Genomic DNA, 56,357 nt, shown 5'->3' on the forward strand with positions numbered 1-56,357 from the left:
AATAGATTATTCGTTTCTTCTCATTCTTCTTACACATTATCTAGTTTTGAGGGAATAAAAGCTTTTCATTAAGTGAAAAAACTTTTTAAAATTTCTCTTGCAAAATGCATAAAAGACGGTATAATAGATATTGTCTTTGAAAAAAATGTCTGGTGGCGATGGCGAGAAGGTCACACCCGTTCCCATACCGAACACGGAAGTTAAGCTTCTCAGCGCCGATGGTAGTTGGGGGGTTCCCCCTGTGAGAGTAGGACGCCGCCGGGCAGGATGCATTTTCATCCTTTTCAAAGATACGGATCGTGTATCCAAGTCGGAGAAATCATTATTATTCCGCAGTAGCTCAGTGGTAGAGCACTCGGCTGTTAACCGAGCGGTCGTAGGTTCGAATCCTACCTGCGGAGCCAATTTGGAGAGCTGTCCGAGAGGTCGAAGGAGCACGATTGGAAATCGTGTAGACGGTCAACGCTGTCTCAAGGGTTCGAATCCCTTGCTCTCCGCCATAGAAACTTTATATCTGGCCCCTTGGTCAAGCGGTTAAGACACCGCCCTTTCACGGCGGTAACACGGGTTCGAATCCCGTAGGGGTCACCAAACGGAGGATTAGCTCAGCTGGGAGAGCATCTGCCTTACAAGCAGAGGGTCGGCGGTTCGATCCCGTCATCCTCCACCATATATATTTTAAAACATTATTACCGTCGCGGGGTGGAGCAGTCCGGTAGCTCGTCGGGCTCATAACCCGAAGGTCGCAGGTTCAAATCCTGCCCCCGCAATCTGGTCCCGTGGTGTAGCGGTTAACATGCCTGCCTGTCACGCAGGAGATCGCCGGTTCGATCCCGGTCGGGACCGCCATTTTAATTAAGTGGCTCAGTAGCTCAGTCGGTAGAGCAAAGGACTGAAAATCCTTGTGTCGGCGGTTCGATTCCGTCCTGAGCCACCATTTAAATAATACCTGGTTATTCAGGGAATTTGATAAAATGGGTTTTTTAACACCAGAAAAAATGTTATAGTGGAGGGGTAGCGAAGTGGCTAAACGCGGCGGACTGTAAATCCGCTCCCTCAGGGTTCGGCGGTTCGAATCCGTCCCCCTCCACCACTTAATATAGGGGTATAGTTTAAAGGTAGAACGAAGGTCTCCAAAACCTTTGGTGTGGGTTCGATTCCTACTACCCCTGCCAATTTTATAATGGCGATTGTGGCGAAGTGGTTAACGCACCTGATTGTGGTTCAGGCATTCGTGGGTTCGATTCCCATCAGTCGCCCCATTATAAGTCACAAATGTAATAGTAAGAGCATACAATATATTGGGCTATAGCCAAGCGGTAAGGCATCGCACTTTGACTGCGACATGCGTTGGTTCGAATCCAGCTAGCCCAGCCATTTTTTGCGGAAGTAGTTCAGTGGTAGAATACAACCTTGCCAAGGTTGGGGTCGCGGGTTCGAATCCCGTCTTCCGCTCCAAAAATATATGGCGGCATAGCCAAGTGGTAAGGCAAAGGTCTGCAAAACCTTTATTCACCGGTTCAAATCCGGTTGCCGCCTCCACTAGATCAATAGTGGCAGCAAAAAAGCAAGACATATTAATATGCCGGTGTGGCGGAATTGGCAGACGCGCACGACTCAAAATCGTGTTCCTTCTGGAGTGTCGGTTCGACCCCGACCACCGGTACCACTCTTATTATAAACAGGATATCCTGTTTTCTTTATTTCATAGATTTATGTATGCGGGTGTAGTTTAGTGGTAAAACCTCAGCCTTCCAAGCTGATGATGAGGGTTCGATTCCCTTCACCCGCTCCATACATACGTGACTAACGCAGCATGTCGTTTCCAGTAAACGATAAGCTGCGTTTTTTAATTTATTTTTATTGTAGACGATATGAAGCCAGTGTTTTAATTAAGCAAAAGAATAAGGATGCATCAGCATCCTATAATTCTATATGTGCCCGTTCCTCCATGGATTTGGATAAACATATTCATGAGTGATTGTGTCATTTTTTGCATGCTCTCTGGTGAAGTTGATGGTCTTAAATATACAATATGCAGGGCATTTGTCGTCGATGCTGTTACGGCAGATCTTTCTGAATCGACAAATGGGCTTCCGAATGGTTCTTGTTCATCTGCAGAGATGATTAGGTTGGCAAGGTTATTGGTTCTTCCATTTAAACCTGTGTATTCTTCGCTCTCTTCTCCTAATTTAATTGTTACATTCCCTGTAAGTTTATCGCTGTCGTAAATTCCTATTGGAATTTGGTATTCAAGCGAGAAGAAATTATTCAAATCTATCGCACTATGTATCGATTGAAGGTAATTCTGCTTTGCGATCCTGCGGTAGAGGGCCTCGGCCGAGTGTCTATAACGGTTAGGGTCCTTCCCCGCTGATTTGAATATTGCCCGCCACTCTTTGATGCCTTCAAGCTCGGTTACGTTTTTTTCCAGAAGTTCGAAGTAAATTGATTCCTGGAAAAGCTGCAATCTGCCTTTTAACATTTGCGGAGACTCGCCTACCTGTATGTCTTTATACTCGATAACCCCGACAGAGAATCCAGGGATGAGATCGCATATCGACCTTGAAACTTGAATTTCCATTGATTCCACCTCCAAATCTGCTTTAAAATAGTTTATCATAAAAGTAATTTGCATTTAAATTTATGGGATTCCAATATAAATATCAAATTGGAGAGGAGGAATCTGCAAATGGATACAGCAAGTTTGAAGCAGGATATTATTGAATACAGCAAAACAATCGGGATTGATAAAATCGGCTTTGCGTCACCTTCAGCTTTTGAAGAGATGAAACTCAGGTTATACAGGCAGCAGGAACTTCAATATCAATCAGGGTTTGAGGAAAAGGATATTGAGAAGAGAACGGAGCCTAGCCTGATTTTTGACCATCCTAAATCAATCATCTCAATTGCACTAGCTTATCCTTCAAAGATGAAGACGAAAGTTGTCAGCAAGAAGGGAGAACGGCGTGGAATCTTCTGTCGTGCATCTTGGGGTACTGATTACCACATGGTCCTAAGGGACAGGCTGAAAAAACTGGAAGATTACATTGCTTCGAAGGTACCTGGCTCAATGTTCAAATCAATGGTCGATACGGGAGAGCTGGTTGACAGGGCAGTTGCAGAACGTGCGGGAATCGGCTGGAGTGGTAAAAATTGTGCGATTATAACACCTGAGTTTGGGTCATACGTCTACCTGGGGGAAATGATCACGAATATACCTTTTGAACCCGATATGCCTATGGAAGATCGCTGTGGGAGCTGCAATAAATGTGTGGAAGTTTGTCCTACTGGGGCACTTGTGCAGGGCGGGCAGCTTGACGCGCAGAAGTGCATTGCCTTCGTGACGCAGACGAAGGGTTTTTTGGCTGATGAATTCCGGGAAAAACTGGGCAATCGCTTATATGGCTGTGATACTTGCCAGACAGTATGTCCCGAAAACAAAGGGAAGGATTTTCACTTTCATGATGAAATGGAACCTGACCCTGAGATTGCGAAGCCTCTCCTGAAACCTTTACTGACCATGAGCAACCGTGATTTTAAAGAAAAGTTCGGGCACGTCTCCGGTTCGTGGAGGGGAAAGAAGCCTATTCAGCGCAATGCGATTATTGCCCTTGCGCATTATAAGGATGATACAGCAATACCAGAGCTGAAAATAGTGTTGAAGGATGACCCAAGACCTGTGATCAGGGGAACGGCAGCATGGGCGCTTGGCAAAATTGGCGGCAGTGAAGCGCTGGACGCACTGGAACATGCTTCTGCTGTTGAGCAGGAAGAGGAAGTACTAAATGAAATCAGTAAGGGACTGCAGTTTTTTAAGGACAACCCAGAGTCTAATATAACAGTGTAACAAGGATGGATTTAGTCAAATCCATTCTTTTTTTTAGGTTCATTTCTCAAACTTTGTGGCTATAGTCGTAAATTTGATTCTTAATATGAGAAATGAGCATGCAAACTTAATACCGAACAACTAATGGCTTTGATTTACGTTAAAATCGGCTTTTGGATTTTAACGACAATCTTGACGGAAATAGCCTTTTTTTATGCGTGAAATCCTGGAACGCTTCATAAATATGAAAGGTGAAGGGAGAGATGAACATGCGTGAACAACTGCAGGAACTTCTGGAACAGCGTGTCCTTCAATGTGTATCTATGCCGCGAAATCAACTGCACGAGTGTCCCAGTATAGAGATGAAAAAGCAGAGTTTTGCCAATAGGTCTGCCGAAATTGTAAAAGCAAAGGCAAACGGCAGAGTAATAGAGAAGTTTGAAGATAAGGAAGATGCTTCGGTTTTATATGAGGTTAATTTTCAGTATTTGATTAAGCAACGGGGACTATTTTACATGGAGGAGGAAGTGGAGAAGAGGCGGGCTGAATTTTACAAGGGCATCCTTGTCATGGATGAAAAGCTGAACGAAATCAGAGAATCCCCACAGGATAGTAAAGAAGCGATGCCTGTTGCTGCACTGCAGGAGGGAGGCCAGGCGAGGAAGGACTTTAAATATGACAGGCTGAAGGCAGTCCAGTATGCGGAAAGATGGTGGAATGACTACAATCCTGCATACAAGAAGTTCGAGGTCGACTGTACCAACTATATCTCGCAATGCCTTCATCAGGGGGGAGGACCGATGCGTGGGTATCCAAATCGAAGCAATGGCTGGTGGATGCAGAATGATAATTGGAGCTTCAGCTGGTCGGTCGCCAATGCGATGCGCTGGCACATCCCGGGTTCTAAGCTGGGCTTGAGGGGAAGAGCAGTTAACAGTGCCGATAAACTGAAACTTGGAGATGTCATCTGCTATGATTTTGAGGGTGATGGGCGTTTTGACCATACCACGATTGTTACGGGACATGATGCGGATGGGATGCCGCTGGTCAATGCCCATACGTATAACAGCAGGATGAGATATTGGGCATATGAAGATTCGACCGCCTATACTCCGAATATAAAATATAAGTTCTTAACAATTACGGATGATCATGACGATATTTAATGACATTCAGTAATAGTGCAGCTCCATTTCTTTTGCTGAGAAGGAGTGTAGTGGTATAATGGCTTTAGTTTTTATCAGAGGTGAAAGTCATGGCATTGCATGTTGTATTATACCAGCCGCTCATTCCAGCAAACACTGGCAATATTGCGCGCACATGCGCCGGTACCGATACCGAGCTTCACTTAATCAGGCCGTTGGGATTTTCGACGGATGACAAGATGTTGAAGCGTGCGGGCTTGGATTACTGGGAGCATGTGAAAATTCATTATTATGATTCCCTTGAGGACTTTTATGAACAGAACGAGGGCGGAGAATTCTTTTACGTGACCAAATTTGGCAAAAAGGCGCATTCTGATTTTGATTATAGTGCAACCGAGAAGGATTTCTTCTTTATTTTTGGCAGAGAGACAACAGGACTTCCTAAAGAAGTGATCGAAAAAAATATTGAGACATGTCTGAGGCTGCCTATGAATGAGAATATCCGTTCATTAAACCTGTCTAACACGGCTGCTATTTTAATTTATGAAGCACTTAGACAGCAGGACTATCGGGATTTGCGTAAATATTAGGAGGCCAATTTGCGGCCTCCTTTTTAGTATGGAAATGAGTAAAGGAGCTGTTACAAATGAACCAGGTAGTTGAAACAATTCTTAACCATCGGTCAGTAAGAAAGTTTAAAAATCAGGCACTGGATCGAGAGCAGATTGAAGGTATTGTGAAGAGTGCACAGGCAGCATCCACTTCAAGCTTCATCCAGGCCTATTCGATTATTGGGGTTACGGATCAAAATAAGAAGGACAAGCTGGCTGAAATTGCCGGGAATCAGGCTTATGTTGCAGCAAATGGACATTTCTTTGTGTTCTGTGCAGATTTACATCGCCATAAGGTCATAGCGGAGATGGAAGGTACAGATCTGGATGACTCGATAGAGAGTACAGAGAAATTCATGGTTGCCCTGATCGATGCAGCACTGGCGGCCCAGAATGCTGCTGTGGCTGCGGAATCTATGGGGATGGGTATTTGCTATATCGGCGGGATACGCAATGATCTGGGAGCTGTGAAGGAAGTTTTGAAGACACCAGAGCATGTTATTCCTCTGTTTGGCATGGCTGTGGGATATCCTGACCAGGAAACCGACGTGAAGCCGCGTCTGCCGCTCGAGCATGTGTATATGGAAAATGAGTATCAGCAAGACAGGGCATTGTTTGAAAAGCAGCTCGACGATTATAATGCGGTTACTTCGCAATACTATCGTGAAAGAACAGGCGGAAAACGTGAGGACACTTGGACGGGCCAGATGGCAAAAATGCTTGGGCGAAAATCAAGGTTGTATATGAAGGAGTTTGTGGAAAATCAAAAATTGAATAAAAAATAATTATGGAAAAGTAAAAAAGCTGCCAATTGGCAGCTTTTTATTTTTTTGTGATTCCCGGCTTATCATCGTAACCTGCAGTGAAGATTGCAGATAAGAATGTAATAGTTACACCTATAATTAGAATTAGTTTCATGTATGTAAGCCTCCCTTTAATTCGTTTTGTCCATATAAAATTTATTATATCCTATAATTTCGTAACTGTGAAGGATGGGCTTATTTTTTCACGTTCAAAGTAAAAAAGGACAATCATCCAGACGGAACGTTTACGCATGTTCAAATTGTTTGCTGCATAGAATTTATTAATCGTCTCTTGATAACGCTAGATGGGGAGGTCCATATGGATATTTTAAAAAAGATTGAGATGTATCGCCAGGGTGAAGAAAAGCTGAAGTGGGAAGGGACGTTCAGGGAGTATCTTGAAATTGTGAAGGAACAGCCATGGGTTGCTCAATCGGCACATTCTCGTGTATATAATATGATCAAAGACGCAGGGATAGAAAAGGATAAAGGCAAGAAGCGCTATTCCTTCTTTAATGCACAGTTGTTTGGGCTTGAGGAAGCACTTGAAAGGCTTGTCGAGGAGTATTTTCACCCGGCCGCGAAAAGGCTGGATGTCAGAAAGCGGATCCTTTTGTTGATGGGACCAGTAAGCGGTGGTAAATCGACTCTCGTCACGATGCTGAAAAGAGGACTGGAGGCGTATTCCCATACAGACAGGGGTGCAATTTATGCGATTAAGGGCTGCCCTATGCATGAAGACCCGCTGCATATGATTCCGCACCATTTGCGAAAGGATTTTTATGATGAATATGGCATTCGGATTGAGGGCAATCTGTCGCCGCTTAATATGATGAGGCTTGAACAGGAGTACGGCGGCAGGATTGAAGATGTCATCGTCGAGCGGATCTTCTTCTCTGAGGATAAGCGGACAGGTATCGGCACGTTCAGTCCATCCGATCCAAAGTCTCAGGATATTGCCGATTTGACCGGAAGCATTGACTTCTCTACCATCGCGGAATATGGATCTGAATCCGACCCGCGGGCATACCGGTTTGATGGTGAGCTGAACAAAGCGAACCGGGGAATGATGGAGTTCCAGGAAATGCTGAAGTGTGATGAGAAATTCCTCTGGCATTTACTGAGCCTGACGCAGGAGGGCAATTTTAAAGCGGGTAGGTTTGCATTAATCAGCGCGGATGAACTGATTGTCGCGCATACAAATGAAACGGAATACCGCTCGTTTATCTCAAATAAGAAGAACGAAGCCCTGCATTCACGTATTATCGTGATGCCGATTCCATATAACTTAAAAGTGTCCGAGGAAGAGAAAATCTATGACAAGATGATCAGGGAGAGTGACGTGAATGATGTCCACATCGCCCCGCATACTCTAAGGGTGGCTGCGATGTTCACGATTCTTACACGCTTGAAGGATCCGAAAAAAGGTGACATCGACCTGATTAAGAAGATGAGATTATATGATGGAGAGAGTGTCGAAGGTTACAACAGGGCTGATGTAGAGGAACTGAAAAAAGAGCATCAGGATGAAGGCATGAGCGGAATCGACCCTCGATATGTCATTAACAGGATTTCTTCTACGATCATCAGGAAGGAAGTCAAGACGATCAATGCTTTAGACGTTCTAAGATCACTAAAGGAAGGACTTGACCAGCACCCTTCCATTACAGCTGAGACAAGAGAACGTTACCTTAACTATATTTCTATCGCACGTAAGGAATACGATGATATCGCGAAAAAAGAAGTGCAAAAGGCATTTGTCTATTCATACGAAGAGTCTGCTAAAACTCTTATGGATAATTATCTTGATAACGTCGAAGCGTACTGCAACAAGGCGAAGATGCGTGATCAGCTGACTGGTGAAGAAATCAATCCGGACGAGAAACTGATGCGCTCCATCGAGGAGCAGATTGGCATTTCCGAAAATGCCAAGAAAGCGTTCCGCGAAGAGATTTTGATCAGGATTTCTGCCTATGCGCGTAAAGGCAAGAGGTTTGATTACAATTCACATGACCGCCTTCGTGAAGCAATCCAGAAGAAGCTGTTTGCTGATCTGAAGGATGTAGTCAAGATTACAACTTCAACGAAAACCCCTGATGAGACGCAGCTGAAGAAGATCAATAATGTCGTCGCAAGGCTGATCGATGAGCATGGTTACAACTCTACATCAGCGAATGAATTGCTGCGGTATGTTGGAAGCCTGTTAAACAGATAGATTGTGAGGACCTGCAGATTGCAGGTCCTTTTAGTTTATAAGTACCTGAAAGCGGGAATAGTACAGGCAAGAGGTGATGAACATGACTAAAAAAGATTTGCCGAAAGACTATGTCCCTAAAAATAGTTCAATGGCGCGTAATGAAGAAGAAATGGAAGATCTGGGCAAGCAAATGGAGCACCGACGCTCAGGTGAAGTCTTGAAAGAGGATTACGATAAAGTACCAGATCCGATTCAATTTGATAAAGCGAATGAAAAGAAATAACCTTTGCTGATCCAGCAGAGGTTATTTTTTTATAGAAATGTAATCATACGCTGCAACATGATTAGAGCATTCTCAATGGCTTTCGAAGTTAACTCAGTGGGCATTCAGGCAGTTTAAGAGAAAAATAAATAAAAGCTCTCCGAAGCTGTAGGAACTTCGGACAGGTTCAGAGAGTACAGAGGAAAAGCTGTCCGAACTAGGACAACTTCAAAGGGGAAGGAGGGAGAGTCGTCCAGGTCTGCCGCTGGGAAGAGCAATATAGAGGCTGTCCACGGAAAAGAACTTCTCCTTATGCTAGATAAAAGGACAATAATGCTCAAAAGGATTAAAGGGATAAAATGGGCTTGTCCATCCATAGGAGAAAAGGTTAATTGTCAAAATTATTTGTAAATTATTTTGTCTTCCTGCATAAGATAGAGTAATTACAATTCCCACAAGGGTAAAGTCCATCGGGATATTGTATGAAGGTATACTGAATTATGTTACTGTCAAAATGAAGATTTCAAAGGAGGGGTTGAAAATGACCGATGAAAGCAGTCACCAGTTTGTGATTTCCCAGGAAGATTGGTCCCTCCACCGCAAAGGACATGATGACCAACAGCGCCATCAGGAAAAGGTGCAGGAAGCAATAAGGAGCAATCTGCCTGATTTGATCACCGAAGAGAATATTATCATGTCCAACGGCAGGGATGTCGTAAAGATTCCGATAAGGTCACTGGATGAGTACAAAATCCGTTATAACTATGATAAGAACAAACATGTCGGCCAGGGGGATGGAGACAGTAAAGTAGGCGATGTCGTCGCACGTGATGGCTCCGGGCAGCAGCAAGGTCCTGGGAAAGGTCAAGGAGCAGGGGACCAGGCCGGGGAAGACTATTATGAAGCAGAAGTATCAATGATGGAGATTGAGGAAGCGTTATTCAAAGAGTTAGAGCTTCCGAACCTCAAGAAGAAGGAAGAACAGGAGCATCTCGTTGAAAATATTGAATTCAACGATATCAGGAAGACTGGATTGATGGGGAATATTGATAAAAAGCGGACAATGATGTCTGCTTATAAAAGGAACGCAATGACCGGGAAACCTTCATTCCATCCTATTTACAAGGAAGACCTAAAATTCAAGACGTGGAATGAAGTTGTGAAGCCGGATTCCAAAGCTGTTGTGCTTGCGATGATGGATACAAGCGGAAGTATGGGACTGTGGGAAAAATATATGGCGAGAAGCTTTTTCTTCTGGATGACGCGTTTCCTTCGATCCAAGTATGAAACAGTCGAAATCGAATTTATCGCCCACCATACAGAAGCAAAGGTAGTTTCCGAGGAAGACTTTTTCTCTAAAGGGGAAAGCGGAGGTACCATTTGTTCATCCGCCTATCGAAAAGCATTGGAACTTATTGATGACAAGTACAATCCAAGCAAGTTCAATATTTACCCATTCCATTTTTCAGATGGTGATAACCTGACCTCCGACAATGCCCGCTGTGTGAAGTTAGTAGAAGAGCTGATGAAGGTCTCCAATATGTTTGGCTATGGAGAAGTCAATCAGTACAACCGCCACTCGACCCTAATGTCCGCGTATAAAAACATTAAAGACGATAACTTCCGTTACTATATCCTCAAGCAGAAGGCCGACGTATTCCACGCGATGAAAAGCTTTTTCAAAAATGAAGAAAACAAAATGTATGCTTAAACAAAAATCGGCAGGATAAGGATCCTGCCGATTTTTTCTATATAAAAAACTCTTATATTAACAATCTATTATATTTCAATTCCAATCGCCTGGCTGCCCATCTGTACCCAGGCTTTTTCGAAAGGAGTCCGCGGAAGGGGTTTATAACCGTCACTGGCAAGGGGGTCGTTTACGTAAATGAATTCCTCGTCATAGCCTACGATCAGCACACTGTGTTCTCTGTAAGTGATCTTTACGTTTCCCGTATTAGTCTTCCAAGTAGTAAACTCCGATTCGGGAAGCGGCGCAAAAGTGGAGTTGGTGATAACCCAAACTGGCGAGCCGTTATCGATCAGTTGATATACATCATTTATTGATTTTCCGGTTATGTCTTTAATCTTCCCGGGCAGATAATTCTCTGCAAGATTTGCTACGGGGCCGTGGTATACGCCATATCCAGACTTGCTGAATGTATAGATATCGCCAACGAAGCCATCATATGGATTGCTGCGAACATAATTTGCGTCGCGGAAGGGAATTTTATGTATCTGCTTAGCCAAAGTCATCTTGTCAGCTTGTATTCCTTCATACTGCAGCAGCATAGTTAAGCTAGTTACTTCACACCCGCGTTGTAATTCTGGAAGCTGACTGATGTGCGGGACACCTTCAATTATTTTTTTCTCTTCAATACTGATGAAATCCTCGAGAACTTCTTTATCTTCAATATTTTTAGTTACCGAATGAGCTTCTGTACGAGTTATTTTTGGTGCAACTGAAGCTTGCGTTTCAGCAGTTGGATTTTTTATTGATCGCAAATTCTCCGCCCCAAGGTAAGTGCCCAGGAAAATGGTTCCGATTGATAGTGTTCTAATTAACAACTTTGTATCCAAAATATCTTCTCCTAACATTTCTCCTTCAAGTCGGGTATCTCTTACAATTTTAATCAAAATTCGACAATGATTCAATAGATTAATAGAATGATATTGGGAATTGGTTGGAAAACCGCCGTTTTTCTTGGAAATTTTCATATGCTTGCATCACCAAAAGTTTATTAGTTCCTGGTACAGCGAATATTCCACGATAGAAGTCTTCTCGATATAATAATTAAATGTAATGGGGAAGCTCATGTCAGAAAGTCGAAATTTTTTTATCGGAAAAAGTACATAAAAACAAATTAGGCGTAAGGTTCATAACTTTAGGTTTTTGGGAATATGGGGGAATATCAGTAGTTGAAACTGAAAGTGAAGCTTTGAAAAAATGAATTGGACAATCATTTTTATGACTGTATTCGGTAATACTATCTCTGTTATGAGTACAATTTTTTTAAAAAAACACAAATTTATGTTAGTGTATTTAAGTGCAAAAGTTGACGAAGGGAGTTTTTTGATGAAAAAGGATTCATCTGTTTTTTACATATCGACCGGGATTTTGCTCCTGATGGTCCTGTTCGGTGTGTTGGTACCAAAAAAACTTGAATCAGTTACTGCCAATATCCAGGCATTCATTACTGATACTTTTGGCTGGTATTATTTAATTCTTGTTTCTGCTATTGTAATTGTTTGTCTGTATTTTCTGATCAGTCCACTCGGAAAGATTAGACTTGGCAGGCAGGATGACCGCCCTGAATTTTCTACCCTGACATGGTATGCGATGCTCTTCAGTGCAGGTATGGGGATCGGTCTGGTTTTCTGGGGAACTGCTGAACCAATCAGCCATTATATGGTCTCGACACCAACTGGAGCGGAGGCGGGGTCTGACCAGGCTATCCGCGATTCAATGAGGTTCACGTTTTTCCATTGGGGTATCCATGCCTGGGCCATTTATGGGATTGTTGCGTTAGTTCTAGCTTATTTCAATTTCCGTCACGGAAAGCCAGGGTTGATTAGTGCTACACTAAGCCCGATTTTAGGCGAAAGGACGAATGGGGCAGCTGGAAAAGTAATTGACGTGATTTCGGTTGTAGCGACTGTAGTCGGCGTGGCAACAACTTTAGGATTTGGAGCTGTACAAATTAACGGTGGACTTTCTTACCTATTCGGAATACCTACTGGTTTCGTTACTCAATTGTTTATCGTCCTGATCGTAACTGTGTTGTTTATGATCTCTGCCTGGACAGGACTTGGAAAAGGTATCAAGATTTTAAGCAATGTTAACATGATACTTGCTGGGTTATTGCTAGTGGCGATGCTGTTTTTTGGACCCACCCAATTTATCCTGAATCTTTTTACCAACACAATTGGTACATACCTTCAAAATTTGCCGGCAATGAGTTTCCGGATTTCTCCTTTAAATGAAGATATCCGTTCGTGGATCAACGGCTGGACCATTTTCTACTGGGCATGGTGGATTGCCTGGGCACCTTTTGTAGGGATTTTTATAGCTCGAGTTTCTAAAGGCCGTACGATCAGAGAGTTTGTATTTGGTGTACTGCTAGTACCTTCTTTGATCGGCTTCCTATGGTTTTCTGCTTTTGGCGGTTCTGCCATCATGCTTGAGCATGATGGAATTGCAAGCATTTCTGAACTGGCTACGGAAGAAGCACTGTTTGGTGTTTTCGCCAATTATCCAATGAGTTCATTATTGTCGATACTGGCAATGATTCTGATCGGAACCTTCTTTATTACTTCAGCAGATTCAGGCACATTTGTTTTAGGAATGATGACAACGAATGGATCACTGACACCAGGAAATAGAATCAAATTCACTTGGGGAATCATGCTGGCGGCAATTTCTCTAGTCCTGCTATACTCTGGCGGGCTGCAGGCTTTGCAAAATACAATGATCGTAGCCGCATTGCCGTTCTCCGTCATTATGGCGTTAATGGCATTGAGTCTAATTAAGGCGTTGAACCAAGAGGCGAAAGAACTGGGAATTGGAAAAATCCCTAAACGTAAGTCTCAATAATAAGCTAAAGGAGTCATTCCGGTTTTAAGGGATGACTCCTTTTTTTAAAGGCTCTGTTAAAGCTAAATGTTGTTTTTACATCCTGTTGATTGTAGTGGAAGGCGCGAAGACTCCTGCGGGATGAGCAAGTCATCGGGAGACCCCGCAGGCGCTTGAAGCCGAGGAGGCTCCCGGACTGCAAGGAAGAATTTGATTTTTGAAAAAGGCGGCAGTTGGGCTTTTTCTTAATTCTTCCCCGCGGAAAGCGAAGCGCCTGGAACGAAGATCAACAGCCAAGGTTAACAGAGCCTTTTTAAAAAATAGCAATGTATAAAATTCATTTCAAGAATAGTCGAGCTCCAGTTCAGTCGGGACTAACCAAGGACTGGAGCTTTTCAGACACGAGGATTGGTTCATTACCAATCCTTATTTTTTTTTCAGAGACAGTAGAACAAAATGTTCGTAAGAGAATGGACATTTGTAAAAGTATGGTTAATTATGAACATTTTGTTCTTTTTCAAAATGTAAATGTTTTCATCCGTATTTTTTGCTAAAATGAATGTATTGAATTAAAGTCAGTTCCAAGGGTGATCACGAATGGAAAAAGAAAAATTATTAAAGATAATCGAGGCAGCCAAGCTTTATTATTTACTTGATTATAACCAGAATGATATTGCCAGAGAGCTGGGAGTATCGAGGCCGACCGTTTCAAGGTTCCTGCAGATCGCGAAGCAGGAGGGGATCGTCGATATCAAAATCATGGACCCGACAGAGGATGTAGAGAATTTGTCAGCGCAACTTGAACAGAAGTTTGGGTTAAAAAAGGCAATCGTCACCCATATTCCGCAATATGAGGACAGTGTCATCAAAACATATCTCGGGGAGAAGGCCGCGACTTTCTTGAACGAAGTGGTTGAACATGATGATGTTATCGGTGTCACTTGGGGAACGACCCTTTATCATGTCGCACTCGAGCTTAAGCAGAAGCCGTCCAAGAATGTCAAGGTTGTTCAGCTGAAGGGCGGAGTCAGCCATTCTGAGACGAATACGTACGCGAATGAAATACTGTATTTATTCGGAAAGGCCTTCAATAGTGCACCTCATCATCTCCCGTTGCCGGCAATCGTTGATCATGTCGTGGTAAAACAGGCGATGGAAGCGGACAGGCATATCAAAAAGATTCTGGAGATGGGAAAGCAATCCAATATTGCCGTCTATACAATCGGCCCGATAAAGTCTGAATCTTTATTGTTCCAGTTAGGATACTTTACAGAAGAAGATCTGCAAGTCATATATTCAAAAGCTGTAGGCGATATATGTTCGCGTTTTTTTGATAAAGATGGAAAGGTTTGTAGCGAAAATCTGGATGCGAGAACTTTGGGAATAGAACTTGAAGAGTTAAAAACGAAAAAATATTCAGTATTGGTTGCAGGCGGAGCTCACAAAATAGATGGTATTTATGGAGCTTTAAAAGGGAAGTATACAAATGTACTTGTAACGGACCAATTTACGGCAAAATTTTTGTTAGATAAGTAAGGATTCAGTGACTTGAATAAAAGCCATAAGATAAAAACAAATACCCGATAGGTTTAAAGCCTTTGCGGGTATTTTTGTCGAAATGATGAAAAGGTATAAATTTCATTTTACATTTGTTCAAAAACTTATTTACAAAAGTTCTTTAGTTCTGATATATTTGCTATAGAAAGTTTGAGTTAAACAAATGTAAACGTTTTATTGAAATTTTTTTCATAGCATTTGTAAACGTTAACAACAGTTCAGCAAATATCACAACAAGAGGTGGGGGCAACAATGAATATCTTATGGGGTTTGATTGGGATTGCAGTCGTATTGGGAATTGCATTTATTTTCTCGAACAACAAAAAATCCATTAATTTAAGGACAATCCTTGGCGGGTTGGCCATCCAATTCATTTTCGCATTCTTAGTATTGAAATGGGAAACAGGTAAACTTTTACTGAAAAAGCTTTCACTTGGTGTCAATGAAATCGTCAACTATACAGATGCTGGTGTGCAATTCTTGTTCGGCGGATTGTTCCAGGCTGAAAATATTGGCTTTGTATTTGCCTTCCAAGTATTAACGGTTGTTATTTTCTTCTCTTCTTTAATTTCTGTACTTTACTACCTGGGAATCATGCAAGTGGTCATTAAGATCCTGGGCGGAGCGCTTTCTAAATTACTTGGTACGAGCAAGGCTGAATCACTATCAGCTGCTGCTAACATTTTCGTAGGCCAGACAGAAGCGCCGCTTGTTGTTAAGCCTTACATCGCGAAAATGACTCAGTCAGAGCTTTTTGCAATCATGGTTGGTGGCCTGGCTTCTGTTGCAGGTTCCGTATTGATTGGTTATTCATTATTAGGTGTTCCACTGGAATACTTGCTTGCAGCAAGCTTCATGGCTGCGCCGGCAGGTTTGATCATGGCTAAAATCATGATTCCAGAAACAGAAAAATCTGAGTCATCTGATGAACTAAGAATGGAAAAAGATACTGATTCAGTTAACGTGATTGATGCTGCCGCTAAGGGAGCAAGCACGGGTCTTCAGTTAGCTTTGAATATCGGTGCAATGTTGCTTGCCTTCATCGCATTGATTGCCTTGATTAACGGAATTCTTGGGTTCTTTGGAGGATTTTTCGGAGCCGATAACTTAACGCTTGAAACTATCCTGGGCTTTGTATTCGCACCACTTGCTTTTGCAATCGGCGTACCTTGGGATGAGGCTGTGAAAGCCGGCGGATTCATTGGTCAAAAGTTAATCTTGAATGAATTTGTAGCATACTCTTCATTTGCACCACAAATCGAACAATTATCTGCTAAAACAGTAGCAATCATTAGTTTTGCTCTTTGTGGATTCGCAAACGTATCTTCAATGGGAATCCTGCTTGGCGGTCTTGGAAGCCTTGCTCCAAATCGTCGCGGAGACATCGCTCGCATGGGTGTACGAGCTGTCATCGCAGGTATGCTTGCATCATTATTGAGTGCGGCAATGGCAGGTATGCTTTTATAAAAATGAGGTAAGAGAAGGACTTTTGTCCTTCTCTTTTTTTGCATTGAGTTATAATAGGTAAAAATGAACGGAAAGCTGTGATAATTAATGTGTTTGATTTTATTTGCCTACAAGGCGCATCCAAAGTATAAGCTTATCATGACTGCTAACAGGGATGAAGCCTATGCCCGGGATACTGCGCCTGCTTATTTTTGGGAAGATGCTCCAGGGCTGCTCGCCGGCCGGGATCTTGAAAAAATGGGAACATGGATGGGCGTGACGACTTCAGGCAAGTTTGCTGCCCTGACGAATTATCGCGATCCAAGTGAAACCACGGATGGGAAAAGAACAAGAGGGGAGCTTGTTGCAGATTTTCTGAAAGGGACTGATAACCCGCAGGACTATTTAGAGGGATTGGTCAATCGCCGTCATGAATATCCGGGTTATAATCTTCTAGCCGGGAATTTGGAGGAGCTTTATTATTATTCCAACCGTGGAGGACCCTTGCAAAAAATTGAACCAGGCATTCATGGTGTCAGCAACCACTTACTTAATACGGACTGGCCAAAGGTAGAACGAGGGAAGGCGGGACTTGCCAGCATTATTTCTGAAGAGCATGCAGATCTGGTTGACCAGTTATTTGCCCATTTGGAAGATGCTGACCCTGCACCAGACCATCTGCTGCCTTCAACAGGAGTCTCGCTGGAGTGGGAGCGTCTGCTGTCACCGATGTTTATCAAAAGCGATGGATACGGGACGAGAAGCTCTACCGTCATATTGATCAATGAAAAAGAAATTTATTTTAATGAACGGGTTCATACAAAGAATCAGCGATCAAATCAGGAATTTTTAATAACTTTGTGAAGCAACACAGACAACCACGAATACGGTTGTCTGTGTTTTATTTTCTTTTTAATGAAGAGCTTTAAAGGCGATTCGTTGTTCTGCGACAAATCTAATATAATCTTTATTTAGGCAAAGCTTTGGACGGCAGCTTTATATTCCGCTTTTAAATTTTCTATGATTGTCCGGACCGGCAAGATTTCTTTAATTTCACTTACCCTAGAGCCAGCGAATACAAGGCCATTCTCTACATCGCCGGCAACGGAGGTGAGCAGAGAGTCCAGTGTGCAAAATTGATAGGAGCAATTTTTCAGGCAATCACGACATTTTTTGATCCTAAGTTTATCTGAGGTGGTGATTAGCTTGGTGAATTGGTTGGCAATGGCCCGACCGTGCAGCCCTACTGTGGTTTTTACCAGTATTGTATCTTTTTCAGTGGCTGACACGTATTTCTCCTTGAAGCTTTGCGGAGCGTCGCATTCATCACTGGCAACAAACCTTGTACCCATTTGGACGCCAGAAGCTCCAAGGGACAAAGCCTTAGCGATATCAGCCCCAGTCATGATTCCTCCAGCAGCAATCACCGGGATGGACACCGACTCAACAATCTCAGAAAGTATGTCAAAAAGGGGCTTGTCAGTCCCAAGATGCCCGCCTGCCTCAAATCCTTCAACTACCACTGCAGCAGCACCAAGGCGTTCCGAGATTTTAGCCAGCTTGGCAGAGGAGACAATCGAAATGACCGGAATACCCGCTTGCTTTCCCCATGAATACATATCTCGTGAAATTCCGGCTCCTGATATGATGAAATCAACCTTTTCATCTAGTGCGGCTTTCATTTTTTCGGCAAAATCATTCATTGCAAACAACACATTTACCCCGATGTATCCATTACCCTGTGTTAGCTTCCTGGCTTTCCTGATATGCAGACGCATCTCTTCAACCGTGATTCCTGTTCCCGAGATGATACCAATTCCGCCTGCGTTTGCAACCGCTGATGCCAATCCGCTGAGCGAGATGCCTACCCCCATACCGCCTTGCATAATAGGGACACTTGGTGCCATATGGCCAATTTTAAGCTTTGGGAAATCCATGCTAAAAACCCCTTTCTTAATTTATTCCTTTGAAGTTTAACATGCAGAGTTTTAAAAAGATGTGATTTTTAGCACCAGATACTATATTTAGGTATAACTATTTGGTATTGATTTTTAAGAAATGAAAAAGACGCAGAAACTAATCTGCGTCCAATTGTATTGATTTTAGAAATCGAAATTATCCGGATCGGGACCTACACGCTCATTCTTGTTTAAAATGTTCAGACGGTCCATATCCTCAACAGTAAGCTCGAAATCAAAGATATCTGCATTTTCGATAATACGATGTTCCTTGATTGATTTAGGAATCGTCACCACTTCATTTTGTAAATCCCAGCGCAGGATCACTTGTGCAGGTGATTTCTGATGCTTTTCTGCAATTTCGACGATTGTTGGTTCTGATAAAAGCTCTCCCTGCTTCAAAGGAGACCAGGCTTCCAATTGGATGCCTTCAGCTTTGCAGAACTCAAGCAGCTCGGTCTGGGCCAGATGCGGATGATACTCGACCTGGTTAACCATTGGCTTGATTTCAGCTTCAGCCATCAAATCTTTAAGATGATGGACGTGGAAGTTGCTCACGCCAATGGCGCGGACTCTTCCATCTTTATAAAGCTTTTCAAGCGCCTTCCAGGTCTCCTTATATTTGCCTGCTACCGGCCAGTGAATCAGGTAAAGATCCAGGTATTCAAGTCCAAGCTTTTTCATGCTAGTCTCAAATGCCTCGAGTGTGGATTCATAACCCTGGTCAGAATTCCATACCTTGGTTGTGATAAACAATTCTTCACGCGGAACACCAGCTTCTTTGATTCCCTGCCCCACGCCTTCCTCGTTCTTGTATACTGCTGCAGTATCGATGCTCTTGTAGCCATTTTTAAGCGCTGCTTTAACAGATTCTACAACTTCAGAACCTTCCTGGACCTTGAACACACCAAGACCAAACCATGGCATCTTGACACCATTATGTAACGTCGTAGTATCCTGGAGATTTTGTGGCATATCATGCGCCTCCTTATCAATTCAATTGCTATTTTATTTTCTCATATTTGTTGATTGGTAAAAAGTAATTGGACTTCCCTGAATGACTGTAAACTAAAAAGATGGCTCTTCTGTCAGGTTCGTGACAGCTTTTGTCCATTCACCGGAAAAGCTGTCAAGAAAACGCGGGAATTGTGACAGCTTTTGCCCATTCAGCGGAAAAGCTGTCAAGAAAACGCCGGAATCGTGACAGCTTTGGCCCATGCACCGGAAAAGCTGTCAAGAAAACCCCGGAATCGTGACAGGTTTGGCCCAATCACCGGAAAAGCTGTCAAGAAAACCCCGGAATCGTGACAGCTTTGGCCCATGCACCTGAAAAGCTGTCAAGAAAACGCCGGAATCGTGACAACTTTGGTCCAATCACCGGAAAGCTGTCAAGAAAACGCGGAAATCGTGACAACTTTGGTCCAATCACCGGAAAAGCTGTCAAGAAAACGCGGGAATCGTGACAGCTTTGGCCCATTCCCCGGAAAAGCTGTCAAGAAAACGCCGGAATCGTGACAGCTTTGGCTCATTCACCGGAAAAGCTGTCAAGAAAACGCGGGAATCGTGACAGCTCTGGCTCAATCACCGGAAAAGCTGTCAAGAAAACGCGGGAATCGTGACAGCTTTGGCCCATTCCCCGGAAAAGCTGTCAAGAAAACTCCGGAATCGTGACAGGTTTGGCCCAATCACCGGAAAAGCTGTCAAGAAAGGACTTTTATTCTTAAAATCAGGGTAAATTCAAGATATAGATAATGGAAAAGACCCAAAAGTGAAAGGAGAACGACGCTTATGATCATCAAAATACTGGGGCCTGGCTGCGATAAGTGCAAAAGTCTTGAAGAGAGTATAAATGCTGCTGTCAAGGAAGCGGGTGTCGCGGCGGTCGTCGAAATGGTGGAAGATAATAAGGAGATCGAAAAGTATAAAGTGAAGAGTACGCCAGCTTTGGTCATTGATGAAAAAGTTGTTTCAGCGGGGCAACAGCTGTCATCACAAGAAGTGAAGACTTTATTTTAATTCAGATCAGGCCTTATATCGTGGCCTGATCTGAATTTTTGTCAAGAAAAGCTTTTGTTCCCCATAAGGAAGTTAGTAAAATCAGTTCGAAGCCGTTGGTCACTGCATCACTCTCCATTGGAATTGGCACAGCGCTTCCTATACCCATCAAAATGACGCCGACGGCCATCCATTTCCACTTCAGTTTTTTCCAGAGAATAATCCCTGCAAGCAGCAGCGCAACAGTAACACCAATGATCATGACAGGGGGGCCGTGTGACCCGGCAGATTCATAGCTTAGTACCCCATATTTCTGAGCTGACTCAAGCTTAAGTCCGATTGTATTTTGTATGAGTTCGGCAATAATCATAGCAAGTGTGAAGACTCCCGCGAAGACAAATCCTGCTCGTCCTTTCAGCCAGCGGGTTCCTGTCTTCCTGATAGCTGCCCAGGAAAATAAAATCAACAATGGCGTAAAGAATGCGTGGAACCAGTACCGCATCACATTCAAGGCTTCTAAAAAGCTGCCTTTACCAATCACGCTTCCCATCGCTAAAACAAGGTTGTCATACACTAAACCGAATGTAACGAGCAAAAGAACATTGAGCCAGGAAAAAAATCCATGCTTAATGGATAATTTTAGTCCCCATAAGAATAAAAACAAGTAGATGAGGGAATATAAACCGTAGATATATGGGTCCATGAGTCACTTACCTCCAGTCAGGTTTGTTACAATTGTTCCCTTTAACCGGAATGAGAAACATGTGTCTACGTTATTAACTTTTTCATTGTTTTTAACAAATAAATCACATTCTTATAAATTACTAATAGTCTTATAAGGCTTCTTCATATATCATGAGAAATGTAAGCATATTCAACGATATTTTTGACGAAGAACAGGAGAAATCATGACGACATTAAATAACATTGCATGGGTAACCGACAGTACATCTGGACTTACTGAAGAATTCATAAAAAATAACAATATATATGTTGTGCCTTTAAGCATTATTTTTGGAGAAGAATCGTATTTGGAAGGCGTAGATATCACTGCCGAGGATTTTTATCCAAAATTGGCAGCTTCAAAGGTCCTTCCGAAAACATCGCAGCCTGCTATTGGAGAGTTTGTGGAACTATACCAGAAGCTTAAGGATCAATATAAGCATGCAATCGCGATCCACGCATCGAGCGCTCTGACAGGAACTTACCAAGCCTCCGTGGCAGCTTCCAGCATGGTAGATTTCAAAGTCGATGTCATCGATTCGAAGATTGGTTCTTTCCCATTGGGCCGCATGGTTGAAAAAGGAGTTGAAATGCAGAAGGAAGGAAAGTCCTATGAAGAAATCGTTTCTTACTTGAGGACTCTTCCTGATAAGGCTAATCTTTATATGGCACCTGGAAGCCTAGAGCAGCTGCATAAGGGTGGGCGTTTATCCTCAGCTCAGGTGATTATCGGCAGCTTGATTAAATTAAAGCTGATTGTCAGGTTCGATGATGGCAAGGTAGTCCTTTTTGATAAAATCAGGACGGAAAGAAAGGTCAAGGAGCGCCTGTTTCAAATTTTTGAAGAGGCTTCAACGAATATTAAAGAAGCAAGTGTCATTCACGGAAATGTAAAGGAATTGGCTGAGGAATGGCGTGCGGAACTTCAGCAGCGTTTTCCTAACATTTCTTTTACTACAACAACATTCAGCCCAGTGGCTGGAACTCATACAGGGCAGGGAACAATTGGGCTTGCATGGATTAATGAATAGTCCTCAATAGTAAAACAAAGTAAGAAATCAGCCTGGTCAGGGCTGATTTCTTTTTATTGTCCAGGTTCCTGTGTACACTTGAAATATCAATAAAGGTAGGGGGAAATCGACATGTTGAAGATTGGAATCATTGGTTTAGGGGATATTGCGCAAAAAGCCTATCTGCCTGTATTCGCGGAAAAGGGAGATATCGAATTCCACCTTTACACGCGGGATTTTGCCAAGCTGAAAACTCTGGCTTCCAAGTATAGGTTTGCCCATATACATTTAAGTCTGGATGAGCTTATTGAAAGTGGAGTTAAGGGTGCTTTTCTCCATAGTGCAACTGAATCACATCATGAAATTGTAAAAAAACTGCTGCTGGCTGGTATCCATGTGTATGTCGATAAGCCGATTGCCTATGAGTATGAACAAGCCAGGGAATTGACAGAGCTGGCAGAGGATAAAGGCTTGATATTAATGACAGGTTTTAACCGCAGATATGCCCCGGCGTATAAACAGTTGGCTGAGTTGAAAGAACCTAATATGGTAATCATGCAGAAAAACAGGAAGGCCTTGCCTGGGGAGATACGGCATTTCATCCTCGATGACTTCATCCATGTGGTCGATACGTTAAGAATGTTGTTTCCCTACGATATAAAGCAGATCAATGTTACCGGAAAGAAAAATGGAGCTTTTTTGCATCACGTAGTCATTCAGCTGCAGGCAGAAGAGGGGATCGCAATTGGAATTATGAACCATGACAGCGGCGTTGTTGAGGAAAAGGTAGAAGTTTTTCAATCTGATCAAAAAAGAACGGCAATGAATGTTTCAGATATCCTTGTTCAGGATAATCGGAACGAAACCAGACATGGAGGAAGTGACTGGGAACCGACCCTCCATAAGCGCGGCTTCGAACAAATTATTTTTGATTTCATCCAGGCGGTCGGTAATAATTCAATACCATCAATTACCGCAAAGGATTCCTTGAAAACGCACGAGCTCTGTGAAAAAATCGTGGTCGAATTAGAAGGAATTTAAGAAAAAGACAAGCCCCGTCCTCTTACATAGAGAGACGGGGCTTATTTTATACATATATAAAATAACCAACAAACAACACACCAAGAACATACATAATAGGATGGACTTCTTTAAGCTTGCCCATGCCAACCATCATCAATGGATAAAGTATGAAACCAAGGGCGATGCCTGTTGCTACACTGAAGGTTAGCGGCATCATGATGATGGTGACGAATGAAGGGATAATGACAGCAAGATTGCTCCAGTTGATTTTACTGATTTCAGTTGCCATCAACGCACCAACAATAATGAGTGCCGGAGCGGTAACTTCTGGCGTGATGACTGATAGGATCGGAGAGAAGAGCATCGCCACGCCGAAGCACGCTGCAATGATTACTGATGTAAAGCCTGTCCGTCCGCCGACCGCGATGCCTGCTGATGATTCAACGAACGATGCTGTTGTGGAGGTGCCAAGTACAGCTCCAGCAACAGCCGATCCTGCGTCTGCAAGAAGGGCACGCCCCGCATTGGGAATTTTATTGTCCTTCATCAGACCAGCCTGACTGGCTACCGCAATTAGTGCCCCAGCAGTATCAAAGAAAGCAACAAACAGGAATGTAAAAATGACGGCAAGGACATCTGGAGAGAAGATATCTCCCAGGTGATTGAAGACGACGCCAAACGTTGGTGAGATATCAGGAACCGAACCGACGATTGCTGTAGGTTTTTCAATCAAGCCAGTGAAAATACCACCGATTGTGGCGATCACCATTCCATAAAAGATGCCGCCGCTGATGCCGCGGGCCATCATGATGACACTGACGATGAAGCCGAAGAGAGCAAGCAGGACAGGACCTGATGTCAGATTGCCGATAGAGACAAAAGTCGCTTCGCTGCCAACGATGATACCTGCATTTTTCAAGCCGATAAAGGCGACGAAGAAACCGATTCCCGCAGCGATTGCATGCTTAAGATCCTGAGGGATGACATTGATGATTTTTTCACGTATTTTCAAAAGGCTGAGAATGACGAACAGAACACCCGCGATGAACACACCTGTAAGGGCGACCTCCCATTTTACTCCCATGCCAATGCTGACGGTAAAAGTGAAAAAGGAATTTAAGCCCATGCTTGGAGCGATCCCAATCGGGAAGTTAGCAAGCAGGCCAATCAGCAGCGAGCCGATAATCGCTGAAAGTGCTGTAGCTGTAAAAACAGCTCCTTTATCCATGCCTGCCTGGCTAAGGATTAATGGATTGACGACAAGAATGTAGGCCATCGACAAGAACGTCGTGATTCCGGCAAGTGTTTCCTGTTTATAATTTGTATTTCGTTCTGCGAACTGGAAAAAGTTTTTCATATGTGCTGTCCTCCTGGTTGTGTTGTTGTGAAAATAAAAAAACTCCGGCAATATTATGCTGCCGGAGTACCACAAAGGACAAATAGATGCCAAAAAGAATAGCAAATATCAAGGTCCCTTGTAGTCACGCCTTTTACGGTAGCATGGTAGAAACATCCGAGCCCTATTCTCGAACATATACAAGGAAAAGATTATAGAATTAAAATAATACTAGTGATAGTATCAGCAATTTACATCGAGGTCAATTGCAATTCTTAAAGTTTATCTATTTGTTTTTTTCTGATTATTGGGTTGGTGGAAGTTATTTTGCACCAACTTAAGACAGGTTTGACGCGAAAACAAGAAAAGCTGTCAAAAGAAGAGCCAACTTAAGACAGGTTTGCGGGGAAACGAGAAAAGCTGTCAAAAGAAGAGTATAGCTGTGTTCGATATCAAGGTCGCTGAATTCAGATGAAAATTATTGAAATTACCGTGTGTATTCTCTGGATCAAGCTGGCTTTCACTGAATTACATATGGTTCAGGGAATCAACTTATAGGTATCCCTCTATGGGTATCGGGAATCCCTTTGTTTAGGAGTTTTTGACAACTTTTTGACGGGAATATGTGAATAATAAATGAACTAAACGGCAAAACACCCCTGTTTGGATTTTTACTTACTATAATGATAGTGTATTCCAAATGGAGGTGCCAATAATGAATGTAACGACGATTATTGAATTGGAAAATCGTGAAGTTGAGAAGATGGCTGGTGCAAAATTAGTTTTTATACAGGAACAGGTTGATGCAAATATCGTGGAAACATGCGTTGATTGTTTTAAATATGAAGGTTCTGAAGATTGCCTGGATACAGATGATGCAATGCAAAAAGTTTTTAATGCATTGAAAGCAGATGGAATGATTCCTGAAGCAGTGGAAGATTTTTCGTATGAGATGCCTTCTTGTGAGAGATTGAGAAAAGATGTTTATGAAGAACAGGACATGCCGCAAAAAGTGATTTTAAGCTTTGCAATATAATACTTAAAAAAGGAGTTCTTTCTTGGAACTCCTTTTTTTAACTGGTTACACGATATTTTTGGTCAGTTTTACCAAAAACGTGACTTTTATCAAAGAGAAGCCTGAAAGAAATTTATATAATGAAGTTGACATGAAATGAAAACGCTTTCAATAAGGGAGGTGGGAACCGGTGAAAAAAGGTGCGGACATCACCATTATTACCGGCCATTTTGGCAGCGGAAAAACTGAGATCACTATTAATCTGGCACTCGAGGCCAGAAAAATAAATGCCAGGACTGCCGTTGCCGACCTCGATATCGTTAATCCTTATTACCGTGCGAGGGACGCAAGAAGAATTTTTGAACAAAATGGAATTGAACTTATTGCACCTGCAAAAAGGCTTGCAGCTGCTGATTTGCCGATTGTTCCGGGCGATATGAGCAGGGTGATCTATGATCCGGCCTATAAGCTGATCGTCGATGCTGGAGGAGATAAAGACGGAGCTACGGCACTGGGGCAATTTTATAATGATTGGAAAGACATGAAGCCTGAGGTGCTATTTATTTTAAATGCAAACCGTCCATATGTCAGTACTCTGGAGGGAGCGGTTGAGACATTGGAAAAAATCGAAAAAGCCTCAAGGCTTAAGATAACAGGAATTATCAATAACTCCAATGTAGGATCCGAGACGACACTTCAGGATGTGGAAAGAGGATTGACATTAAGTAAGAAGCTATCTGATACGCTTGGGATTCCTTTGTTGAACACGATCGTACCGCAGCATTTATCAGCAGAAAGTGCAGGAATTGAGTCGGAGTCCCAGGTAAAAGTGATTTCGAGGTATTTAAAATTGCCATGGGAGATGTAAAGGAGGCAAAAACGGTGGAGCAGAGAGTTGTTTTTAATGAAGATACTTGTAAATCATGCAAGCTGTGTGTGAACGCTTGTCCGACAAATGTGATTTATCTTGCGGATTACTTGAATGAAAAAGGCTACCGGCCGGCGGTTGTGACAGACCAGGAAAATTGCATCAGCTGCGGCAAGTGTGCACAGATGTGTCCGGATTCAGTCATCACTGTTTATAGGCCAGAAAAGGCAAGGAAATCTGTATAGCAAAGGAGTTTTGACAATGGGGAAAGTACTTATGAAGGGGAACGAGGTCATCGCTGAAGCTGCTGTCCATGCGGGCTGCAAGTATTTTTTCGGCTATCCGATCACACCACAGAGTGAGCTCGTTGCCTATATGGCCAGAAGGCTTCCTGAGGTTGGCGGGTTATTTTTACAGGCGGAAAGTGAAGTAGCAGCGATCAATATGGTATATGGAGCGGCCGGAACCGGTGTGCGCGTAATGACATCATCATCGAGCCCGGGTTTCAGCTTGAAGCAGGAAGGCATTTCCTACCTGGTTGGTGCAGAACTGCCGGCCCTGATTGTGAATGTCGTTCGGGGTGGTCCAGGACTTGGAAATATCCAGCCTGCGCAATCGGACTATTTTCAGGTGACGAAGGGAGGCGGCCATGGAGATTACCATACTCCGGTCCTTGCTCCATCGACGCTTCAGGAGATCATTGACCTGACAGAAGCGGCATTTGATATTGCTGACCGTTACCGGACGCCAGTTATCCTGCTAGGGGACGGCATGCTCGGACAGATGATGGAACCGGTTGAGTTCAAGGAATTGAGCGAGAGGAAGCCGGAACAAAAGGAATGGGCTACCACGGGCACACGCGGTGATGGGAAACCAAGAATTATCTCTTCACTAGAATTGAATGCAGATGCACTCGAAAAACGGAATGAACTTTTACAGAAAAAGTTTGCCATGATCAAGCAGAATGAAGTCAGATACGAAACCTATGAAATTGAGGATGCCGATTATATCGTAACTGCTTACGGAACAGCGGCAAGGATTGCCATGAATGCGATCAATAAAGCCCGGAAAGACGGTTTGAAAATTGGGATGATCAGGCCTATCACACTTTGGCCATTCCCTGAGCAGCCGTTCATAGAAACCCGTGATAGGGTGAAGGGCTATCTCTCAGTCGAGATGAGCGCAGGCCAGATGGTTGAGGATGTCAGACTTGCTGTCGAGGGCAAGGCACCGGTTTCCTTCTTTGGGCGCACTGGCGGGGTTGTTCCTACGCAGGAAGAAATTTATGATCAAATCATTCAGCTGGCAGGGGGTGTCGAGGTATGACAATGAAGACTGTGTTTGAGAAAACAACCGGATTAACTGATAACCAGACCCACTATTGTCCCGGCTGTACGCACGGAATCATCCACAGGATGGTAGGCGAGGTTCTTGAAGAAATGGGCATTTTGGAAGATACAGTTGGAGTCGCTTCTGTCGGATGCTCTGTGTTGTCCTATGAATATTTCAATTGTGATATGACACAGGCTGCGCATGGCAGGGCTCCTGCTGTCGCGACAGGAATTAAGCGTGTCCTGCCTGACCGTTTTGTTTTTACCTACCAGGGAGATGGCGACCTTGCTTCGATTGGGATTGCTGAGGCTGTCCATGCTGCAGCAAGAGGTGAAAACATCACCGTTATTTTTGTGAATAATGCGATTTATGGAATGACTGGAGGACAAATGGCGCCTACAACACTGGTTGGCCAGAAAACGGCTACGACTCCATTTGGCAGGGATGGAAGCATCCAGGGACTGCCGATTCGGGTAAGTGAGATGCTGTCAACTCTGGATGGAACAGCCTATATCGAACGAGTTTCCACGCATGATGTGCCGAATATCCTTAAAGCGAAGAAAGCGATTCGCAAAGCATTTGAAACACAGAAGCAGGGGCTGGGTTTCTCGATGGTCGAGATTCTGTCCAGCTGTCCGACGAACTGGGGCCTTGATCCCAATGAATCTCTCGATTGGATTAAGGACAATATGGTGCCTGCCTATCCTCTTGGCGTGTATAAGGATTCACGGAAAGGGGATGGCCGGTGATGGAGGAAATTTTGATTGCCGGTTTTGGCGGCCAGGGAGTCATGTCGATGGGCCAGCTGATTGCCTATGCTGGGATGACTGAAGGTAAGTTTGTATCATGGCTGCCTTCCTACGGTCCCGAGCAGCGCGGCGGAACTGCCAACTGTGCAGTCGTCGTCAGTGAGGAACAGGTAGGTTCACCACTTGTGTCACGGCCGACGACAGCAATTGTCCTGAATAATCCGTCATATGAAAAGTTTGAACCGATGGTCAGAGCAGGCGGGTTATTAGTTGTGAACTCATCATTGATTACAAAAGTGTCAGCCAGGACTGACATAAGAGTTTTAAATATTGATGCAACCGACAAGGCAAATGAGCTGGGCAATCCAAAAGTCGCAAATATGATTCTGCTTGGGGCATTCCTGGAGGAAACGGGTATCCTGTCTGATGAATCAATTTTGGAAGCCTTGAAGAAAGTGCTTTCCCCGGAAAAGCACTCTTTATTGGAAATCAATCGCCAGGCGCTTGAACTTGGGCGTTCATTGATTAAAACACCTATGCTTTAGTATAGGCTGAGCCTGAAAAAGAGACTGCCACATTTGAATCATTGCAAAAACGCTGCCAACGAATGGCAGCGTTTTTATTGCTGTATTAGAAAGTATAAATTTTTCACTTAGATTAGTGTCTAGCTCCAGCGCCTAGCCCCTCGAGACGTTTCGGCCCTGCCAATGAAGTCAAAGAGCGACTTCACTGTCAGGCCCTCCAACGCTTGTCGGGGCTGAACAAGGCGCTTGCGCTTTTCTAATGTGTCATACCTTATCCCAAAAGCTCTAAAATTAAAGGAACGGCTGCCTGTAGTGTAGGTGCCTTCTTGTCGGCACTTGTTTCATCGGTTCCGATAAAAACAGTTTTGCAGCCTGCTTTTTTACCGGCTTCGATATCGCGCTCGTGATCCCCGACCATGACGCTCCCTGTCAATTCGATATCATGCCTGCTGGCAAGGGCAAGGAGCATTCCGGCATTTGGTTTGCGGCATTCACAGCCTGCCTTAGGTTTATGCGGGCAGTAGGCAACCTCCTTGATATGGCCGCCATGCTCCCTGATCAATTCAACCATGTGATCATGGATTTCGTGCAGGCGCTTTTCCTTCAGGAATCCAAGTCCGACTCCTCCCTGATTGGTGACTACAAATATTTCATAGCCAGCCTTGCTCAAGTCTGCGACTGCTTCTGCAGCACCCTCAAGGAGATAAAGATCTTCAGGAGTGTTAACGAATTTTACCCGGTCAGATAATACCTCATTGAGGACCCCGTCCCTGTCCAAAAATATTGCTTTCTTCATTTTGTTCCTCCGTTTTTCCTAACATCTTTTACTTCTATTATCTTTTCGGCATTCTGATGTCTTGATACATAGCGATTTCCGGTAATCCAAAAACGCCATGGATAGTCTCTTGCCTCTCCTGAATTGTCTATGCCGATTCTTTTCCCAGAGGAAATGCTCTCAGGTAAAAACCCTTCGGAGATGAACAGTGGCTTCTCTGTTAAGCGATGCCCGTAATCGGATGTATTTATGCCCATTGCTTTCGTCAGCTTTCCAGGTCCATTGGTGAGATTGGCTGACTCCGGCATACCTCTGCGATTAACCATTAAGTCGATTCCTTCTACAGGTTCGATGGCCCTGATCAAAACTGCTTCTGGCTTGCCGTTTTCCCCGCTGACAACATTGAATAGTGTGTGGGTGTGCATTACATAAGTATAGGCTAGACCAGCTTCATGAAACATGATCTCAGTCCTTTTCGTCCTGCGGTTATTATAGCTGTGTGCCGCTTTGTCCATTGGACCGACATAGGCTTCTGTCTCCACAATAATTCCAGCGGCTGTTCCTTCTTCCGTTTCTTTCACTAAAATGCATCCCAGGAGCGATATCGCCAATTCGAGGGTAGGCTGCTGATAGAACTTATTGTCAAGTGCCTGGAAAGTATCACATTGTTTTGACATAAAACCTCCTAATAGCTCTTTTTAATCTTTATACCCTGCAGGTGAATGACTCATCCATTATCTTTCACCTTAAATACTTAGTATTTTTTTGAAAAAAGGCTCTTTTTAAACTTGGCTGTTGATTTTCGTTCCAGGCGCTTCGCTTTCCGCGGGGAAGAATTATGAAAAATCCCAAAATCCGGATTTTTCAAAGATCAAATTCTTCCTTGCAGTCGGGGAGCCTCCTCAGCGCTTAAGCGCCTCCGGGGTCTCCCCATGACTTGCTCATCCCGCAGGACATTGAATGGGCTTCCCCGAAACTGCCCACGCACGATGAAAATGCGTTAGCATTTTCGGAGGAGTCTTCGCGCCTTCCACTACAATCAACAGGATGTAAAAACAACATTTAGCTTTAACAGAGCCTAAAAAAATAGCGGATAGACCAAAGATAGTTTATAGTATTTTTAAAGGTCAGACAGTTTTAATTTCCGTTAGGGGAGTATCAAATTATATGTGGAAAAAATGGGTATGGATTGCAGTGATTGCTGCAGTTGTTTTTTTCCTTGTTCCATATAGCCTTCCGCTCATTTTTGCTGTGTTAACAGCAGTCATGCTCGAAGGAATGGTTCAATGGATTATGAAAAGATTTTCATTCAAGCGTCTTCAGGCTGTCATCGGAGTATTTATCAGCTATGTGCTCCTGTTAGGTGTTATTGGATATAACCTGGTTTCGATTATCGCCCATCAAGCGGTATCCTTATCCGAGCGAACTCCTACATTCGTAAGGGACATTTACAGAACAGCGATTCTTCCTTTGATGGGCAAGTGGGAATTTTACTCAAAAAACTTCCCGATAGAAGTCATTGACCAGATTGAAGCGACGATTGAAAAGAATATAAACACTCTTGATTCGTTCCTGCAGCAATTCATTGCTGGCATCATCAATCTGCTCACGGCAATACCTGGGTTCATGATTGAGTTTCTTGTTTATCTTATTGCGTTATTTTTGTTCAGTCTGGAGCTGCCTAATCTTAAAATGAAGCTTGAATCCCATTTGAAGGAGCAAACCCGGCAGAAGGTCTTCCTGGTTGGAAGCCAGTTGAATAAGGCAGGGATAGGTTTTTTAAAAGCGCAGGTCATCCTGAGTTTGGTCACCTTCATTATGGCGATGGCAGGATTGAGCATATTAGATGTTAAATATACGGGACTGCTGTCATTGTTGATTGTCATTGTCGATATCCTGCCGATTCTTGGAACCGGATCGGTCCTTGTTCCCTGGGCCGTTATTGCGATTCTGCAGGATAATCATTTTCTGGGAATAGGATTAATCATTTTGTTTCTGGTCATCACCGTTGTCCGCAGGGTGATTGAGCCAAAGATATATTCATCAAATCTCGGCATTTCGCCGCTTGCCTCCTTGATCAGCATGTATATTGGACTCAAACTGCTCGGGCTTTCCGGGATTTTTATCGGTCCGATTATCGTAATCATCTACGAGACTTTAAGGAAAGCAAATGTAATTCGGCTTAATTTTAAGATTTGAATTTCAGCTCATTTTTTTGGATAGCAGCACATGATTAAGCATAAATTATGTTTGTTACCAAGAAGGAGGAACGCAGGAATGAATATAGGCCGCGCAAAAGAAATTGTAGAGTCAGCAGATATGATTAATGTAACTTATGATGGGGCGCCAATCATCATCCAGCATGTTGACGAAACGACCAAAATGGCAAGGATTTATTCAAAGTCAGAACCGGATGTTGAAAGAGACGTACCAGTCTTGAATTTAATAGAGGAATAGAAAAACGGGAGAATCTACGTCTCCCGTTTTTCTACGTTATAAAGCGGTAATGTAATCTTGAATTGGGTGCCTTCGTTAAGTTTGCTTTTAACGTTTACCGTACCGCCCATTTCATGGATAATCTTATTCACGACCATCATGCCCAGCCCGGTGCCTTTTTCTGCCTTGGTTGAAAAGTAAGGTTCCCCGATTTTGGCCAATTGCTGTGGAGACATGCCGCATCCTGTATCTACGATCGTTATTGATACATGGTTTTTAGCCATTTCACGGCAGCTGATCACCAGGTCACCGCCGTTTGGCATAGCCTCAATGCCGTTTTTGATGATATTGAGTATACATTGATGGAATTTGGCGGCTTCACCTGCGACATTCATTCCCGCCATCAAATCCTTTTTAATATTCACCGAAAAATGATTTGCATAAGGATGGATGAGCTCAAGTGCTTTCTCAATTTCTTCTTTTACATAGATGGATGAATCCATTTTCAGTTGTGGTTTGGCGAAATTAAGGTAATCTTTAATGATCGTTTCTGCACGATCGAGTTCATCAATGGCAGTATTCAAATAATAGAGTCTCTTGTTTTCCTCAATGGCAGGATCCTTAAGCATTTGCAGGAATCCTCGTGTGACCGTAAGCGGGTTACGCACCTCATGACTCACGCTCGCCGCCAACTGTGAGACAACCTCAATCTTATCGGACTTGATGACAGCATTATGTAAAAACTGGTTCTGCATCATGATTTCAATATAATAAGTCACAATGAAAATTCCGGCAGAAAGGGTCAGGCCGTATAAGAGCATGAATTGAAAATTAGACAAGTCGTCAAATACCGCCGCCTTCATCAGGAAAATGAGGATTGTATAGAATAGTGCGACTGTCACAACAGTAAGCAATTTCCTTATCAGCGGGAAAGAATTGAACTTATTTGATAGGTAAGCGGTTAATACGCTGATTGTAAGCATATTGAAAAAATTGATCCAAACCCCATTGCCGCCGAAGGGGATTCTTGCTGCTACAACGATGATGAAAAGCATGATGCTAACAACTGGACCGCCGTACAGCCCTCCGAGGACCACAGGAATCAAACGCAGATCAAAGATGAAATGAGAACTGCCAATCACCGTAAAAGACATGCAAAACAGGATTTGGATTCCGCCCAGGACAATAACGAAGAATTTGGCGTGCTTCCTATATAAATTTGTGAATTTGTTAACGATAAAATATTGGAACACAAATGTAGAAAACAGGATGAAGATCAGATTCAATACAAGAACTGTTAATTGGTCCATAGTCTTAATCTCCAGTCGACAAGGAGCGGCCTGCTCCATCAAAAAGTAAGTTTGTTTAAAAAGACAAATTATTCAAATATATTACTTTTACTTTAACACAAAATTGATTCAAGTTGTTTTTTATAATGACTATTTTTTCGCACTAGTTGCTTTTTGGAAATGTTCTTAAATATAAAGGTAAGGGCTTTTTTTCGACGTGACTTCTCTAACGGAAAGGAATGAATATCCAAGGTTTGGATTAATGATGTCCAAGCGGATTATTGGATGGCCCTAATAACTTGGCGATATACTATTTGTACAAAAATACAGCGGGGAGGAAGCCCATGTGGCAAATAACACATTAACCCTATTCACAAGGCCAATGTGAACAGACTGCCAGGACGCGAAGGAGTTTCTTTCGCAGAAGCAAGTAGAGTATGAAGAAATCAATGTCCAGGGAGAACCTGAAAAGGAGAAAAAGCTTAAAGAAGTGACGGGTACTGCGATTGTTCCAGCGTTTATCTTTATAAGTAAGAAGTTTTTAGTCATGAAAGATAAAAAAGTTTTAATCGGTTTTGAAAATAACAGAAGTGAAATAGAAAAGTTGGTTAAAAATTTGAAGTAGATGATAAACAGATGAGGGTGTCCATGTCAATATTCGGGCACCCTTTTTATATGGGTGTGAAAATTTACACTGACATGGAACCAATCAGAGCAGCATAAATTATAATATATAACTCTAAGAGAAGGAGGATAACCATTTTAATCCCGAGTTGACTTATCAGAATACATGTATTATATTATTCAAGAATGATAAATTAGGAGGGAAAGTCAGTGACTACTGGACTTGTTATTTTAAATATTGCAGTTATGCTAGGCATTATTGCTGTTCTTTTTTACATGCAAAAGAAGCATGTTTCATTTTCTAAACGAGTATTCATTGCACTGGGAATCGGGATTATTTTCGGTTTTGCATTGCAATTCATTTACGGAGCTGGATCTGAGGTCATTACGGAGAGTACTGACTGGTTCTCGATCGTGGGAAGCGGCTATGTAAAGTTCCTGCAAATGATCGTAATGCCGCTAGTATTTATATCAATTTTAGCTGCTTTCACGAAGCTTAAGCTGACGAATAACATCGGTAAAATCAGTACACTGATCCTCGGCTTGCTGGTTGGCACAACAGCTGTTGCCGCTGCGGTTGGTATCGCAACTGCAGTTGGTTTCGACCTTGAAGCCGTGCAGATTACACAGGGTGAGGCGGAGCAAGCGCGTGCCGAGAAGCTTGAGGAAACGTATGGCGGAATTGAAGGGCGCACGATGCCACAGCAAATTCTTGATCTCCTGCCAGCCAATCCATTCCTTGACTTCACTGGAGCACGGCCGACATCTACAATATCCGTTGTTATTTTCGCGGCATTCCTGGGAATTGCATACCTTGGAGTGAGAAGAAAATCTCCTGATCAGGCAGAGCTTTTTGCCAAGATTGTTGATGCTTTCTATGCGGTCATCATGAGGGTGGTCACGCTGATCCTGCGCCTGACTCCATATGGAGTTCTAGCCATCATGACAAAGACCGTTGCCTTAAGCGATTTCGACGCTATCTTAAAACTGGGTAAATTCGTAGCAGCTTCATATGTTGCTCTTGCTGTCATGTTCATTATCCACTTGTTATTACTGACAATTGCTGGTTTAAATCCAGTCACTTATATTAAAAAAGCATTTCCTGTTCTCGCGTTTGCTTTCACCTCTAGAACGAGTGCCGGGGCATTGCCACTAAACATCAAAACACAGCGCTCTCTGGGAGTGCCGGAGGGGATTGCAAACTTTGCCGGTTCCTTCGGTTTATCTATCGGGCAAAACGGCTGTGCAGGTATTTATCCTGCGATGCTCGCAGTCATGATTGCACCATCAGTTGGTATTGACCCATTGACACCATCATTTATCGCAACCGTGATCGCAATTGTTGCCATCAGCTCCTTCGGGGTTGCCGGAGTTGGAGGCGGCGCGACATTTGCGGCGCTGCTAGTTCTTTCAGCATTGAACCTGCCAGTCGCTCTTGCCGGCTTGCTGATTTCAATTGAACCATTGATTGATATGGGACGCACCGCAGTAAATGTAAGCGGCTCGATGACATCAGGCATCCTGACAAGCAGAATCACAAAAGAAATCGATTCATCGGTCTATACAGATATGAATCAAAAAATCGAAGCAGAAGCTTAATGCAATATAAGTAAGCCAGCCAAAGAGAAATTTTGGCTGGCTTTTTCTTTTATTAAAACGCTGTTTACATAAAGATTGCTGTTAAAATAGGTCATCACCCGAAACGTCAGTGAATATTTTCTCTCTTGATCACACACAAAGAAGTCATCAATCCAACACAAGAGATCGTAAGCAAAGAAAAAATGAATTTTTCCATGCCAATCACCTTTAATCCCGAAACAACCACTAGTCCATCTAAAATGAAAATCAAAATTCCAACATTCACTGGAAAGAATTTATGAATCAGCTGGGCTAGTAAATCCATACCGCCTGTGCTGGTTTCATAGCGAAGCATCAAACCGATTCCGCAGCCGACCAATATACCACCCATGATTGCACTTGGCAAAATGCCTAAGTGGATCCCTTTTTCAACAGGTGCGAATAAATCAATGGAGAAACTCGACATCATCAAACCCGTCAAGCTATGAAAAAAGTATTTCCGTTCCAGGATATATGCCAACACGTAAAGTGGTGTGCTCAGGATGATCATGGTGAGGCCTGTGGGGAATCCATAATAATAATGAATGATCAGGCCAATCCCAATCATACCCCCGTCAAGAAGATGGTGCGGTACCAGAAATCCATTCACTCCTACTCCAAGTAATAAGCTTCCTACAATTACAGCAAGAACCTTCCCTGTCATCCATTATCACCAGCCTTGTCCTTCTCCCATTATTTCTATGTAAAAAGACAAGTGTTAGAACATGACGTAAAAAAAGAACCCGCCAATGGCAGGTTCCGGTATTACTATAAGTATCACTTTTCGAACTTAGATTAATGTCTAGCTCCAGCGCCTAGCCCCTCGAGTCGCTTCGAGCCACCCAATGAAGTCAAAGAACGACTTCACCGGCCGGCCCTCCGCGGCATACGATGTGCTAGACCCGCCAGCCACAGGACGTGGCGTTATTAGGCGGGCAGCGCTTGTCGGGGCTGACCAAGGCGCTTACGCTTTTCCTTAGTGAGGCAGGAAAGCGAGCTGGTAAAAGAACAGCACTGCAAAAACGTAAAGCAGCGGGTGAACATCACGCCATTGCCCTTTCACTACTTTCAGTAAAGGGTAGGAAATGAATCCAAGCGCGATGCCTGTTGCGATGCTTGAAGTAAGCGGCATGCTCAAGATGATCAGGAAAGCAGGGAATGCTTCGTCAAGCTCGTCCCAGCTGATTTGGGAGATGCTTCCCATCATCAAGCTTCCGACAATGATTAGAGCCGGAGCGGTAATTGCTGACAATCCGGAGACTGCACTGACAAGCGGTCCGAAGAAAGCAGCGAGGATGAATAGGCCAGCCACTGTTAGGGATGTGAGGCCGGTACGTCCTCCTGCTGCAACACCTGATGATGATTCAATATATGCCGTCGTCGGACTTGTTCCGAACATAGCACCGGCGGCAGTTGCGATCGAGTCAGACAGCAATGCTTCTCTTGCGCGCGGCATTGAATTTCCCTTCATCAAGCCTGCCTGGTGGGCTACACCGATCATTGTTCCGGTAGTATCAAAGATTGTCACCAGGATAAAAGAAAAGACAACTGCGTATAAGCTGTTTTGTACGACATCCATCAATGCTGTCCATGGGTTCAGGACAATCATGCCTTCTGGAAGTGATGGCATAGACATGAAACCTTCTTTGAAGTCCAATTGGCCTGTGAAGAAGGCAATCAGCGCAGTGACGACCATTCCCATGAACAATGCGCCATTCACTTTAAGCACCATTAGGACAAGCGTAACCGCAAGACCAATCAAAGCCAGCACTGCAGATGGGGAATGCAGATCCCCAAGACCTACCAAGTTCGATGGGTGGTCGGTGATGATGCCTGTAAGTCGCAATCCAATGAAAGCAATAAAAAGTCCAATACCTGCGGTGATTCCGTGCTTTAAGTTGGCTGGAATCGCTTCAATCAATTTTTCCCGAAATGATGTCAGCGAAAGGATGACAAAGATTAAACCTGCGATAAATACAGCGGCAAATGCTGTTTCATAAGTAATATTCTGATGGTTGCCGACAACGGAATAGGCAAAGTAAGCGTTCAGCCCCATACCAGGAGCGATAGCGATTGGATAATTAGCAAATAAGGCCATCCACAGCGTACCGATCACAGCAGCAATGATTGTCGCTGTAAAAACTTGCTCAAAGGGAACGCCGGCATCAGCCAGGATGATAGGGTTGACGACAACGATATAAACCATTGTGAAAAAGGTCGTTATACCGGCCATCATTTCTGTTTTTACATTCGTGTTGTTCTCTTTTAATTTAAACATGAGTTCCTCCAAAAATACGAACGATTTTAAACACAATAAATATAATATTCGTTTTTAGGGACTTTTACAAGGGGGAATTAAAATAAAATCAAATAATTTAGGTCAGTGTGTAATATGATTCCCTTTGCCAATAAGATTTATTAATAATGGGTTCCCGTTCAATGGGAAAGAGACCTTTATGCAATGGAACTGTCCTCGATAAGGGTCCCGTTCAGTGTGAAAGAGACCCTTTTGCAATGGAATTGTTTTCGATAAGGGTCCCGTAAAAATTAGTTGGAGGGAGAAAAAAACTGCAGACAAGGAACCATTTCCAGGTTTGTCTGCAGTCTTAATATCATGTTTTTTTGAAGTAATCTTTAGTCAACAATAGGCCTCCAATATACAGCATGAGTGCAAAATACGCTGGAAGCAGATGAATGAAATCAATGTAACCGATATAGAGATGTGTGAGCAGCCCGGCTGCAAATGCTGGAATTCCTCCGAACAGGAAGGTTCTCCACACCCAGTCGGAACCTTCCTGGAACCCCCACAGGGAGAGTGTCAGTACTAGCAAACCAACACTGAAGAGTGCGCTGCCGAAGCCGGCACGATCATGTGCAATGACGGGAATCAGTTTCTCATTCAATTCCCTCATTTGATCTGGTGTCATGCAAATATACGTCAAGTCGGTATCGACAAAGACAGATGTCGCTCCAATTATAGATATCACAATTCCGCCAATTACGAACGAGAAGCCTAGGATGACAAAGAGAAGCTGGCCATATAGGGCTTTCTTCCAGGCTAAATGGTTTGTTCGGTTTATTGATGAAGGTGAATGATTTGCTGAGCGTGTTTTTCTGTAGCCCATGATGTAAAAAGGAAGCAAAATGAGCCAGAATAAACCGTGAAGCCAGTCAAAATAACCGAATCCAAGAAAAAGCAGGATTCCCAGGAATCCAGTAATCGCTCCGATATTGAAAGCTCTTTTTGCCCAGTGGATTCCATAACGGATGCCATGACGTGCAAGCTGCATATAGATGAAGCCCCCGGAAATCATCGTACCGGCAAGTGTCATCCTATCATGTGACATGAATTTAAAAAGATTTGGGTTGTAGGCCATCAACTCAAGTCGGCTCATTTGCATGAATGCTTCATCATAAAACAGGATGACCTTTGTGAAACTGAAAAATAAGACCACAGATCCTCCAAGCAGGATGAATAATCCAAACAGCCAATACCAGATCCAGCCAGGAAGCACTTTGCGATCTTCTCCCAGTTCATCCATAAGGGCTTCATTGATTCTTTTAGGCAAACCCGGACCTGATGCGACATAGCCCCCGGATAAAAAGACTAGCTCTGCACCTGCATCAAACAAGGCGAGAGCATCGGCGGGTTCTGCAACGCCTCCAGAGGTAACGACCGGTAAATCAATTGCATTTTTTATGATCTTCAGAGCATGCACCATTCCATCTGTTTGCTTAAGCGGCAAGACCTGTTTGCCGTCTGTTAAAATACGTTCTTCTTCCATCATAATTCCATCAGCAATATGACTGGCTGATTTAAGCTTCAGAAGGTTGTCAGCAACGGTAGAATGCCTAATAGCTAAAAGGACAGGCTTGTTTTGAAGAACCATTTTTATATGTGTGAGATCATCGTTGCTTACAATCGAATCAATTTCAATAATGAAGACATCGCCTGCATCTTTTAAATGTTCCGCAGTGGTTATCGGTTCTTCCAGCCGGAGCAGGATCGGCACTGTCCGTGTTTTTGTTAGTTTGTTTTTAGTGGCGGTAAGTCCAATCGTCTCAGCACTTTCAGGCAGAATCAGGGCATCATTTGTTTCAGAAAGAGAGGCTGCTGTTTCGGGCCTTCTCGGATATTTGGTGATGGGACCAACTTCAATTGCACCAAAGCCAAGACTAGGGAAGGCTTCTATCCCGGATAATTGCGGGTCAATCTTCCCGCTTAACCCAACCGGGCTAGCGAAATGAAGACCAAACAGATTGCGGTGCAATTTTTCCGAGGGAGACATATGTCCAAGAAATTCGATGAAAGATCTGCCGCCTGGAACCTTAGCCATGGTGGACATTCCGCGGTGGATGAATTCCCGTCCGGCATTTCCGGGCAAAATGGACAGCCATGGTTTGAATAATGGGTGATATGACCAATCAGGCATAATGACCTCCTGAATTTTTACGTTACTTTTATTCTATCGCAATTTACCAAATCTGTGGCAATCAGGCATATATAATTCTCCAAAGCGAATAAAAAGAAATGCTTCTAGCTAAAATAGTGGAGAATATTTGATTGCGGAGGTAGGAATATGGATTTGAATCGTATAAGACAAATACTGTCATCGTCAGCAGAAATAGATGTGATTTATAATGGTGCATCTGTGTGGATTGACCATCTGAATGAGGACGGACGCACTGCCACTGTCCATCTGCGTGGGCCATTGGAAGAAAGGACAACTGTGGAGATTTCTGAGCTGCAGGAAAGATCTTAAGCAACGACTTCAGACTAGAACGAAGTACTTCCTTATATGGACGTGCTGACCGCCGGAATGCAAAATAGTGTACGGCGGTTTTTTCCTATGGCACAATATTTACAATACCTATAGTGGTTTACTTGCTATTAAAATGAGGTACTTTTAAAAAATCGAAAGGAGAGATGAAACATGTTCCATCATACAATTGAAGTGGACAAGTCATTGAATGAAGCAGTATCCGCACTTGAAGCAAGCTTGAAAGAGGAGAAATTCGGTGTACTTTGGTCTCTGAATATGAAGGAAACATTGGCTGGTAAAGGTGTGGAACTTGACGGTGATTATATCATCCTTGAAGTGTGCAATCCGCATGAAGCAAAGAGGGTACTGGAAAAGAACCCTATCGTGAGCTATTTTCTTCCTTGTAAAGTTGTCGTGTACAAAGAGAATGACAAAACCAAGGTCGGCCTGCCTAAGCCAACTGAACTGATCAAATTTGTTGAAAATGATGAACTGCAGACGATCGCGGCTGACATCGAAAAAAGGCTGATCGGTGCAATTGACAATATTAAATAAATTTCATGAAGTCCGGGATCTATCCCGGGCTTTTTTTGCGTTCCAAATTAAAGATAAGCCCATTTTAAAAATTGTGTTGTCCGGCTGTTTAGGACAATTTTTTGCCGGGAACTTAAAGATTAATCTAAACGAAAAATTTCGGCCGGTGAGCCGTTTATATAGATTTGGCGGCTGTCAGATTGGCAGCCGTTTTGATTTGTAATCGAGTTTATAGAAGAATAAAATGGATAAAAAGGAGGGGAATTTACGTTGAGGATTTTTGATACGATTGAATTACATAACGGAGTGGAAATGCCGGCTTTTGGCCTCGGTGTTTATAAAGTCGAGGAAGGTGAACAACTCGAACAAACGATTCATACTGCGCTTGACCTTGGTTACCGGCTCATAGATACTGCTTCTTTTTACCAGAATGAAGAGGGGGTTGGTCAGGGCATCCGGACCAGCGGGATCCCGAGGGAAGAGTTGTTTATCACAACGAAGGTCTGGAACTCGGAGCAGGGATATGAAAATACCTTGAAAGCCTTCGATGACAGCATGAAGAGGTTGGGGCTGGATTATCTGGATCTATACCTTGTCCATTGGCCAGTAAAAGGGAAATATTTAGAAACGTGGCGTGCTCTTGAAGAGTTGTATCGCGAAGGCAGAGTGAAGGCAATAGGTGTCAGCAATTTTAAAATACATCATTTGAAAGACCTTCTGAGCCATGCTACAGAAAAACCGGTTATCAACCAGGTAGAGCTTCATCCGTTATTGTCTCAGGTTGAACTGCGGGAATTCTGTCAGCAAAATGACATCAAAGTAGAAGCATGGTCGCCACTATCGAGAGGGAGATTCCTTGAGGACCCTGTGCTCGGGAAGATTGCTGCACAGCACGGCAAGACCCCTGCACAGGTCATATTAAGATGGCACCTGGAAAATCAAATTATCCCAATTCCTAAATCAGTCACACCATCAAGGTTAAAAGAAAACGCAGAAATATTTGATTTTCAGCTGAATCAAAAAGAGCTGGAAGAGATTAATGGACTTAACAAGGACCATCGTTTTGGTGCCGATCCTGATTATATTGATTTTTAAAGCAGAGCTCTGCTAACGCTGGGCAGATGATCAATTAACTACAAAAAGCGAAAAAGACACTGCTCCGCTTCGCTTTCTTTGTTTGGAAGAATTAGGGTATGGTCGAAATAATACGAAAAGTAGTCGAAATAATTCAAAATGTGGTCGATAAAATCAAAAATCCGCCAATATAATGCAAAAAGTGGTCGATAAATTTCGTTTTCCGCCAATAAATGAGAATCGGCCATCTCATTTAGATTGTTCTCCCTTGATTTTAGCGAATAGATCACAGATGTAGCAGATTCATCTGTAAAACCGGATGCCGGCAGCACTTTTTCGAGTGCTGCCGGCATCATTTACTCTCCACCACGAACTTCCCGTGCTCTGGCACTGTAATCTACTCAAACTCCGTACCAGTAAATCACGGCTCTTCTTTAGCTCCTCGCCTTCTATTGGGTACAGCAGCAGCCGATTATGGAAGCTTGTAAAATGAATTTATTCACTATGACGGACTGAATTACAATCAGTCCGTTTTTTATTTTGCGAAATGGATATATTAAAAGAAAGAGAACACTGCGTGATACAGTTAAAGGCTAAATTATCATCCGGAGGTTTTAAAATAATCTGTGGGTGGTAATGTAGGTGTACAAGCAGAAAACAACAAGATTCAACATCTTAGAATACTGCTTGTTAGACTGCAGAACACCTTGGTTTAACACCATGGAAATTGAGGTAATATAAGGTTAGAGCAAGCTGTTTAGCTCCCGGGAAGCAATGAAAAATCAGCATAGCTAATTTTACATCACTGCAGTTTGAACTCTTTAAAAGGGTGTAAAACCCCTTAGCACTATTACTACTTGTAAAATACATCTAATTTTTAAGGAGGAATTACATTATGATGAGTTTTCTTTGGGCATTAATTATTGGTGGTATTATTGGGTGGTTAGCAGGATTGATCTTGGGTAGAGATATTCCTGGCGGTGTCATCGGTAACATCATCGCAGGTTTTGTAGGTGCTTGGATTGGACAGGCAATCTTAGGAGACTGGGGACCTGTAGTTGCTGACTTTGCGATTGTCCCGGCATTGATCGGTGCGATTGCATTAGTATTCATCGTCAGCCTTGTAATGAAGAGCATGCGTAAAGCTGACTAATAGAAAAAATCCTTCCGCTTCGGAAGGATTTTTTTTTGTATGTTTAGGAAATTAAAAAATTATTTAGGTGTGGATAACTGCATGTAGTTTTCTTAATCCAGCTCCAGCGCCTAGCCCCTCGAGTCGCTTCGATCCGCTCATTGAAGTCAAAGAACGACTTCATTGGGCGGCTCTCCAGCGCTTGTCGGGGCTGAACAAGGCGCTTGCGCTTTTTGTTCTGGATTTACATGCTTAACCTTAAGCATAGGGATGAAAAAATTTTAAATCTCATATGGATTGATGTTAATAAATATTGGTTTTTGGTCGATAAAAGATGCGTGGCATATTATTTTTTCCTGTGTAAACGGGTGGGTGAATTCCATTTTTACCGCATGCAGCGCTTGCCTGTGAAATGTATCGCTTCCTCCGTAGAGGCTGTCTCCAGCCAGCGGGTGCCCAATCGCGCTGAAATGCAACCGGATTTGATGGGTCCTGCCAGTATCTAGTGTACATTGGACAAGGGTCAGGTCTTTCTGTTTCATTTGATCTAATACTTTAAAGTGAGTGACGGCCTGCTGGCCTGTTTCCGAAACTCTTCTTCTTGTTGGATGATGACGGTCACGGCCTATTGGTTTATTGATGGTTCCTTTTTTCTGTCTGATGATTCCGTCAGCCAACGCCAGATATGTTCTTTTAATGGTACGTTCCTCAAGCATTTTATCGAGAATCGCTGTGATAAGCGGGTGTTTGGCAAACAGCACTGCACCCGTTGTCTCCCGGTCGAGCCTGTGTATATGACGGGGCCGGGTAATTTCTCCATTTGACTGCATATGGTAAGCAGCGGCATTCGCCAGAGTGCCACCCTGGCCGCTCTCGTTTGGATGAGTGTCCATTCCGGCAGCCTTATTGAATACAATCAGGTGGTCATCCTCATAGATGATATCAACATTCAAGTATTCAGGGATGACGGTAACCTCTTCTTCGGTAAAAAGCTTCATGCTTAAGCGGTCGTTCTTTTTGAGTGGAAGTGTCCAATCTGGAATATTTCCGTTAATCAGGACGTTCTTTTCCATCCTTAAAAGATGGACTAATTTTTTCGGTGCTTTCCAAAAATCCTTGAAAAGTGTTTCAAGAGTGTGCCTTTCCCATTCAGCGGGAATGACCAGTTCAAACCATTCGCCTTTTTTGTTTGTGTGGATCATATTTGTCTCCTGACTTGGTATTTTAGATTTGATTTTTCTCTATGAAAAAGCATTAAGTAAACTCTTACATTCAATAGGAATCTGTCAACTTTTACCGCATGCATGGTCATAATTACCACCCAGAAAATTGGAATGGATATGTTATTCTAGGTATATATATTACGAATAGATTACAAAGTGTAAAAAAGGTGGGTCGATCATTGAAAATTGTTTTTGCGTCTACTCCCGGACAAGAAGAGAAAGTAGTTGAATTGGCAAGGTATTTTTATACTGATATTTTCCCATTGTACTTTTCAGATGAAGACATTCATGAATTTGAAAGGCTTGATGTATTACATACAAGACCCGAGCAGTTCGAGAGATTCAGTACACTTGGAGACGCTTTCCAGGTAATCACAAGCATGCAGACATTGATCTCTATTTTGGAGTCTGGCCATATTCCTGAAAAATATCAGTCGATGTTCCGTAAAAATGTCCAGACATTGACAGACTATGGAATCTGTTTCCCATTTAATTACAGTCAGTTTTCTGACTCCAACCATGTCCATCTAGATTATATCAGTACTTATACGAAAGCCGCCAATAGACTGTTGCTTTAAGAGTGAGAAACATTTAAAGAAAATCTAAATAAAAACGCCTGCGAATCGCAGGCGTTTTTACGTTATTTCAAGGTATTCTCATTGAACCAATTTTCGAAAGTCGGTTCTTCCTGGTAGCCGACGATTCTGTTTACCTCTTTTCCATCCTTGTACTGGACAATGGTTGGAGTCGATTCGATGCCATAATCATTCCAGCCTTGTTCAAATTCTAAAAGGTTATATTGCACAAGATCGACACCCATATCCTTTGCTAGAGGTGAGACAATAGGAGTAGTGCGAACGCAGTGAGGGCAGGTTGGACTGTGGAAATACACGGTAACATCCTCACCGTTTTCAATTTTTTTGTTCAGCTCCTCAGGCAGGATGATATTTTGATAGTTCGGATCATCCAGTTGTTTGACTGTTTCAGGGTGAAGTGTATCTTTCCCGTATGGATTTCCCTCAGCTTTTTCCTCATTTTGCGCTTTATTTAGAAAAAATAATGCTGCGAATAATGCAATGATAATGAATAGAAAAACAATGACCTTTTTCAATTTACACTTCCTCCTTAGATTTCTTCCAGATCATCAGGCTTAATGAAAAAATGATGATGAATGCAGTTAAAGCCAAGAATGGGATTGAGATAAACCCAAGCCAATTGATATATTGGCCGGTACAAGGCACTCTCCCGCAAGTATCAGCATTGTCAGCCATGAATGGCACCTTTTGCAATGAATAATGATACAGTGATATTAAGCCACCGACAGCTGCCATAATCATCGTATAAAAGGAAATCTTATAATCTTTTTTGACAACAGCAATCCCCAGTATCAGAGCAAAAGGATACATCAGGATTCGCTGATACCAGCACAGCAGGCAAGGCTCATACTGCCGTATTTCCGAAAAATACAAACTGCCGAACATGGCAATGATCGATGTAGCCCAAGCCGCAAATAAATACGACTCCCTCGAATCTTTTTTCGTCTCTTTCAAGCTAATCTCCCCTAAGCTATGTAATCTCTATTTAAACATTCTCTATAAAAGAAACAACTATCTCTCATTACATCTTAAGGAATGTAATAAAATAATTCAATTAACATTATGTGAAATAATTTTTCCCAATATAAAGGGAGAAGCTAAATAAAGAGTTATAACCGATGAATTTAGGGTATAGGAATATGATGATGATTTTTAGGATTGTTTGTTTTTTTACATAAATAGTAAGTAAAATGCTATTAAAGCGTTTTTTTTGACAGAAAGGGTGCAGGATTATATGAGTGAATTGGATTTGTCCAAATTTGAAAAAAGGATGATTATTCGCAATACAAAGCAAGAGGATATTGATGAGATTATCAAAATGCAGAACAGCTGCTTTCCAGGGATGGATCCTTGGAAGCGGGACCAGCTTGAGAGCCATCTGGGAATTTTCCCTGAAGGCCAATTTGTCGCAGAGTACGATGGGAAAGTGGTCGGTTCTTGTTCTAGCCTGATTATAAACTTTGATGAATACGATGACCGCCACAGCTGGGATGATGTCACAGATGAAGGCTATATCACGAACCATAACCCGGATGGCTACAATTTATATGGAATTGAAGTCATGACCCATCCGGAATTCCGGAGGATGAAGGTTGGCTACCGGTTGTACGAAGCGAGGAAGGATCTTGCGAGGCAGATGAACCTGAAAAGTATCATCATTGGCGGCAGGATTCCGAATTATCATCTGCATGCGGAAGAAATGTCACCTCGTGAATATGTACGGCAGGTGGCATCACATAAAATCTATGACCCGGTGCTTTCATTCCAGCTGAGGAATGACTTCACACTGATGAGGATCAACCCTAATTACTTGCCTGATGACCTCCAGTCCAATAAGTACGCGACCTTAATGGAATGGAACAATGTTGACTACCAGCCCAAATCGAAGAGATTCTATAAAACCAGCAACCCAGTCCGGATTTGCGTTGTCCAGTATATGATGAGAAAAATCGAGTCATTTGAAGATTTGGCCCATCAGGTTGAATACTTTACGGATGTTGCTGCGGATGCTGGCTCAGATTTTGCGGTATTCCCCGAAATTTTCACGACACAGCTTATGTCCTTCATGGATGAGAAATCACCTTCTCTCGCTGTGCGCAAAGTGACTGAATACACAGAGCAATACATTGAACTTTTCACCGATCTGGCCGTCCGTTATAATGTCAACATCATTGGCGGCTCGCATCTGGTTAAAGAAGATAATGATGAGATTTATAATATTTCTTACCTTTTCCGTCGGGACGGCACAATCGACAAACAATACAAACTTCATATCACACCAAATGAGCGCAGATGGTGGGGCATCAGCCGCGGCGACGAATTGAAGGTATTCGATACAGACTGCGGCAAAATCGCGATTCAAATCTGTTATGATATCGAATTTCCAGAGCTTGCGAGGATTGCCACTGATATGGGAGCAAAAATCATTTTCACCCCGTTTTGCACTGAGGATCGCCAGGGATACTTGAGGGTCCGTTACTGTGCACAGGCAAGAGCAGTCGAGAACCAGGTTTACACCGTCATTTCTGGTACAGTCGGCAACCTGCCGCAAACAGAAAATATGGATATCCAATATGCCCAGTCCGGGATTTTCGCGCCATCTGATTTTGAATTCGCAAGGGATGGGATAGTCGGTGAAACGAACCCGAATATCGAAATGGTCATGATCGGCGATGTCGACCTCGAAATCCTGCGGCGCCAGCGCCAGGACGGCACAGTCCGCCAGCTGAAAGACCGCAGGCACGATATTTATCGGATTCACCATAAGAAGTAGAAGCAGGATAAGGTGCAGCACCTGGGGAAAATGAGAACTGGATTCCCCAGGTGTTTTTTTAGTGAGAAGGGATTTGGCTGATGTCGACCTCGATCATCCATTAGACTTCAAAATCACCCTGGAAATCCCATGAACCGAGAAAAGAGTTCACCATTCAAGTGTATTGGCGCCCTAAAATCCCGGAAGCCGGAAAAAGAGGTCACCAATAAGGCGTATTGGTGCCCTAAAATCTTGGGAACCGGAAAAAGAGGTCACCAATAAGGCGTATTGGTGCCCTAAAATCTTGGGAACCGGAAAAAGAGGTCACCAATAAGACGTATTGGCGCCCTAAAATCTCAGAAACAAGAAAAAGAGGTCACCAATAAGGGGTATTGGCGCCCTAAAATCCTGGAAACCGGAAAAAGAGGTCACCAATAAGGGGTATTGGCGCCATAAAATCTTGGAAACTGGAAAAAGAGGTCACCAATAGGAGTGATTTGCGCTCAACAATCGTCGGCTTTATTAGATATAGGAAATATAGAGCTTGCAGGAAGACATTTATACAAAAACTTAAAATCGAAAACAAATTGACAAGTTAGCATAAAAGTTATCAATCTCACTCTATCTTGTTTTATAATTAGGTAAGTTTCAAATCATATTTATGGGAGGTCATTTGATGGATTGGAAAAAGAAAGCTGAGAAATGGCTTGAGTTTGCTGGGTTGGATCCTGAGCTAAAAACTGAGCTTGACTCATTTAAAGAAAACGACAAGCATTTAGAGGAAGTTTTTTATAAAAACCTGGAATTCGGCACTGGTGGTATGCGCGGAGAAATTGGTGCTGGCACCAACCGGATGAACTTATACACTGTCCGCAAGGCATCAGCCGGCCTGGCTGCATACATAGAAGAACAAGGGAATGAAGCGAAGCAGCGTGGTGTGGCCATCGCTTATGATTCACGGCATAAATCACCTGAATTCGCAATGGAGTCTGCAAAAACATTAGCGACACGGGGGATTCAGACATATGTTTTTGAAGAACTGCGGCCAACTCCGGAGCTGTCATTCGCGGTACGTCATTTGCACGCTTATGCGGGAATCGTGATAACCGCCAGTCATAATCCGCCTGAATATAATGGCTATAAAGTATATGGACCGGATGGCGGCCAGCTTCCTCCAGCTAGTGCTGATGAAGTGATTGCCAAGGTAAATGAAATCGAAAATGAACTGTCAATCGAGGTAATGGACGAGCAAGAATTGAAAGATAAAGGCTTGATCAAGATGATTGGTTCTGAAGTGGATCGCGCTTATCTTGAGAAACTGATGACGATTTCCGAAAATCCGACGCTCTCAGATGAAACCGATGTAAAAGTGGTGTTCACACCGCTGCATGGTACTGCCAATAAGCCGGTTCGCGATATCCTGACAAACCTGAAATACCAGAATGTCACAGTAGTAAAGGAACAGGAGCTTCCTGATCCTGAGTTTTCTACCGTGAAAAGCCCGAATCCAGAAGAGAATGCCGCATTTGAGCTGGCAATCCGTGAAGGGAAGAAAATTGATGCGGATGTGCTGATCGCAACAGATCCGGACGCTGACCGTCTTGGTATCGCTGTGAAAGATCCAGACGGGGAGTATGTTGTTCTGACAGGAAACCAGACGGGTGCACTGCTGCTGCATTATATCCTGACGCAAAAGAAACAGAAAGAAACATTACCAGCGAATGGAGCCGTGTTCAAAACAATCGTCACATCCGAACTTGGCCGCAAAATCGCTTCATCTTTCGGAATCGAGACAATCGATGTCCTGACAGGCTTCAAGTTCATTGCTGAAAAAATTAAACAATACGAAGACTCAGGTGAGTATAAATTCCTGTTTGGCTACGAAGAAAGCTATGGATACTTAATCGGCGATTTTGCCAGGGATAAAGATGCAGTCCAGGCAGCAATGCTGGCTGTCGAGGTTTGTGCATATTACAAAAAGAAGGGCATGTCCTTGTACGAAGCGCTTCTAAGTGTATTTGAAGAGTTTGGTTATTACCAGGAAGGACTTCGTTCCCTGACGCTAAAAGGAAAAGAGGGTGCGGAATTAATCCAGAAGACACTTGGAGTTTTCCGCCAGGAACCGCTTAAGCAACTTGGTGAATTGAAAGTTACAGCAGTGGAAGATTATTTAACAAGTGTAAGAGTGAATGAAAACAACGAAGAAGAAAAAATTCAGCTTCCTTCTTCAAACGTCATCAAATACTATCTTGAGGATGGGACATGGGTTTGCCTTCGCCCATCTGGTACTGAGCCAAAGATTAAGTTTTATTTTGGTGTGAACGACAATAGCCTGGCTGAAAGCGAGCAGAAACTCCAAAAAATCGAACAGGATTTCATGGAGGTAGTTGAAAAGAAAATGGAAGCAGCAAAGAACCTGTAAAACAACTAAGAGAACTGCTACAGCTGAAAGGAAGTAATTACATTGTTGAGAGAACAAGTTGCAATCGTCACAGGTGCATCAAGAGGAATCGGCAAAGAAATCGCCGTGAAATTAGCTGAACAGGGAATGAAACTTGTGGTTGCAGGAAGCTCTGAAGAAATCAACAACACTGCGGAGGAATTGAAGCAGAAAGGTTTTTCTGATGTCATTGCGCTCCAGACTGATGTCAGCGATGAGCAGCAGGTGAAAAACCTCGTGGAAAAAACGGTTGAAGCATTCGGTCAGGTTGATGTACTTGTCAATAATGCCGGAATCGGTTTTTTTAAACTGGCCGAGGAAGTAACGGTTGAAGAATGGAAAAAGCTATTTGAAGTAAATGTCCAGGGTGTATTCCTTGGTGCGAAAGCCGTACTGCCTCATATGAAGGAGCGTAAATCAGGTACGATTATTACGGTATCCTCTGATGTTGGCAGATACACGATACCAAACGGAAGTGCGTATACAGCTTCGAAGTACGCTGTCCAAGGCTTCAGCGGTGCACTTGCACAGGAAGTCAGGGAATACGGTATCCGTGTTGGTACCATTAATCCAGGGATGGTTGATACTTATTTCGCAGACTCAGAACAAGGTCTGCCGGAGAAACATGACTGGCTTAAGGTGGAAGACATCGCAAACGCTGTTGTCTATATGGCATCCGCTCCAAAACATATGCTGATTGATGAGATCGTCATCCATCCGCTAGTCCAGAATTACCCAATTGCTTAATGCAGAGTCCGAAGAGGAATTCCCTCTTCGGATTTTTTTGAATAAAAAACAGGTAACTACGACTTTTGGATGAGAAGAAATTCAGACTTTTTTCAAAAGCGGAATTTTCCGATTAGAGATATAATATAGGAAAATGGGGGGATTGGATGGCTGGGGCTAAAGCGAAGTCAGATGTCGGCATTTTAAAGGAAATCGCTGAACTATTGAACGAGGGCACAGAGCTTAATACTGTTCTGGGAGAGGTTTTGAAAAGGCTGCTGAATATAACAGGACTTGAGACAGGCTGGATCTTTCTGATTGACGCGCAAGGCGATTATCAGCTGGCTGCAATGGTTGAGTTGCCTCCTGCATTATCCATGGACAATTTTGCTCCAATGTGCGAGGGAGGCTGCTGGTGTGTCGACCGCTATAATGATGGAAGATTAAACAAAGCGACGAATATCTTCGAATGTAAAAGACTTGAGGATGCAATAAATAATAAAAGCGGTGAAACAAATGGTTTAACACACCATGCGACAGTTCCGTTAAGAGCGGGAAATGAAAAGTTCGGTGTCATGAATGTAGGCTCACCAAATAAAACCCACTTCAACAAAGATGAACTCGCTTTGCTTGAAGCAGTCGCATTCCAGATCGGAACGGCGATAAAAAGGATAAGGCTTGCCCAGCAGGAGCAGGAGCTCGCGTTGGCAGCTGAGCGAAACCGCCTGGCCAGGGATTTGCATGATTCAGTGAACCAGCTCCTTTTTTCACTGAGTTTGACGGCAAGGGCCGGCACAGAAATGGCGGATACTCCGGAACTGAAAGATACCTTTTCATATATACAGGATCTAGCTCAGGAAGCTCAAGGAGAGATGAGAGCACTGATCTGGCAATTGCGCCCCCGTGGTCTGGAGAATGGGATCATCTGTGCGCTTGCGGGTTATGCGGAGATGCTAAATTTGCCTCTTGAAACCAATGTGATTGGTGTTTCAAGCCTTCCAGGGAAAGTGGAGGAAGCGCTTTGGAGAATCGGGCAGGAAGCGCTGGGCAATTGCAAAAAACATTCCCAGGCCGAACTTGTCCACTTAACACTGGATACATCCTCAAGTGGACTAGCAGAAATGACGATTCAGGATAATGGAACGGGCTTTAATTTTAATCCTGAAAAGGAACTTCCATCACTAGGTTTGAAAAGCATGCAAATGAGAGCTTACTCGCTTGGGGGCAATCTCCAAATAATCAGTAAACCTGGTGAAGGAACAATGATTAATGTAAAGATTCCGATATGATCAAAGGGGGGAATGGGGGATGACAATTAAAATCCTGATTGCGGATGACCACCATGTCGTAAGAAGAGGGTTGGTTTTTTTCCTTAGGACACAGGAACAGATAGAGATTGTCGGGGAAGCAGGAAATGGAAAGGAAGCTGTTGAACTTGCGAGGGTATTGAATCCGGATATTATATTGATGGATTTAATCATGCCGGTTATGAACGGGATTGAGGCAACGAAGATTATCAAGGCAGAGAATCCAAATATTAATATCATGATGCTGACCAGCTTTGCAGACCAGGAACATGTGATTCCAGCCATTGAGGCAGGAGCCTCTGGCTATCAGCTGAAAGATATCCAGCCAGATGAACTGGTAAAAGCAATAATCAGGATCATGGATGGTGAGAATCAGCTGCATCCAAAAGCAACATCCCTTGTTTTAAAGCATCTATCCGGCAATAGCCGCCATGAAAAGAAACTGATTGATGAGCTTACAAGGCGTGAGCTGGAGGTGCTGAAAGAAATCGCCAGCGGCAAAAGCAATAAAGAGATTGCAGCTTCATTGTTTATAACGGAAAAAACAGTCAAAACGCATGTTTCCAATGTGCTGGCAAAATTGGAATTGGCAGATCGGACTCAGGCAGCACTATATGCTGTACGTAATCGCCTCGTTGACCAGGAACCGCCCTCTGCTTGAGAAAGAGAATCCATTAATTAACAATGTAAATCAGCATAAAAATCAACAAACACGGCACCTTAATATAGGTGGCCGTGTTATTTTTTGGTGGAATTCTCTTGTTAAATCGAGCCGGTTACAGCGGTTTCCAGGTAGTCATCGCCGGCGGCTTCATTTGCGTGGTCGATATATCTGAGCAGCGAATACAGGCGTTTTTCAATGACAGCATAATCTTTTTCAAAGTTGTAAGCGTGGAGAAAATGTTCAATCTTCTTGGCCAGGAACTGGTCTTCTGTCCTGACCATAAGGATGAGCAAGTTATCCCATTGGGATCGGTGCGTGTAATATAAAGCACGATCGTAATCCGATTTAGTCATATCCAATCCTCCTTATGAGGAGTTGATAATATTATATGGAATTGCCGCCGGAACTTTCTCAGAAAATGTTGGACGACCTTGTTTACAGGGTTTTTCAAGTTTTACCTGTATAATTGGGCATTCAAATGAACTTGGAATGACTTCATACCGAAGTTGATATTAAAGCTGAGCAGTATAAAGGAGTGTATGATGAATAAGTATTTTTTCGCCATAACGTTTTTTTTGATTTTGTTAATGGGAATCCAAAGAGTGGATATTAATGCTCAAATTCCTGATTACGAAAAGTACGGGAAGATAGCTACTACTGTAATCAATGAAGAATTTCCCGATAAGACTGTACGGAATTATAAGTATATGGGCAGGAAGCAGATAGACGATCGCCAGGTACTTGACTCATTCCAATACAAGGTCAGAGTCAAAAGAAAACCGGTTATTATCACTGTGCAAGTCGCCCATGATGTGAAAAGTGACAGATTGTTGAGCCTTTCAGTTACCGAACAACCCCAGCAGTAAAGTTTCTAACCTGTTCATCTTTCTCCTTTTTTTCTCATACATTGTTGTAAGAGGTGAAAGGGGGAGAGATGGTGTCGGAAGATCAAAAGTCACTGGAATATGCCATTTCTGAAATTACCGAAATCGCTAAAGGTTTTGGGCTGGACTTTTATCCGATGAGGTATGAAATATGTCCAGCAGAAATCATCTATACATTTGGTGCCTATGGAATGCCAACGAGATTTTCCCATTGGAGCTTTGGGAAGCAATTTCATAAAATGAAGCTTCACTACGATTTAGGTCTTTCAAAAATTTATGAACTGGTTATCAATTCAAATCCTTGTTATGCCTTCTTGCTGGATTCAAATTCGCTGATCCAGAACAAGTTAATTGTTGCCCATGTCCTTGCTCACTGTGATTTCTTCAAGAACAATGTCCGTTTTCAGAATACAAAGCGGGATATGGTTGAAAGCATGGCAGCAACAGCAGAGAGAATCCGTAAATATGAAATCGAGCATGGTAAACAAGCGGTGGAATCTTTCCTTGATGCGGTGCTGGCCATCGAAGAGCATATCGATCCATCGCTGATGAGGCCGAAGCTCGCATGGTCGGCCGAAGATGATTTTGATGATGAACCAACGACAATAGCGACTCCGTATGATGATCTTTGGGATTTGGAGTCCAAAAAAACAGAATCAACAGAGAAGACAAAGAAGATGAAATTCCCGCCCCGACCGGAGAAGGATCTGCTATTGTTCATAGAAAGTTACAGCCGTGAGCTGGAAGATTGGCAGCGGGATATCCTGACCATGATGCGGGAGGAAATGCTTTATTTCTGGCCGCAGCTTGAGACAAAAATCATGAATGAAGGCTGGGCTTCATACTGGCACCAGCGAATTCTCAGGGAAATGGACCTGACGAGCGGTGAATCAATTGAGTTTGCAAAATTGAATGCCGGGGTCGTTCAGCCATCAAAAACGGGGATCAATCCATATTATTTAGGAATCAAAATTTTTGAAGATATCGAAGAACGTTACAATAACCCGACGGAGGAAATGAAGCGTCGTGGAGTAAAGCCGGGATCAGGCCGTGAAAAGATGTTTGAGGTTCGTGAAATTGAATCAGATATTTCATTTTTACGCAATTACTTGACTAAGGATCTGGTTATGCGTGAAGATATGTATCTTTTCCAAAAGCAGGGAAGAGAATACAAAGTTGTTGATAAAGCGTGGGAACAAGTCCGCGACCAGCTTGTCAGCATGAGAGTCAATGGCGGATTTCCATATTTGACCGTGACGGATGGCGATTACTTGAAGAATGGGGAGTTGTATATAACTCACGGATTCGAAGGCATCGAGCTGGACATTAAATACCTGGAAAAAGTACTGCCGTATATCCATCAGCTATGGGGCCGGAAATGCCATATCGAGACGATGGTAGAGAACAGGACAATGCTCTACACATATGATGGGAAGGGAATCCATCGCAAGTATTTATAAAGTTTGAAAAAAAGCCATAAGGAAACACAAAAACCGCTGATTTTTCAGCGGTTTAATTTTTTTTGGTGTAGAAACCATAATAATAAGGTATTTAATTTATAGACAAGCTTTTTATTGAACCATTTTCATAAATGAGTCATAATTATATATATGAACATATATTCATATATTAGAGCAGGAGGGGAACATATGGGGCATAATCATTCACACGGCCATGGCCACGGTCATAGCCATAGTCATACAAACAACAAAAAGGCATTGTTCTGGGCTTTTCTTTTAATTGCCACTTTCATGGTTGTAGAGGTAATTGGAGGGTTACTTACAAACAGCCTTGCGCTTCTTTCGGATGCGGGTCATATGCTGAGTGATGCAGCTGCGCTAGGGTTGAGTTTGTTCGCGATGAAGCTTGGTGAAAGAAAAGCAACACAATCAAAAACGTACGGCTTCAAACGATTTGAGATCATTGCAGCTGCCTTAAACGGTCTTACATTAATTATCATTTCGATTTATATATTCGTTGAAGCGTACCAACGTTTTACTGATCCTCCAGAAGTACAAAGTATGGGAATGCTGACAATTTCAGTTATCGGGTTAATTGTCAATATCATCGCTGCATGGATACTGATGAGTGGAGACAAAGATGAGAACTTGAATGTAAGAAGCGCTTTCCTTCACGTGCTTGGAGATATGCTTGGCTCGGTTGGCGCAATTACAGCAGCATTGCTGATCTACTTTTTTGGCTGGGGACTAGCAGATCCGATTGCAAGCGTTGCAGTTGCTATTCTTATCATCATCAGCGGCTGGAGAGTGACGAAGGAAAGCTTCCATGTCTTGATGGAAGGCACACCTCAGGAGATTGAATTGAATGAAGTGAAGGATGAAATTATGAAGATTCCAGAAGTGAAAGATGTTCATGATGTTCACGTTTGGTCGATTACTTCAGGTGTCTTAATGCTTAGCGGGCATATTGCCGTCGAAGGGGAAGGAGCCCATGATCGCGTACTCCACAAAGCACAAAGGCTGCTGCACGACCGTTTTGGAATTGATCATAGTACCCTTCAGGTAGAAGGGGAAGAGCATGGGTGCCCATGCGCGCACGGACCTT

The 56,357-nt window shown here is 43.1% G+C and carries 54 protein-coding genes, 15 tRNA genes, 1 rRNA gene, 1 pseudogene and 1 riboswitch (1 of these 72 running past the window's edge); of the genes and pseudogenes, 54 read left to right on the forward strand and 17 right to left on the reverse strand.

Translation table 11 applies throughout. From position 1 onward, the window contains the following. The first annotated feature begins 148 nt into the window (after window positions 1-148). The 16 genes from rrf (at window position 149) to J7E32_RS02485 (ending at window position 1,795) form a co-directional block, all read left to right on the forward strand. Window positions 149-264 (forward strand): 5S ribosomal RNA (gene rrf, locus J7E32_RS02410). Window positions 265-329: 65 nt separating this feature from the next. Further along, window positions 330-404 (forward strand) — tRNA-Asn (locus J7E32_RS02415). Window positions 405-408: 4 nt separating this feature from the next. Next, window positions 409-500: transfer RNA gene (locus tag J7E32_RS02420), tRNA-Ser, on the forward strand. A gap of 16 nt (window positions 501-516) precedes the next feature. Further along, a tRNA-Glu gene (locus J7E32_RS02425) sits at window positions 517-591 on the forward strand. Window positions 592-594: 3 nt separating this feature from the next. Continuing rightward, window positions 595-670 (forward strand) — tRNA-Val (locus J7E32_RS02430). Between the two features lie 26 nt (window positions 671-696). After that, window positions 697-770, forward strand: a tRNA-Met gene (locus J7E32_RS02435). 3 nt (window positions 771-773) lie between these two features. Beyond that, window positions 774-849, forward strand: a tRNA-Asp gene (locus J7E32_RS02440). Window positions 850-861: 12 nt separating this feature from the next. Beyond that, window positions 862-937 (forward strand) — tRNA-Phe (locus J7E32_RS02445). A 71-nt stretch (window positions 938-1,008) separates the two neighbouring features. Then, window positions 1,009-1,093: transfer RNA gene (locus J7E32_RS02450), tRNA-Tyr, on the forward strand. A gap of 8 nt (window positions 1,094-1,101) precedes the next feature. Then, a tRNA-Trp gene (locus J7E32_RS02455) sits at window positions 1,102-1,175 on the forward strand. Window positions 1,176-1,186: 11 nt separating this feature from the next. After that, window positions 1,187-1,262: transfer RNA gene (locus tag J7E32_RS02460), tRNA-His, on the forward strand. A 40-nt stretch (window positions 1,263-1,302) separates the two neighbouring features. Beyond that, a tRNA-Gln gene (locus J7E32_RS02465) sits at window positions 1,303-1,377 on the forward strand. Between the two features lie 6 nt (window positions 1,378-1,383). After that, window positions 1,384-1,458 (forward strand) — tRNA-Gly (locus J7E32_RS02470). Window positions 1,459-1,467: 9 nt separating this feature from the next. Continuing rightward, window positions 1,468-1,542: transfer RNA gene (locus J7E32_RS02475), tRNA-Cys, on the forward strand. Window positions 1,543-1,584: 42 nt separating this feature from the next. Further along, a tRNA-Leu gene (locus J7E32_RS02480) sits at window positions 1,585-1,669 on the forward strand. A 52-nt stretch (window positions 1,670-1,721) separates the two neighbouring features. Next, window positions 1,722-1,795: transfer RNA gene (locus tag J7E32_RS02485), tRNA-Gly, on the forward strand. A gap of 120 nt (window positions 1,796-1,915) precedes the next feature. On the opposite strand, the gene J7E32_RS02490 is transcribed toward J7E32_RS02485, so the two are convergent. After that, window positions 1,916-2,584 (reverse strand): B3/B4 domain-containing protein, encoded by a 669-nt coding sequence (locus J7E32_RS02490; RefSeq protein ID WP_214903088.1) that lies wholly within the window; start codon window positions 2,582-2,584, stop codon window positions 1,916-1,918. A gap of 108 nt (window positions 2,585-2,692) precedes the next feature. Between J7E32_RS02490 and queG the strand changes: the two genes are divergently transcribed. The 7 genes from queG to yhbH all read left to right on the forward strand — a co-directional run bounded on the left by queG (window position 2,693) and on the right by yhbH (window position 10,558). Beyond that, on the forward strand, window positions 2,693-3,850 hold the full coding sequence (gene queG / locus J7E32_RS02495; RefSeq protein WP_214903089.1) for a tRNA epoxyqueuosine(34) reductase QueG: 1,158 nt from the start codon (window positions 2,693-2,695) through the stop codon (window positions 3,848-3,850). A 248-nt stretch (window positions 3,851-4,098) separates the two neighbouring features. Further along, entirely contained in the window at window positions 4,099-4,995 is an 897-nt protein-coding gene (locus tag J7E32_RS02500; RefSeq protein ID WP_214903091.1) for an amidase domain-containing protein, read from the forward strand. Between the two features lie 89 nt (window positions 4,996-5,084). Further along, a complete protein-coding gene (gene trmL / locus J7E32_RS02505; protein WP_214903093.1) occupies window positions 5,085-5,564 on the forward strand; it encodes a tRNA (uridine(34)/cytosine(34)/5-carboxymethylaminomethyluridine(34)-2'-O)-methyltransferase TrmL in 480 nt (159 codons plus the stop codon). Between the two features lie 56 nt (window positions 5,565-5,620). Beyond that, window positions 5,621-6,370 carry an oxygen-insensitive NADPH nitroreductase gene (gene nfsA, locus J7E32_RS02510; protein ID WP_214903095.1) on the forward strand — a complete coding sequence of 250 codons (750 nt, stop codon included), beginning with the start codon at window positions 5,621-5,623 and terminating at the stop codon, window positions 6,368-6,370. A gap of 337 nt (window positions 6,371-6,707) precedes the next feature. Next, window positions 6,708-8,603, forward strand: a complete 1,896-nt coding sequence (locus tag J7E32_RS02515; RefSeq protein ID WP_214903097.1) for a PrkA family serine protein kinase — start codon at window positions 6,708-6,710, stop codon at window positions 8,601-8,603. A gap of 82 nt (window positions 8,604-8,685) precedes the next feature. Then, window positions 8,686-8,868 (forward strand): hypothetical protein, encoded by a 183-nt coding sequence (locus tag J7E32_RS02520; RefSeq protein WP_214903099.1) that lies wholly within the window; start codon window positions 8,686-8,688, stop codon window positions 8,866-8,868. A 520-nt stretch (window positions 8,869-9,388) separates the two neighbouring features. Beyond that, window positions 9,389-10,558 carry a sporulation protein YhbH gene (gene yhbH, locus J7E32_RS02525; RefSeq protein WP_214903102.1) on the forward strand — a complete coding sequence of 390 codons (1,170 nt, stop codon included), beginning with the start codon at window positions 9,389-9,391 and terminating at the stop codon, window positions 10,556-10,558. A gap of 68 nt (window positions 10,559-10,626) precedes the next feature. Here the strand turns inward: yhbH and J7E32_RS02530 are convergent, their stop codons facing one another. Next, the gene (locus J7E32_RS02530) at window positions 10,627-11,427 is read right to left on the reverse strand and encodes a C39 family peptidase (RefSeq protein WP_286182613.1); all 801 of its coding nucleotides are present in this window, start codon (window positions 11,425-11,427) and stop codon (window positions 10,627-10,629) included. A gap of 496 nt (window positions 11,428-11,923) precedes the next feature. On the opposite strand from J7E32_RS02530, the gene J7E32_RS02535 reads away from it, so the two are divergent. From J7E32_RS02535 to J7E32_RS02550, 4 genes are all read left to right on the forward strand, one after another. After that, on the forward strand, window positions 11,924-13,441 hold the full coding sequence (locus J7E32_RS02535; protein WP_214903107.1) for a glycine betaine uptake BCCT transporter: 1,518 nt from the start codon (window positions 11,924-11,926) through the stop codon (window positions 13,439-13,441). 576 nt (window positions 13,442-14,017) lie between these two features. Beyond that, the gene (locus J7E32_RS02540) at window positions 14,018-14,956 is read left to right on the forward strand and encodes a DNA-binding transcriptional repressor DeoR (protein WP_214903110.1); all 939 of its coding nucleotides are present in this window, start codon (window positions 14,018-14,020) and stop codon (window positions 14,954-14,956) included. A gap of 273 nt (window positions 14,957-15,229) precedes the next feature. Next, a complete protein-coding gene (locus tag J7E32_RS02545) occupies window positions 15,230-16,444 on the forward strand; it encodes a NupC/NupG family nucleoside CNT transporter (protein WP_214903113.1) in 1,215 nt (404 codons plus the stop codon). Window positions 16,445-16,531: 87 nt separating this feature from the next. Continuing rightward, entirely contained in the window at window positions 16,532-17,287 is a 756-nt protein-coding gene (locus tag J7E32_RS02550; protein ID WP_214903116.1) for an NRDE family protein, read from the forward strand. 107 nt (window positions 17,288-17,394) lie between these two features. On the opposite strand, the gene J7E32_RS02555 is transcribed toward J7E32_RS02550, so the two are convergent. Together J7E32_RS02555 and J7E32_RS02560 are read right to left on the reverse strand one after the other, a co-directional pair. Continuing rightward, a complete protein-coding gene (locus tag J7E32_RS02555; protein WP_286182614.1) occupies window positions 17,395-18,360 on the reverse strand; it encodes an NAD(P)H-dependent flavin oxidoreductase in 966 nt (321 codons plus the stop codon). 165 nt (window positions 18,361-18,525) lie between these two features. Further along, window positions 18,526-19,356: an aldo/keto reductase gene (locus J7E32_RS02560; RefSeq protein WP_214903119.1), complete on the reverse strand. Its 831-nt coding sequence runs from the start codon at window positions 19,354-19,356 to the stop codon at window positions 18,526-18,528. A 329-nt stretch (window positions 19,357-19,685) separates the two neighbouring features. Between J7E32_RS02560 and J7E32_RS02565 the strand changes: the two genes are divergently transcribed. Both J7E32_RS02565 and J7E32_RS02570 read left to right on the forward strand, forming a co-directional pair. After that, complete coding sequence (locus J7E32_RS02565) at window positions 19,686-19,844, forward strand: hypothetical protein (protein ID WP_214903122.1); 159 nt, start codon at window positions 19,686-19,688, stop codon at window positions 19,842-19,844. 325 nt (window positions 19,845-20,169) lie between these two features. Further along, window positions 20,170-20,397, forward strand: a complete 228-nt coding sequence (locus tag J7E32_RS02570) for a thioredoxin family protein (RefSeq protein ID WP_214903124.1) — start codon at window positions 20,170-20,172, stop codon at window positions 20,395-20,397. Between the two features lie 13 nt (window positions 20,398-20,410). Here the strand turns inward: J7E32_RS02570 and J7E32_RS02575 are convergent, their stop codons facing one another. Then, window positions 20,411-21,079: a hypothetical protein gene (locus tag J7E32_RS02575; RefSeq protein ID WP_214903127.1), complete on the reverse strand. Its 669-nt coding sequence runs from the start codon at window positions 21,077-21,079 to the stop codon at window positions 20,411-20,413. A gap of 205 nt (window positions 21,080-21,284) precedes the next feature. Between J7E32_RS02575 and J7E32_RS02580 the strand changes: the two genes are divergently transcribed. Next, the gene (locus tag J7E32_RS02580; RefSeq protein WP_214903130.1) at window positions 21,285-22,130 is read left to right on the forward strand and encodes a DegV family protein; all 846 of its coding nucleotides are present in this window, start codon (window positions 21,285-21,287) and stop codon (window positions 22,128-22,130) included. Between the two features lie 111 nt (window positions 22,131-22,241). Further along, window positions 22,242-23,150 (forward strand): Gfo/Idh/MocA family protein, encoded by a 909-nt coding sequence (locus tag J7E32_RS02585; protein WP_214903132.1) that lies wholly within the window; start codon window positions 22,242-22,244, stop codon window positions 23,148-23,150. 46 nt (window positions 23,151-23,196) lie between these two features. Here the strand turns inward: J7E32_RS02585 and J7E32_RS02590 are convergent, their stop codons facing one another. Further along, window positions 23,197-24,489: an NCS2 family permease gene (locus J7E32_RS02590; RefSeq protein WP_214903135.1), complete on the reverse strand. Its 1,293-nt coding sequence runs from the start codon at window positions 24,487-24,489 to the stop codon at window positions 23,197-23,199. A gap of 101 nt (window positions 24,490-24,590) precedes the next feature. After that, a riboswitch (purine riboswitch) is annotated at window positions 24,591-24,692 on the reverse strand. A gap of 491 nt (window positions 24,693-25,183) precedes the next feature. Here J7E32_RS02590 and J7E32_RS02595 point away from each other — a divergent pair. The 6 genes from J7E32_RS02595 (at window position 25,184) to J7E32_RS02620 (ending at window position 28,977) form a co-directional block, all read left to right on the forward strand. Next, window positions 25,184-25,504 carry a hypothetical protein gene (locus J7E32_RS02595; protein WP_214903138.1) on the forward strand — a complete coding sequence of 107 codons (321 nt, stop codon included), beginning with the start codon at window positions 25,184-25,186 and terminating at the stop codon, window positions 25,502-25,504. Between the two features lie 169 nt (window positions 25,505-25,673). After that, entirely contained in the window at window positions 25,674-26,351 is a 678-nt protein-coding gene (locus J7E32_RS02600) for a nucleotide-binding protein (protein WP_214903141.1), read from the forward strand. 14 nt (window positions 26,352-26,365) lie between these two features. Continuing rightward, window positions 26,366-26,596, forward strand: a complete 231-nt coding sequence (locus tag J7E32_RS02605) for a 4Fe-4S binding protein (RefSeq protein ID WP_353654007.1) — start codon at window positions 26,366-26,368, stop codon at window positions 26,594-26,596. 16 nt (window positions 26,597-26,612) lie between these two features. Further along, entirely contained in the window at window positions 26,613-27,677 is a 1,065-nt protein-coding gene (locus J7E32_RS02610; RefSeq protein WP_214903147.1) for a 3-methyl-2-oxobutanoate dehydrogenase subunit VorB, read from the forward strand. Next, complete coding sequence (locus tag J7E32_RS02615) at window positions 27,674-28,432, forward strand: thiamine pyrophosphate-dependent enzyme (RefSeq protein WP_286182617.1); 759 nt, start codon at window positions 27,674-27,676, stop codon at window positions 28,430-28,432. Before J7E32_RS02610 ends, J7E32_RS02615 begins: the two co-directional genes overlap by 4 nt. Further along, a complete protein-coding gene (locus J7E32_RS02620; protein WP_286182620.1) occupies window positions 28,432-28,977 on the forward strand; it encodes a 2-oxoacid:ferredoxin oxidoreductase subunit gamma family protein in 546 nt (181 codons plus the stop codon). The genes J7E32_RS02615 and J7E32_RS02620 overlap by 1 nt, the downstream gene beginning before the upstream one ends. Before the next feature lie 250 nt (window positions 28,978-29,227). Here J7E32_RS02620 and J7E32_RS02625 read toward each other — a convergent pair whose 3' ends face one another. Both J7E32_RS02625 and J7E32_RS02630 read right to left on the reverse strand, forming a co-directional pair. Then, window positions 29,228-29,752, reverse strand: coding sequence for a D-glycero-alpha-D-manno-heptose-1,7-bisphosphate 7-phosphatase (locus tag J7E32_RS02625; protein ID WP_214903152.1), 525 nt, complete (start codon window positions 29,750-29,752; stop codon window positions 29,228-29,230). Next, complete coding sequence (locus J7E32_RS02630) at window positions 29,749-30,408, reverse strand: DNA-3-methyladenine glycosylase (protein ID WP_214903154.1); 660 nt, start codon at window positions 30,406-30,408, stop codon at window positions 29,749-29,751. The genes J7E32_RS02625 and J7E32_RS02630 overlap by 4 nt, the downstream gene beginning before the upstream one ends. 490 nt (window positions 30,409-30,898) lie before the next feature. On the opposite strand from J7E32_RS02630, the gene ytvI reads away from it, so the two are divergent. Together ytvI and J7E32_RS02640 are read left to right on the forward strand one after the other, a co-directional pair. Continuing rightward, window positions 30,899-31,930, forward strand: coding sequence for a sporulation integral membrane protein YtvI (gene ytvI, locus J7E32_RS02635; RefSeq protein WP_214903156.1), 1,032 nt, complete (start codon window positions 30,899-30,901; stop codon window positions 31,928-31,930). Window positions 31,931-32,008: 78 nt separating this feature from the next. After that, entirely contained in the window at window positions 32,009-32,188 is a 180-nt protein-coding gene (locus tag J7E32_RS02640; protein ID WP_214903158.1) for an H-type small acid-soluble spore protein, read from the forward strand. A gap of 14 nt (window positions 32,189-32,202) precedes the next feature. Here the strand turns inward: J7E32_RS02640 and J7E32_RS02645 are convergent, their stop codons facing one another. Next, window positions 32,203-33,477 (reverse strand): ATP-binding protein, encoded by a 1,275-nt coding sequence (locus J7E32_RS02645; RefSeq protein ID WP_214903160.1) that lies wholly within the window; start codon window positions 33,475-33,477, stop codon window positions 32,203-32,205. 382 nt (window positions 33,478-33,859) lie between these two features. Here J7E32_RS02645 and J7E32_RS23155 point away from each other — a divergent pair. Both J7E32_RS23155 and J7E32_RS02655 read left to right on the forward strand, forming a co-directional pair. Beyond that, a pseudogene (locus J7E32_RS23155) lies at window positions 33,860-34,081 on the forward strand (glutaredoxin family protein); the annotation flags it as partial. 245 nt (window positions 34,082-34,326) lie between these two features. Beyond that, the gene (locus tag J7E32_RS02655) at window positions 34,327-35,679 is read left to right on the forward strand and encodes an L-cystine transporter (protein ID WP_286182621.1); all 1,353 of its coding nucleotides are present in this window, start codon (window positions 34,327-34,329) and stop codon (window positions 35,677-35,679) included. Between the two features lie 106 nt (window positions 35,680-35,785). On the opposite strand, the gene J7E32_RS02660 is transcribed toward J7E32_RS02655, so the two are convergent. The 3 genes from J7E32_RS02660 to J7E32_RS02670 form a co-directional block, all read right to left on the reverse strand. Then, window positions 35,786-36,361 (reverse strand): YitT family protein, encoded by a 576-nt coding sequence (locus tag J7E32_RS02660; RefSeq protein ID WP_214903165.1) that lies wholly within the window; start codon window positions 36,359-36,361, stop codon window positions 35,786-35,788. 312 nt (window positions 36,362-36,673) lie between these two features. Beyond that, the gene (locus J7E32_RS02665) at window positions 36,674-37,975 is read right to left on the reverse strand and encodes an NCS2 family permease (protein WP_214903168.1); all 1,302 of its coding nucleotides are present in this window, start codon (window positions 37,973-37,975) and stop codon (window positions 36,674-36,676) included. A 334-nt stretch (window positions 37,976-38,309) separates the two neighbouring features. After that, entirely contained in the window at window positions 38,310-40,130 is a 1,821-nt protein-coding gene (locus J7E32_RS02670; protein ID WP_214903170.1) for a dihydroorotate dehydrogenase, read from the reverse strand. Between the two features lie 147 nt (window positions 40,131-40,277). Here J7E32_RS02670 and J7E32_RS02675 point away from each other — a divergent pair, with 147 nt between their 5' ends. The 3 genes from J7E32_RS02675 (at window position 40,278) to J7E32_RS02685 (ending at window position 42,089) form a co-directional block, all read left to right on the forward strand. Then, window positions 40,278-40,460 carry an H-type small acid-soluble spore protein gene (locus tag J7E32_RS02675; RefSeq protein WP_214903172.1) on the forward strand — a complete coding sequence of 61 codons (183 nt, stop codon included), beginning with the start codon at window positions 40,278-40,280 and terminating at the stop codon, window positions 40,458-40,460. 171 nt (window positions 40,461-40,631) lie between these two features. Then, on the forward strand, window positions 40,632-41,015 hold the full coding sequence (locus tag J7E32_RS02680) for a DUF302 domain-containing protein (RefSeq protein WP_214903175.1): 384 nt from the start codon (window positions 40,632-40,634) through the stop codon (window positions 41,013-41,015). A 291-nt stretch (window positions 41,016-41,306) separates the two neighbouring features. Next, on the forward strand, window positions 41,307-42,089 hold the full coding sequence (locus J7E32_RS02685) for an aldo/keto reductase (protein WP_214903244.1): 783 nt from the start codon (window positions 41,307-41,309) through the stop codon (window positions 42,087-42,089). A gap of 38 nt (window positions 42,090-42,127) precedes the next feature. Here the strand turns inward: J7E32_RS02685 and J7E32_RS02690 are convergent, their stop codons facing one another. Beyond that, a complete protein-coding gene (locus tag J7E32_RS02690; RefSeq protein ID WP_214903178.1) occupies window positions 42,128-42,424 on the reverse strand; it encodes a hypothetical protein in 297 nt (98 codons plus the stop codon). Between the two features lie 542 nt (window positions 42,425-42,966). Between J7E32_RS02690 and J7E32_RS02695 the strand changes: the two genes are divergently transcribed. Further along, window positions 42,967-43,221 (forward strand): GlsB/YeaQ/YmgE family stress response membrane protein, encoded by a 255-nt coding sequence (locus tag J7E32_RS02695; RefSeq protein ID WP_031307992.1) that lies wholly within the window; start codon window positions 42,967-42,969, stop codon window positions 43,219-43,221. Window positions 43,222-43,481: 260 nt separating this feature from the next. Here the strand turns inward: J7E32_RS02695 and J7E32_RS02700 are convergent, their stop codons facing one another. Beyond that, on the reverse strand, window positions 43,482-44,402 hold the full coding sequence (locus J7E32_RS02700; RefSeq protein ID WP_214903181.1) for an RluA family pseudouridine synthase: 921 nt from the start codon (window positions 44,400-44,402) through the stop codon (window positions 43,482-43,484). A 200-nt stretch (window positions 44,403-44,602) separates the two neighbouring features. On the opposite strand from J7E32_RS02700, the gene J7E32_RS02705 reads away from it, so the two are divergent. Continuing rightward, complete coding sequence (locus J7E32_RS02705; protein WP_214903184.1) at window positions 44,603-45,001, forward strand: YhcU family protein; 399 nt, start codon at window positions 44,603-44,605, stop codon at window positions 44,999-45,001. Between the two features lie 62 nt (window positions 45,002-45,063). Here J7E32_RS02705 and J7E32_RS02710 read toward each other — a convergent pair whose 3' ends face one another. Together J7E32_RS02710 and J7E32_RS02715 are read right to left on the reverse strand one after the other, a co-directional pair. Continuing rightward, the gene (locus J7E32_RS02710; RefSeq protein ID WP_214903187.1) at window positions 45,064-45,534 is read right to left on the reverse strand and encodes a DUF6568 family protein; all 471 of its coding nucleotides are present in this window, start codon (window positions 45,532-45,534) and stop codon (window positions 45,064-45,066) included. Window position 45,535: 1 nt separating this feature from the next. After that, entirely contained in the window at window positions 45,536-45,973 is a 438-nt protein-coding gene (locus J7E32_RS02715; protein ID WP_214903190.1) for a disulfide oxidoreductase, read from the reverse strand. Window positions 45,974-46,253: 280 nt separating this feature from the next. Here J7E32_RS02715 and J7E32_RS02720 point away from each other — a divergent pair, with 280 nt between their 5' ends. The 5 genes from J7E32_RS02720 to J7E32_RS02740 all read left to right on the forward strand — a co-directional run bounded on the left by J7E32_RS02720 (window position 46,254) and on the right by J7E32_RS02740 (window position 52,905). Continuing rightward, window positions 46,254-47,792 (forward strand): bifunctional GNAT family N-acetyltransferase/carbon-nitrogen hydrolase family protein, encoded by a 1,539-nt coding sequence (locus J7E32_RS02720; RefSeq protein WP_214903193.1) that lies wholly within the window; start codon window positions 46,254-46,256, stop codon window positions 47,790-47,792. A gap of 655 nt (window positions 47,793-48,447) precedes the next feature. After that, entirely contained in the window at window positions 48,448-50,193 is a 1,746-nt protein-coding gene (locus J7E32_RS02725) for a phospho-sugar mutase (RefSeq protein ID WP_214903196.1), read from the forward strand. Window positions 50,194-50,235: 42 nt separating this feature from the next. Then, window positions 50,236-50,958, forward strand: a complete 723-nt coding sequence (locus tag J7E32_RS02730; protein ID WP_214903199.1) for an SDR family oxidoreductase — start codon at window positions 50,236-50,238, stop codon at window positions 50,956-50,958. Window positions 50,959-51,104: 146 nt separating this feature from the next. Continuing rightward, window positions 51,105-52,226 carry a GAF domain-containing sensor histidine kinase gene (locus tag J7E32_RS02735; RefSeq protein ID WP_214903203.1) on the forward strand — a complete coding sequence of 374 codons (1,122 nt, stop codon included), beginning with the start codon at window positions 51,105-51,107 and terminating at the stop codon, window positions 52,224-52,226. A gap of 19 nt (window positions 52,227-52,245) precedes the next feature. Beyond that, window positions 52,246-52,905 carry a response regulator gene (locus tag J7E32_RS02740; protein ID WP_214903206.1) on the forward strand — a complete coding sequence of 220 codons (660 nt, stop codon included), beginning with the start codon at window positions 52,246-52,248 and terminating at the stop codon, window positions 52,903-52,905. A 101-nt stretch (window positions 52,906-53,006) separates the two neighbouring features. Here the strand turns inward: J7E32_RS02740 and J7E32_RS02745 are convergent, their stop codons facing one another. Next, a complete protein-coding gene (locus tag J7E32_RS02745) occupies window positions 53,007-53,261 on the reverse strand; it encodes a YhdB family protein (protein ID WP_214903209.1) in 255 nt (84 codons plus the stop codon). Window positions 53,262-53,483: 222 nt separating this feature from the next. Here J7E32_RS02745 and J7E32_RS02750 point away from each other — a divergent pair, with 222 nt between their 5' ends. From J7E32_RS02750 to J7E32_RS02760, 3 genes are all read left to right on the forward strand, one after another. After that, window positions 53,484-53,774, forward strand: a complete 291-nt coding sequence (locus J7E32_RS02750; RefSeq protein WP_214903212.1) for a DUF3889 domain-containing protein — start codon at window positions 53,484-53,486, stop codon at window positions 53,772-53,774. Window positions 53,775-53,842: 68 nt separating this feature from the next. Then, a complete protein-coding gene (locus J7E32_RS02755; RefSeq protein ID WP_214903214.1) occupies window positions 53,843-55,252 on the forward strand; it encodes a SpoVR family protein in 1,410 nt (469 codons plus the stop codon). Window positions 55,253-55,441: 189 nt separating this feature from the next. Then, on the forward strand, window positions 55,442-56,357 hold the 5' portion of the coding sequence (locus tag J7E32_RS02760) for a cation diffusion facilitator family transporter (protein WP_214903216.1). The gene runs 8 nt beyond the window's last position; 916 of the gene's 924 nt are visible here — the first part of the coding sequence; the start codon lies at window positions 55,442-55,444; its stop codon lies beyond the right edge, outside the window.

This window comes from Bacillus sp. ISL-55 (assembly GCF_018613155.1).
Classification (GTDB): domain Bacteria; phylum Bacillota; class Bacilli; order Bacillales; family Cytobacillaceae; genus Mesobacillus.

Bases quoted from the DNA above. Each gene is read 5' to 3' on its own strand.
- J7E32_RS02490 (WP_214903088.1), bottom strand. From the start codon at position 2,584: ATGGAAATTCAAGTTTCAAGGTCGATATGCGATCTCATCCCTGGATTC.
- queG (WP_214903089.1), top strand. From the start codon at position 2,693: ATGGATACAGCAAGTTTGAAGCAGGATATTATTGAATACAGCAAAACA.
- J7E32_RS02500 (WP_214903091.1), top strand. From the start codon at position 4,099: ATGCGTGAACAACTGCAGGAACTTCTGGAACAGCGTGTCCTTCAATGT.
- trmL (WP_214903093.1), top strand. From the start codon at position 5,085: ATGGCATTGCATGTTGTATTATACCAGCCGCTCATTCCAGCAAACACT.
- nfsA (WP_214903095.1), top strand. From the start codon at position 5,621: ATGAACCAGGTAGTTGAAACAATTCTTAACCATCGGTCAGTAAGAAAG.
- J7E32_RS02515 (WP_214903097.1), top strand. From the start codon at position 6,708: ATGGATATTTTAAAAAAGATTGAGATGTATCGCCAGGGTGAAGAAAAG.
- J7E32_RS02520 (WP_214903099.1), top strand. From the start codon at position 8,686: ATGACTAAAAAAGATTTGCCGAAAGACTATGTCCCTAAAAATAGTTCA.
- yhbH (WP_214903102.1), top strand. From the start codon at position 9,389: ATGACCGATGAAAGCAGTCACCAGTTTGTGATTTCCCAGGAAGATTGG.
- J7E32_RS02535 (WP_214903107.1), top strand. From the start codon at position 11,924: ATGAAAAAGGATTCATCTGTTTTTTACATATCGACCGGGATTTTGCTC.
- J7E32_RS02540 (WP_214903110.1), top strand. From the start codon at position 14,018: ATGGAAAAAGAAAAATTATTAAAGATAATCGAGGCAGCCAAGCTTTAT.
- J7E32_RS02545 (WP_214903113.1), top strand. From the start codon at position 15,230: ATGAATATCTTATGGGGTTTGATTGGGATTGCAGTCGTATTGGGAATT.
- J7E32_RS02550 (WP_214903116.1), top strand. From the start codon at position 16,532: ATGTGTTTGATTTTATTTGCCTACAAGGCGCATCCAAAGTATAAGCTT.
- J7E32_RS02555 (WP_286182614.1), bottom strand. From the start codon at position 18,360: ATGGATTTCCCAAAGCTTAAAATTGGCCATATGGCACCAAGTGTCCCT.
- J7E32_RS02560 (WP_214903119.1), bottom strand. From the start codon at position 19,356: ATGCCACAAAATCTCCAGGATACTACGACGTTACATAATGGTGTCAAG.
- J7E32_RS02570 (WP_214903124.1), top strand. From the start codon at position 20,170: ATGATCATCAAAATACTGGGGCCTGGCTGCGATAAGTGCAAAAGTCTT.
- J7E32_RS02575 (WP_214903127.1), bottom strand. From the start codon at position 21,079: ATGGACCCATATATCTACGGTTTATATTCCCTCATCTACTTGTTTTTA.
- J7E32_RS02580 (WP_214903130.1), top strand. From the start codon at position 21,285: ATGACGACATTAAATAACATTGCATGGGTAACCGACAGTACATCTGGA.
- J7E32_RS02585 (WP_214903132.1), top strand. From the start codon at position 22,242: ATGTTGAAGATTGGAATCATTGGTTTAGGGGATATTGCGCAAAAAGCC.
- J7E32_RS02590 (WP_214903135.1), bottom strand. From the start codon at position 24,489: ATGAAAAACTTTTTCCAGTTCGCAGAACGAAATACAAATTATAAACAG.
- J7E32_RS02595 (WP_214903138.1), top strand. From the start codon at position 25,184: ATGAATGTAACGACGATTATTGAATTGGAAAATCGTGAAGTTGAGAAG.
- J7E32_RS02610 (WP_214903147.1), top strand. From the start codon at position 26,613: ATGGGGAAAGTACTTATGAAGGGGAACGAGGTCATCGCTGAAGCTGCT.
- J7E32_RS02615 (WP_286182617.1), top strand. From the start codon at position 27,674: ATGACAATGAAGACTGTGTTTGAGAAAACAACCGGATTAACTGATAAC.
- J7E32_RS02620 (WP_286182620.1), top strand. From the start codon at position 28,432: ATGGAGGAAATTTTGATTGCCGGTTTTGGCGGCCAGGGAGTCATGTCG.
- J7E32_RS02625 (WP_214903152.1), bottom strand. From the start codon at position 29,752: ATGAAGAAAGCAATATTTTTGGACAGGGACGGGGTCCTCAATGAGGTA.
- J7E32_RS02630 (WP_214903154.1), bottom strand. From the start codon at position 30,408: ATGTCAAAACAATGTGATACTTTCCAGGCACTTGACAATAAGTTCTAT.
- ytvI (WP_214903156.1), top strand. From the start codon at position 30,899: ATGTGGAAAAAATGGGTATGGATTGCAGTGATTGCTGCAGTTGTTTTT.
- J7E32_RS02640 (WP_214903158.1), top strand. From the start codon at position 32,009: ATGAATATAGGCCGCGCAAAAGAAATTGTAGAGTCAGCAGATATGATT.
- J7E32_RS02645 (WP_214903160.1), bottom strand. From the start codon at position 33,477: ATGGACCAATTAACAGTTCTTGTATTGAATCTGATCTTCATCCTGTTT.
- J7E32_RS02655 (WP_286182621.1), top strand. From the start codon at position 34,327: ATGCTAGGCATTATTGCTGTTCTTTTTTACATGCAAAAGAAGCATGTT.
- J7E32_RS02660 (WP_214903165.1), bottom strand. From the start codon at position 36,361: ATGACAGGGAAGGTTCTTGCTGTAATTGTAGGAAGCTTATTACTTGGA.
- J7E32_RS02665 (WP_214903168.1), bottom strand. From the start codon at position 37,975: ATGTTTAAATTAAAAGAGAACAACACGAATGTAAAAACAGAAATGATG.
- J7E32_RS02670 (WP_214903170.1), bottom strand. From the start codon at position 40,130: ATGCCTGATTGGTCATATCACCCATTATTCAAACCATGGCTGTCCATT.
- J7E32_RS02675 (WP_214903172.1), top strand. From the start codon at position 40,278: ATGGATTTGAATCGTATAAGACAAATACTGTCATCGTCAGCAGAAATA.
- J7E32_RS02680 (WP_214903175.1), top strand. From the start codon at position 40,632: ATGTTCCATCATACAATTGAAGTGGACAAGTCATTGAATGAAGCAGTA.
- J7E32_RS02685 (WP_214903244.1), top strand. From the start codon at position 41,307: ATGCCGGCTTTTGGCCTCGGTGTTTATAAAGTCGAGGAAGGTGAACAA.
- J7E32_RS02690 (WP_214903178.1), bottom strand. From the start codon at position 42,424: ATGATGCCGGCAGCACTCGAAAAAGTGCTGCCGGCATCCGGTTTTACA.
- J7E32_RS02695 (WP_031307992.1), top strand. From the start codon at position 42,967: ATGAGTTTTCTTTGGGCATTAATTATTGGTGGTATTATTGGGTGGTTA.
- J7E32_RS02700 (WP_214903181.1), bottom strand. From the start codon at position 44,402: ATGATCCACACAAACAAAAAAGGCGAATGGTTTGAACTGGTCATTCCC.
- J7E32_RS02720 (WP_214903193.1), top strand. From the start codon at position 46,254: ATGAGTGAATTGGATTTGTCCAAATTTGAAAAAAGGATGATTATTCGC.
- J7E32_RS02725 (WP_214903196.1), top strand. From the start codon at position 48,448: ATGGATTGGAAAAAGAAAGCTGAGAAATGGCTTGAGTTTGCTGGGTTG.
- J7E32_RS02735 (WP_214903203.1), top strand. From the start codon at position 51,105: ATGGCTGGGGCTAAAGCGAAGTCAGATGTCGGCATTTTAAAGGAAATC.
- J7E32_RS02740 (WP_214903206.1), top strand. From the start codon at position 52,246: ATGACAATTAAAATCCTGATTGCGGATGACCACCATGTCGTAAGAAGA.
- J7E32_RS02745 (WP_214903209.1), bottom strand. From the start codon at position 53,261: ATGACTAAATCGGATTACGATCGTGCTTTATATTACACGCACCGATCC.
- J7E32_RS02755 (WP_214903214.1), top strand. From the start codon at position 53,843: ATGGTGTCGGAAGATCAAAAGTCACTGGAATATGCCATTTCTGAAATT.